The organism is Deltaproteobacteria bacterium, assembly GCA_009929795.1.
Classification (GTDB): domain Bacteria; phylum Desulfobacterota; class Desulfovibrionia; order Desulfovibrionales; family Desulfomicrobiaceae; genus RZZR01.
The window spans coordinates 1-43,473 of the sequence record RZZR01000007.1; the positions used below are offsets into that span (position 1 = coordinate 1).

The window sequence follows — 43,473 nt, forward strand, 5'->3', positions numbered from 1 at the left end:
GGTCTGCATGCCTTCCTGATCCTCTGAGACCGCGCCCTTGTCCAGGCCGAAGCCCATGTTCCAATAGGACGAACCCACAGTCAGCATCTCGCTGATGCCTAGGTAGTGATTCATGGAGTTGATGGTGTGCACGGATCCGGCCCGTCGGGCCGCAGCCACGCAGGCCCCGGGTTTGCGCCGAAACCAGCCCCCATTGGCCCGGGCGACCATGAAGGCCCGGTCCATGAAGCATTTCAGAGGACCGGCCATGTCTGCGAAATAGACTGGAGATCCGAAGATCAGGCCATCGGCCTCCCGCATCCGCTCCAATGCCTCGTTCAGAACGCCGTCCTTCTGGATGCAGGTGCCGTCCTTGGTCTCCCAGCATTTCCGGCAGGCTAGGCAGCCTGGAATGGCCTTGTGCCCGACCTGGATGATTTCGGTGGCAATGCCTTCGGCCTCCAGTTCCTGACAGACCGTCTGAACGAGCAGGGTCGTGTTCCCGCCCTTTCTGGGACTGCCATTGATCGCTACGACTCTCATTTTCCGTCCTCCTTTACATTATACCGCCGCACCCAGGCCCGTACGGCTTCGATCTGACGCCCGACCGACACCGGGCCTGTTCCTCCCGGGGTTTCTCGCCTGGCCACGGCATTGTCATAGTCCAAAAATGTGAACACATCCTCTCCGATCGATTCGGAAAAATACTGGAGTTCAGCCAGGCTCAAATCTTCCAGGCCGCAGCCCAATTCCTCGGCCCTAGCCACGGCCCGGCCCGTGACATGGTGGGCATCCCGAAAGGGGAGCCCCCGGCCCACGAGATAGTCGGCCAGCTCCGTGGCGTTCAGAAAGCCCGAGCAAAGAGCCGATCGCATCCGTTCCGGCACGAAACCCAGTTCCGAAACCATCCCGGCCATCAAGACCAAGGATGCTGAAACCGTGTCGTGGGCGTCCATGAACGGGGCCTTGTCCTCCTGGAGATCGCGGTTGTAGGTCATGGGCAGACCCTTGAGGATCGTCAGCATGGCCGTCAGGTCGCCATAGACCCGGCCGGTCTTGCCCCGCATGAGCTCAGCCACGTCCGGATTCTTCTTCTGGGGCATGATGGACGAGCCCGTGGCGTACCCGTCGGGCAGGCGGACAAACCCAAAATTCGGGTTGGCCCAGAGAATGATCTCCTCGCAGAGCCGACTTAGATGAGCCATGATCGTGGCCGCGCAGAAGATGGATTCCAAAACGAAATCCCGGTCCGAAACCGCGTCCATGCTGTTGGCGAACACATCGTCAAATCCCAGGTCATGGGCTACAGATTCGGGGTCCAGGGGATAGGTCGTCCCGGCCAGGGCCGCCGCACCAAGAGGAGAGACCCGGGTTCGCCGGTCACAGTCCCGGACCCGGCCGTGGTCACGCATGAACATCCTGGCGTAGGCCAGAAGATGATGAGCCAGGCTGACGGGCTGGGCTGGCTGGAGATGGGTGTAGCCCGGCATAATTGTCCCCCGGTGCTCATCGGCCCTGGCTACCAAAACCTCCACCAGACCGACCAGGCCCAGGCTCCATTGGCTGAGAGCATCGGACACGAAAAGGCGAAAATCCAGGGCCACCTGATCGTTGCGGCTGCGACCCGTGTGGAGCTTGCGGCCCACCGGACCCACCAGCTCCGTCAGCCTAGCCTCGACGTTCATGTGCACGTCTTCCAAATCCTCGCGCCAGACGAATGTCCCGGCCTCGATCTCCCCGGCAACTTCGTCCAGGCCCCGAATCAGGGTTTCGGCCTCGTCGGCCGTCAGCACCCCCTGCCGGGCCAGCATTCGGGCGTGGGCCTTGGAGCCCTCGATGTCCTGACGGTACAGACGCCGGTCAACATCCAGAGAACAGGTGTAGGCCTGAACTCGGGCCTCGGTTCCAGCCGAGAACCGTCCTCCCCACATTGCCCCGCCGGGCTTCTTCTTCACTTCCGTCCCCCATCGGCCCGATCCCGGGCCCCGACGGCCATGAGCCTCAGGCCCTGGAGCCGAATGAACCCGGCCGCGTCGGCCTGGTTGTAGACCTCATCCCGCTCGAAGGTGGCCAGCTCCGGATTGTACAGGGAATATGGGGACTTACGCCCCAACGGCCAGGCCCCGCCCTTGTAGAGGCGCAGCCGGACCGTGCCCGAGACCCGCTCCTGGGCCTTGTCCATGAAAGCCTGCAGAGCCTCACGCTCCGGGGCGTACCAGAACCCGTTGTAGATCATGGACGCGTACCTGGGGATCAGGCTGTCCCTGAGGTTCAAAAGCTCCCGGTCCAGGCACAGGCCTTCCAGATCCCGGTGGGCCGTCTGCAGGATGGTCCCGCCCGGAGTCTCGTACACCCCGCGGGACTTCATGCCCACGAATCGGTTCTCGACCATATCCACCCGGCCGATGCCGTGGCGTCCACCCAGCTCGTTCAAACGGGCCAGCAGGGCCGCCGGGCCGAGCTTCTGGCCATTCACGGCCACGGGATTGCCGGCCTCGAAGTCGAGACTGATCTCCTCGGCCTCGTCCGGGGCCTTCGTCGGATCCACGGCCAGAAAATAGGTCCCCGATCCGGGCTCCAGCCACGGGTCTTCCAGCTCCCCGCCCTCGAAGCTCAGGTGGAGGATGTTCCGGTCCGAGCTGTATGGCTTCTCCTTGGTCACCGGAACCGGGATGCCGTTTTCCCGGGCAAAGGCCAGAAGTTCCGTTCGCGAATGGAGATCCCATTCCCGCCAGGGGGCGATGGTCTTGAGTTCCGGAGCCAGGGCCATGGTCGTCAGCTCGAAGCGGACTTGATCGTTGCCTTTGCCCGTGGCCCCGTGAGCCACGGCCTGGGCCCCGACCTCGCGGGCGATTTCCACCATCCGCTTGGCGATGAGCGGCCGGGCCAAGGACGTGCCCAGCAGATACCGGCCCTCGTACAGGGCGTTGGCCCGGAAGGCCGGGAAGACGAAATCGCGCACGAACTCGTCGCGCAAGTCTTCGATGAAGGCCTTTACGGCCCCGGTCTTCAGGGCCTTCTCCTCCAGACCGTCCAGCTCCTCGCCTTGGCCCAGATCAGCGGTCATGGTCACCACCTCGCAGTCGTAGGCGTACTTGATCCATTTAAGGATCACCGACGTGTCCAGTCCGCCTGAATAGGCCAACACCACTTTTTCAATCTTCATCCTCTCACCTCCGGGCCCGATGGCGCCCTAAATTGTCGTATAGGCCCATTCAAGAATGGCTTTTTGCATGTGCAGCCGGTTCTCAGCCTGATCCCAAACGATGGAGGACGAACCCTCCAGAACGTCCTCGGAGATCTCCTCGCCCCTGTGGGCCGGCAGACAATGGAGCACCTTGGCCCCGGAACCGGCCTTGTCCATCAGGGCTCCATTGACCTGGAACGGGGCAAAGTCGGCCTCACGCTCGGCCTGCTCCTCCTCCTGTCCCATGGAGGCCCAGACGTCGGTGTTCACGTAGTCCGCACCGGTCACGGCCTCGGCCGGATCGTCGGTCAACAGGACCTTGGCCCCAGACTGTCTGGCCCGGGCCAGTATCCCGGCATCGGGCTCATAGCCCTTGGGCGTGGCCAGACGCAACTCGAACCCGAACAGGGTCGAGGCGTTGATCCACGAGTGGGCCATGTTGTTGCCGTCACCGATCCAGGCCACCTTCAGGGAGGCCAAATCAGGGGTCCGCTCATACATGGTCAGCATGTCGCTCATGACCTGGCAGGGGTGGAACTCGTCCGTCAGGGCGTTGATGACCGGAAATCCGGCAAAGCGATCGAACTCCTCGACCACGGTCTGGCCGAAGGTCCGGATCACGGCCCCGTCCACGTACCGGGCCAGAACCCGGGCCGTGTCCCTGATGGGCTCGCTCCGGCCCAGCTGGCAATCCCTGGGCGTCAGGAAGATGACGTCCCCGCCCAGATGACGAATGCCGACCTCGAAAGACACCCTGGTTCGGGTGGAGGCCTTCTCGAAAATCAGGGCCACCATCTTGCCCCGCAAGAGATCGCTCCGCTCCCGCTTTCGCTTCATCTCCCCGGCCCGCCTGACCAGGCCCATGGCCTCCTCGGCGGTCAGGTCCAGAATGGTCAAAAAACTCTTCACGCTCGCTCCCGTGCTGAAATCAGTGGAAACGGTCCTACTAAACCCGGCCCACGCGATCTGTAAAGACCGGGGCAGGGCCGGTTCCAAAAACGAAAACGGCGGCCGAAGCCGCCGTAAATCGACACGAAGAACCTGGATCAGGCCCGTCTTCGGACCATGGCCAGCCGGATGACCAGCCAGACAATACCCAGTAGCAGCCATGTCTCCCAATGACTCGACCCGGAATTCATGACGCAGCCTCCGCCGCCCCCGCCACCACCCGGACCGGGATCGGTGGAGTTCGAAACGGTCAGGTCAGGTGGCTTCCAGCCCTGGGGCGGGTCCATGAGAATGATGATGCCACGGTCTCCACTGACGGGCTCCTTGGTCCACAGCCCGGCCATTCTCCGACCGAACCCCATCTGCCCATACATGATATCCGTTTGAGCGCCTGCCGGATCGACGAGATACCCGGCGATGATTCCATTCACAAGCAGGCTGGTCAGGCCGGTTGGCCACTGCCCATTGGTCAAACCATCGACCGCCTTGAAACGCGCATCCGCTGGAGGGCTGTATGGATAGTCCGGCTCGAGGATGCCGTATTCTGGAATATTTTTTCCTCCGGACACTCGAACTTTGGAAATATACCATGGCAAAACCAGCTCGGCCTGGGAAAAACTCACCGGACCGGCCTTGAACAAAATGCACAAACTACATGAATCCAAGAGCCAGACCATGACGTCCTTGTTGCGACTCATTTTGGCAGATACCAATGTCTCTCCTCCAAGGGCTCCGGAAAGAGTGCCGAGTGGAGACATAGCCAACGGCCCCATAGGGGGGAACCATCTCGGTCCGCTAGCGACAACCAATCCAATATTATCAAATTGCACAAACCCCGCATCCGTGCCCGGCGTGCCGGGTTGCCATAGAAAATAATGCCACGTGCCGGTCAAATCGCCTTGAGTGAACACCCCACCATCGCGGACCCAAAAAACCTGCTCCATGTGAGTCATGGTCGTGCCGGTCAAAAATTGACCGGACAACTGAGCCACCTGATTGTCCGAGCAGACCGTGCCGGATACGATCTTGACCTCACCAGGGGCTGATGTCTTGAAGTACCCGGCCAGATTCTTGTCGATGTCGAGATAGACGTTTCCGTTGACGGTTTTTCTCGGCTCGACCGGGCAAACAAAATTCAAATGACTGTTCACCAAATTTCCATAAATATTTACAGTCCAAAAACCCGAATACATCTTTTCAAGGGCGCCGGACGCTTTGAGTTCGGCACCAAACACATGCCAATCGCCATCAACCGAGGCGTCTTCCTCTCCTACTCTGATGATAATCTGTTCTTCGTCTACGTTTCCCAAATTATCTGTCACCGTACACTTGGCCACGTACAGCCCGTTCGCAGTATAACTGTGACTTTCCAAGGGAGATCCGAGATTTATCGTACTATTATCGCCAAAATCCCAAGAATATGTCATTATATCCGCAGGGATGAAGGTATCACAACGAAAAGCCACGCTCAACGGGGCCGGTCCAGCTTGAGGATTGGCCGTAAGCTGTCGAATCAGACTTGCTCCATCTTTGAAAACAGTTACAAAAAATGAATCCATCTTCGGTGGATGAGATGCATAATTTACCGTACATTTCACCTCGTAATAGCCTGGAGTGGTGTATGAATGGGGAACCATATATAGTCCGCCCAAAATTGGCGCACTTCCATCACCAAAATCCCAATCATAACCAATAATTGCACTTGGCGGGCTTAATTCATCACATCTACAGACAACATCCAAAGGAACTTTTCCCTGTGGAGGATTGACGGTCACCACCGGCACCGCCCAAGCATGGCAAAAAGAGAACACCACCCCCAATAGAACCACCATCGACAAAACCTTTCTAACCGCAGAATCTCTTTGCATACCCTACAACCCTCCTCCTCCGCTGTTTCCGCCACCACCATCCCCCACGCTTCCTTTACTCCCCTCCGACCCTACGGGTCGTTGCTCATTCACGCACGGCTCCTCGAAAAGCCCGATCCGTTCCTCCTTGACCACCCGGCACTCGCTCAACCGATAACTGGCCGCGGAACTGGGGGTACCCCGGTACCCAGGGCCGTTCACGCAATTGGAATCGTTGAAGCCCCGACCATAGCCGCCACAACCGTTCAAAAGGACCAAGGCCAGAATCACTCCGGCCAGCATCACTTTGGGCATCGCCCACCTCCATCGTCGGAAATTCTTTCCCGATGCGTCAATAAAATGCATCCAGTTCCCTGCGCCAGTCCCAGCAATGGTTCCAGGCCTTGACCGGCTTGCCCATGTCCACGGCCAGGACGTTGGCCACGGTCCAGACCGGCGACTCGGGCATCCGGCTTTTCCTGTTGAACAAGATGTAGTCCTGATCCAGAAAATGCTCCACCCGGCCGGCGTGGTCGAAGGACCAGATCACCTCGCCACTGTCCACGTCGTAGATGTCCACGACCATGGACATGGAGGTCACCCCCTGGGTCCCGCCGTTGAGATAATAGGGAACCCGCCCCCGGACCACGAGATCGAGTCCTTGTTCCTTGGCCAGAGCCAGAGCCTGATCCCGGTCCTTCCATCGCTGGTCCTCAAGAAAGACGAACCTGGGAAAGACCCGCAGGCCGACCCAATTCTTCCAAACCATCCGACCGAGTTCCTTGCCCACCTGATGTCTGTCGTTCATGGCCTGCTCGATCTCGAAGGGCAGGCACAGGGCCGTCAAAGGCACCGGCGGATTGGACTCGGGCATGACCGAGACCGGACCGGGCGAGCGCTCCACACAGGCCTCCTGATAGACGACCTGGGAGCCAATCCTGGGCTCCCAGGATGCGTCGGTCCATTTGCACTGGCACCCGGCGCAGCACAGGGCCGTCAAGGCCAGAACGATGATTCGTGCCATGCTTCCGTCCTGATGAAATGAGGTTTGAAATGGTTTTTGGACGGAAGAAATGCAAGAATCCGGCCAAGGTCCGGCTAAAAAATGGTCCTGATCCGACCTGAATTCAGGGAAGAAACGATGATGCTCGGGTCAATTCGTCAGAGCTTTGACCCTGGCCCGGGCCTGCCCGACGATTTCGGCCTCGCCGTCCACTTTCCGGCCACGCATGAGGATTCGCCCGTCGCAAATGGTCGTGTCCACGCAATCGCCGTGGGCGCTGTAAACTAGATTGGAAATCAGGTTGTGGTTGGGCACCAGGGCCGGATGATCGAGATCCACCAGAATGCAATCGGCCAGCTCGCCGACGGCGATTTCGCCTCCGTCCAAGCCAAAGGCCCGATATCCGCTCCTGGTGGCCGCCCGGAAAGACTCCTCTGCGGTCACGGCCGTGGGATTCATGAGCTGATACTTGGCCCACAGGGCCGAAAACTTCATCTCCTCGAACATGTCCAGATTGTTGTTGGAGGAACACCCGTCGGTGCCCAGGGCCACGTTCACGTTTTGATGCAAGAAATCGCGAAATGGAAAGGCCCCGGAGCAGAGTTTCATGTTCGAAACGGGGCAATGGGCCAGGGAGGCCCCGGAGGCGGCCAGGAGATCCCGCTCCCGTCCGTCCAGCCAGATGGCATGGACCAGAATCGTCTGCGGCCCAAGCAGGCCGAGGTTGTACAGATACTCTACCGGCCGGCAACCGTGAGCGGCCAGACAATCGTCGACTTCCCCCTTCGTCTCGGACACATGTATCTGAACGAAAAGGCCATATGTGGCCGAATAATCCCTGGCCCATTCCAGGCCCTGGCGGGAGACCGTGTAAATGGAATGGGGGCCGAGACAGAAACCGAGGCGGTCCGGCCAATCTCGACTAGCTTCCATGGACAAGGATATCCTGGACTGCAATTCGCCCAGCCGACTCGAATCATTCATATCGATAAAGTCTCCGCTGAGACGGGCCCGCAGGCCCATTTCGCTCACGGCCCGGACAATGCCCGGCAGATGCCAGTACATGTCGGCAAAAAAGGTCGTGCCCGATTTGATCATCTCCAGACAGGCCAGACGGGTTCCCGTATAGACATCCTCTTCGGTCATTCGGACTTCAAAGGGCCAGATATGCTCCGCCAGCCAGGAGTGGAGCTCCATGTCGTCGGCATAGCCGCGGAGCAGAGTCATGGCCGCATGGGTGTGGGCATTGGCCAAACCGGGGAGGATGGCCAGATTCGAGGCGTCGATGACTTCATCAGCCGCCTGGCCCAGATTCGGACCAATGACTGAAAACCGATTGCCATCGATAAACACGTCCTGCCGCATGCCGTCCAGCAAACCGTTTTTGATCAGCAGACTCATTCAACCCACCTCGCTGAATTACGTTCTCTTCCATGACGGTCTCCAGACAGAAGCAATGACGGCGGGCATTGACAGTCCGGGATGATCATGGACAAAAGGACCCGGTCAACGGGTATCGTGACCGGCGGCACGCCGACGTTTCATTTTTCATAAACCGACATTCCCACGGGGTCCAACACATAATGACCAGCAAAATTTTCGACGTCGTCATCGTCGGCGGAGGCCCGGCCAGGCTCTTTGCCGCCCACTACCTAGCCCGGCATTCCAACCTCGACGTCCTGCTCATCGAAAAGGGCAAGGCTCCCCTTGTCCGCCGCTGCCCCATGAAAGGCACGGACGAATGCCTCCATTGCCGCCCCTGCAACATCCTCTCCGGCTTGGGCGGAGCCGGACTCTTTTCCGACGGCAAATTGAATTTCATCCATCGTCTGGGCAAGACCGACCTGACGCAGTTCATGTCGGCCACCCGGGCCGAGGATCTCATCCGCGAGACCGAAGCCATCTTCAACGAGTTCGGCATGGACGGCGACGTCTACCCGACCGACATGGACACGGCCCGAGCCATCCGCAAGAACGCCAAGAAGTACGGGGTCAACCTGCTGGTCATCAAGCAGAAGCATCTGGGCAGCGACCGTCTGCCCCACCACATCAACGCCATGGTCGAATCTTTGACTGGACGGGTCGAGATGCGAACCGGAGAGGAGGTCAAGACCGTCGAGGTGACCGACGGTCGGGTCCGATCCGTGACAACGGATCAGGCTACCTACCGAGCCAGAAACGTCATCCTGGCTCCGGGCCGGGTCGGAGCCGAATGGATGTCCCGCCTGGCCCAGGAGCACGGTCTTGGCCTGTACCAGCGAGGCATCGAGGTGGGTGTCCGGGTCGAGGTCCACAACGAGATCATGCAGGACCTCTGCTCCATCGTCTACGACCCGACCTTCTTCATCCAAACCAACAAATACGACGATCAAACCCGGACCTTTTGCACCAATTTCGGCGGCTACGTGGCCCTGGAAAACTACCAAAGCTTCGTATGCGTCAACGGCCATGCCTACATGGACCACAAATCCGAGAACACGAACTTCGCCTTCCTGTCCAAGGTGGTCCTGAACGATCCGGTCACGGACAACCAGTCCTACGGCGAATCCATCGGCCGCCTGTCCACTCTCATCGGCGGCGGCAAGCCCATCCTCCAGCGATTCGGCGACCTCAAGCGCGGCCGTCGGAGCACATGGTCGAGAATCAGGAACAGCTATATCGAACCGACCCTCAAAAGCGTGGTCTGCGGCGACATCGCCATGGCCCTGCCCGAGCGAATCCTGACCAACATCGTCGACGGTCTGGAAAAATTGAACAACGTCGTCCCGGGCGTGGCCAACGACGAGACCCTCCTCTACGCCCCGGAGATCAAGTTCTTCGCCACCCAGGTGGAAACTGACAACGACCTCCAGACCTCCGTCCAGGGCCTCTACGTGGCCGGAGACGGCCCCGGAGTGGCCGGCAACATCGTCTCGGCCAGCGCCACCGGACTCGTCCCGGCCAAGGCTATTGTCGCCAAGACCCAGGCTCTGTAGCCCCGAGACCAAAAGCCCTTTCGACACCATTGGCAGCATCGACGGAGAAACCATGCTCACCGACAACATATTGGACCTCATCGGCAACACCCCCCTCATCCGCCTGAAGGACGAACCCATCTACGCCAAGGCCGAATTCCTCAATCCCGGGGGAAGCATCAAGGATCGGGTGGCCCTGGCCATGCTCGAAGGGGCCGAACGCGACGGCCGCCTCGGACCCGGGTCCGTCATCGTCGAGCCCACCTCGGGCAACACCGGCATCGGCCTGGCCCTGGTCGGCCGGCTCAAGGGCTACACGGTGCGCATCGTCATGCCCGAGAACATGAGCGAGGAACGCAAGAAGCTCATTACCTCCCTTGGCGCCGAACTCATCCTCACTCCTGCCCGGGAGTCCATTGCCGGGGCCGTGCGCGTGGTCAGGGAAATGCAGGCCGCCGACCCCGAAATCTTCGTCCCCCAACAATTCGAGAACCAGGACAACCCTCGAGTCCACTATCAGGAAACGGCCCGTGAGCTCTGGCGTCAGACTTCGGGCAATATCGACTGCTTCGTGGCCGGGGTGGGCAGCGGCGGAACCCTTCAGGGCATTGGAACCTTCCTCAAGGAGCACCGGCCCGGGATCCGCATCGTGGCCGTGGAGCCTAAGAACGTCTCGGCCCTCCTTGGCCACGAGCCTGGTCTGCACCAGATTCAGGGCATCGGAGACGGTTTTGTTCCCGCCGTCCTGGATGTCTCCATCGTGGACGAAATCATCGAGGTCACCGATGAGGACGCCATCGAAACCACCCGGGAACTCGGCCGCAACTTCGGCCTGCTGGTGGGCATTTCCTCCGGGGCCAATGTCTGGGCGGCCCGACGACTCGTCGAGCGCGGCTGCGGCAGCGTGGCCACCATCCTTCCCGACCGGGCCGAACGCTATTTCAGCACCGCCCTCATGTAGAGTCGAAGCCTTTTGCCTCCTCAGACGCCCCGTTCGGGTTCAACCCGTACTGTATCTTTCTTCGGCCCTTCGTGCTAGGACTCCGAACGTGGACAAAAGATTCGAAATCGCCCCTTTCCGGAAGGAAACGCAGTCTGGAGATCACAACCATGGACATTCTCATAAAGTCTGAACAGGGCATGCCCCCATACCTGAACAACATCCCCATCGGGATTCTGCTCGTCAACGCAGAGCACGAGATATGCGGGGTGAACACTGCGGCCGTGGGCATGCTCGGCATGGAAGAACACGATATCTGCGAACTCATCAACACACCCGATCCCCAACGTCTGAATTGTCATTTCTGGCAATCGTTGTCCCGACTGATCAAAAACGAGGAAAACGGACCATTTTTCATTTCCCATTACAGCGTGGGCAAAGGGGAGAGCAAATATCTGATCGTCAACTCGTCCGAGGTGGCCTTGGGCGACCATGTGCATGGCCATGTCGTCTGCATCGATGTCATCACCCACGAGCAGCTCAAGGGACTCAAGGACTACGCCATTTTGAACTCCAGCAGCGCCTTGCACAAAGACCGGTCCGAAGCACTCCTGCAGTTGTCGCAATCGGTCTCCCACCAGATCCTCAACCCGATCATGTCCATTTCCGGTTTTTCCAGGCTCGTTCTCAAAAACGAAGGACTCGACTCCATCTGCCGCAAACATATGCAGGTAATCGTCAAGGAGGCAATCCGCCTGGAATCCATCGTCAAGGCCCTCTCCAGCTATGCAGGCATGAATCCGAAAGCGAGAAAACGGATCGTTCTCGACGAACTGATCCATGCAATGGAGGAAACGCTCTCCAAGGAATCGGCCCTGAAGGCTAGGCCGCACTCCCTGAATGTCAAAACCGAAGGCAAAACAGGTCATTTCTGGGGCGAGCCTCGCCTGATTACCATCGCTTTCCAGGAAATCATGAAAAACTGCGTCGATTTCAGCTGGCCGGAAAAAGTATCTGTATCCATCAAAGTCGAAGGTGAGGCCCAGGGTCTGACGTTCAGGATCGAGGACCAGGGCATGGGCCTCAGGAACGAGTCCGTCTCCTTTGTCTTCGACCCGTTCTTTTCGACCAAACCCGATGGCATCGGCATGGGTTTGACTAGGGCCAGGCGAGGAATTCTCGAACATCGGGGCGATATTGATTTCAAAAGCGAGCTTGGCAAAGGGTCTACAGTGACCCTCTTCATCCCGCAACGCCAACGACAAAATCAGCAGAGCTGAGAGAAAGTCCTACCAGTCCCGGGAAAAACCAGGGGCCGACCACTGCATCGCGGCCGACCCCATGAATGTCCACAAGACTGTCGAACCTAGCCTATGGCCGTGGAGCCTTCCTCCCTGGTTCTGACCCTATAGGATTTCAGGATTTCCTGGACGAAAATCACCCCGTCCCCCTCCTTGCCGGTGTAGGCCCCCTTCATGATGGCCTCCACGGCCGCGTCCACGAAGGTGTCGTTGACCCCGATCTCCAATCGAACCTTCTTGAGCAGGTTCACTTCCATGACCACTCCCCGGTAGGTTTCGGTAAATCCCTTCTGCCTGCCGCTGCCCAAAACGTTGGTCACGGACATATTGAAAATCTGCCGGGAATAGAGTTCCGCCTTGACCGCATTCAGGCTTTCGGGCCTGACGAATGCAATGATCATCTTCATAATCCGATTCCTCCGGCTTATTCCGTGGTAAAAATCTGGAACCCGCTGTAGGACTCCATGCCGTGTTCGCTGATGTCCAGGCCCTTGAGCTCCTCTTCCCTCGTCACCCTGATCCCGACGATGGCTTTGATTGCCAGAAAGGCGAGCAGGCCGCAGCCGAAGGCCCAGACAAAGGCCGTGCCCACACCCAAGAACTGAATGAGAAGCTGGCCGATGCCTCCCCCATACAGAAGACCGGTCAGATCGCCATACCCGGGTGCGGCGAAGATCCCGACACAGATCGTTCCCAAGGCCCCGCACACCCCGTGTACGGAAACGGCGCCCACCGGATCGTCGATCTTGAGGACCTTGTCCAAGAACTCGATGGACAAGACCACTGTCAGGCCGCACAGAATACCGATGACGATGGCCCCGACCGGTGAAACTTCGAAGCATCCGGCCGTAATGCCCACCAGGCCGGCCAGAACTCCGTTCAGGCTCATGGATATGTCCGGCTTGCCGAATCTGATCCAGGCCATGATCATGGCGCCAAGGGCTCCGGCCCCGGCGGCAAGACTCGTGTTCACCGCAATGTACCCGATGGTTCCATCGGCCGTGGTCGTGCTTCCGGGATTGAACCCGAACCAGCCGAACCAGAGGATAAAGACGCCCAGGGCTGCCAAGGGCATGTTGTGCCCGGTGATGGCCCGGGACTTGCCGTCAACGCTGTATTTCCCGGTCCTGGCCCCGAGGACGACGGCCCCGGCCAGCCCGATCCAGGCCCCGACAGAGTGGACCACGGTCGAACCTGCGAAATCCACGAATCCCAGCCCCTCAAGCCACCCCGCGCCCGAATCGCCGAGCCACAAACTTCCCCAGGCCCAATGGCCGAAAATGGGATAGATGAATCCGGTGACAACAAGACTGACGATGACGTACGCCTCGAACTTGGTCCGCTCGGCGATGGCTCCGGAAACGATGGTCGCCGCCGTGGCCGCGAACACGGACTGGAAGAACCAGAAAGTCAGGGTCCACTGACCCTCGGCTGTGGTCGCGTCCGTTCCGGCCAGACTGAAGCCCGATGACCCGAACCAGCCGCCCACATCCGTCCCGAACATGAGCCCGAAACCGATGAGAAAAAAAATCACCGACCCGGCACTGAAGTCGAGGACATTCTTCATGATGATGTTCCCGGCGTTCTTGGCCCTGGTGAATCCCGTCTCGACCATGGCGAACCCGGCCTGCATGAACATGACCAGAACCGCCGCCAATAGCGTCCAAAGAATATTGGCGTTGGCCTGGCTCAAAAACTCTTCGGCCTGGGCCGTCTCCGGAACCAAGGCGATCAATGCTCCAATCAGCATGGGCGCGGCCCATATCTTCCTCTTTCTCAATTCCATGGCACTTCCTCCTGGGCTGAGTTATGACGATGTTGGAGACAGGGCAAAATATGGACCGAAATTTCAACATACTGATTCTCATGAATTATTTTTATTCAACGAAAAGAGGATTGGCTAAAAAATTACAAAATTGGAATTATAGAATAATAATCTGGGATATATTTAAGTAAAATTGCTAAAAATGAAAAAGCCGGCTCAATACCGGCTTTTTGTGAATTTCAACCCAGTCCCAAAAGGTACTATTCGGCCAATTAATAAAAAAAATGAAACATAATATATTTATTTATTAATATTTACCCAAAATCATCAATTTATTCCCACACTCGAGTCGACAATATCGGGAATCCGGACATTCTCCCAAAATTCCATCCCGAACACAGCCCGGTACTCGTCACCTCCCAGCAAAGCCTGGCATCGGCGGGCAAACTCACCCAAATGAATTTCCAATTCATCCATATAGGCCTGCCTGGACATTTCGCCTGTTTCCCATCGATCGTCGAGGTCGGCCTTATTTTCGAGCAACCGATTCTGGGCCTCGACCATCTCCGGGGCAAGGGCGTACGCCCGATCGGGCCCAAGATGTTTCTCGACGAGGAGGATGAGCAACTCGTTCAGATATCCCCGCCAGAGATCGCTTGCCTTGGCCTTGCTATCGGGCTCGACATGGACCGGGTGACCGAACCAGGCCTCGAACAACGCTCTTTCCGATCTCTTGGACCCAGCCGTTACCTCCACGCGCGTCGCGTTGAGCCCTTGCGGCTCTGGGGCCTTTTGCAGACAGAGTTCCAAAGCATAGGATCCATAGGGCCATCCCGTGAACCCGTAGGTCCCATAGATGGCTGCAAAAAAAGCATACCCCCTGGCCTTGGCCACGGTCTTGCCCGTGTAGTAGAGGCCCCTATTGGCGCATTGATGGCAGACCCCGATCTGCCCGTACAGACCCAGAGGCCACTTGCACGGTTCCTGGGAGGCTAAAAAATCAACGGTCGTCAGGTCTACCGTCCCATTTGTCCGTGTTTCTTCAAGATATAAGCCTCCATCACTCTTTCCGAAGCATCCCCACCTCGACGTGGCGTTGTCCGAGGTCAGGGCCTTGAGATAAGTATGGTCGGCCTGCTCGGCTGCGATGATGGTAGAATACACCTCGGACCACAGGCTGCCCATGACATGAGCTTCCGGTTCATCGAAATCGTCACTTCCACCGCATCCCACCTGGAGAACCGCGCCGACCAGGACCAGAGATCCCAAGATCGCCACGATCTCGACAAGTCGTCGGCCTCGATCAATCATGATCCTCCCTCCTCATGTTGACGGTTTCTCGATATCCTGACGGGCCCGGATATCCATCAGATGAGCATACTTCAGAAAGCCGTAGTACATGGAGTTGACAGCCAGTAAAAATCCGGCCCGGCCGTCCAAAAATCCCCGCTTTAAAACGTAGTATTTGAGAAAATAGCCCAGACCGTGCCCGACGGCCTTGACCAGGCCTGCCTTTCGACCCTGGCGGTGCATCTCCTCGGCTGCCTTGAGGGTATAATAGTTGATTTTGTCGATATGTTCGGTCAGATCCCGATACGGGTAGTGAACGATATGTCCCGGCAGGCTCTCGACCCTGCCTCGGGACCGGAAGCCGTAGTGGGGGCCGGAATGATGGATCTCGGTGGTGTCAAAACGGAAGACCCGGAGCAGACGGTCCGGGTACCACCCGCTGTGACGCATGAACCGATCCAGATAATACGAGGATCTGGAACACATGAATCCGTCGGGCCCATTGGATGGCATCCCGTCAAGGGCCCGGATGGTCGCATCCCGAAGGGTGTCGTCCATGGCCTCGTCCTGATCGAGCGAAACCACCCAGCCCGAACCAATCCGCTCGAAGGCGAACCGGAACTGGGGCACAGGCCCCTCCCAGGTCCGGAGCAGCACCTCGGCTCCGTGCTCCCTGGCCACCTCGACCGTGGCATCGGTGCTCTTTGAATCGACCACGAGAATCCGGTCGCAAAAATCCAGGCTACGGAGACAGTCGGCCAGAAGCCTCTCCCCGTTGAAGGTCAGAACTAGACCGGTCACGGGCTGCTTCACGATACTCCCCGTCCGGCCATCCAGGCCTCCAGAACCGACCGGATCTTTTCAAAAACCTCGTCCACATGGCCGGCGGCCTCGATGATTTGAAACCGGTCTTGGTGCAAGGCCGCCCAGGTCAGGTAACCTTCCCTAACCCGGCCATGAAAGGCCAGACTCTCGGCCTCGAAACGCCCTTCGGAAGAGGCCTTGTTCTCCTTGAGGTTCCGGGTCAAGGCCCGTTTCAGACCCACCTCCGGAGCCAGGTCCAGCAACAGGGTCAAATCGGGCCAGAGTCCGGACACCGCCACCTCGTTCAGGCCTTGAAGCAGCTTTGGATCCAGCCCTCGGCCGTACCCCTGGTAAACCACGGTCGAGTCCGCATACCTGTCGCAGACGACGATCCCTCCGCGTTCGAGGGCTGGGCGGATGAGAGAGGAAACATGCTGAGCCCTGTCGGCGAGATAGAGGAAGAGCTCACTCAAAACATCCAGATTCGAATTGGCCGGGTTCAAGAGGATCCGCCGAAGTTCCGCACCCAGGGAACTCCCCCCCGGCTGACGGGTTCTGACGACCTCCCGCCCGAGGGACTTCTCGAGATATCCGGCCAGCAAATCAGCCTGGGTGCTCTTGCCGCATCCTTCAATGCCTTCCAGTGTTATGAACATGGTTTTCCTTTGTCGACGAAATATTCAGAACGGGGGCTCGTCCGCAAGGCCGTCCTCGTTGAAGGACAGCGGAATGGTCAACTGGGTTGTGGACTTCGATCTAGGTCGTGGATCGTCTTTCGGCGGTCTGACCGGCTGAAAGAGAAAACGATTCATGGACCGGACATACGGGCTCCAATGTCCGGGTTCCACCTCGTTCAGTGCCTCCTCGGTTGTCTTGAGCTTGGCATCCATATTGTCCGCTAGATGCAGAACCCATGCCTCGGCGGTCTTGGGTCTTCTTGGTGCCCCGAACTCATATTCCCCGTGGTGACTGAGAAGCAGATGCTTGAAGTGGAGGATATCGTCCTCGCTCAGGCCCTTGGCCTTCTCCAGAAACGGATTCAGCACCAGCAGGCCCATGACCACGTGCCCCACCAGCCGACCCTGATTGGTGTAGTCGCGAGACAGCCCTGAACTCAATTCCCAGGCCTTGCCCAGGTCGTGGAAGGCTGCCGCGGCAAGAAGACAGTCCCGATCCAGGATTGGGTACAGGCGGGATATCTCCAGGCAGATCTGGCACACGGCCAAGGTGTGCTCGAGCAATCCTCCAGCGTAGGCGTGATGGATGGATTTGGCTCCGGGCGCCCAGAGCAACGCGGCCTTGATCTCATCATCTCCCAGAACCCTGGCGCAGAAACGCCTCCAGGATTTCGATCCAATCTCCCGGCGGAGCAATTCGGCCAGACGGACCCACAATTCCTCCGGCGGAAGGTCCGACATGGCCAAAAAATCGGCCATGTCTACTTCGCTCTCATCCACAGTTTCCAGGGAATCGACGATCATCTGAACCTGGTCGTTGAAATTCGTGGCCTTGCCGGAAACAACGACAAAGAGTCCAGACTGGAGTTCCCGGTATTGACCGCTCTGGGGACTCCAGATCCGACCGGGCATCTCACCCGTCTTGTCCATGATCCGAAGACTCCAAAAGGGCCCGTTCTTTGCCTGGCCCAGTCTGGCTTCGGCCAGATAAAAAACGTCCTGGACCGCATCCCCGGACTTCAATTCCGAAACGAACCGTGTTTTTTTCTTCACGTATTGCCAACCCTTCTGGCTTTGGGTAGAAAAACAAACGTCAGGACATGGCCTGACACACCCCATGAAAACTACAATTAAGGACAATCCCCGGCCTTTGGCAAGACCGGACCGGGTTGTCTTGCACCGGCAAACGCTACCATGCACATTCTTTTGACCAATGATGACGGAATTCGTGCCATCGGCCTGAGAAGCCTCTACCAAGCCCTGGTCGCAGCCGACCACCGGGTCACCGTGGTCGCGCCCATGACCGAACAGAGCGCGGTGGGACACGCTGTGACCATGTTCTCCCCTCTGCGGCTTAAGCTGGTGGAAGAAGCTGGATTCGTGGGACACGGCGTGTCCGGAACCCCGGCCGATTGCGTCAAGTTGGCCCTGGCTTCCCTGCTGGACTCGACGCCGGACAGAATTGTTTCCGGAATCAACAGTGGGGCCAATGTCGGAGTGGACATCCTCTACTCGGGAACGGTGTCTGCGGCCACTGAAGGGGCCCTGACCGGCATTCCCGCACTGGCCGTTTCCGTCGACGACTACCGGCCGACGGATCTCGCCCATCAGGCCAGATTCGCGGCCTCCTTCCTTGAATCTCCAGTATGGGAAAATCTGCCCGAACGCTGCGTTCTGAACCTCAACCTCCCCGCCGGTCCCTTTTCCGCCCACAAGCCACTGCGGGTCTGCCCCCAGACCACGGCCGTCTACAGCGACGAATACGATATCAGGATCGACCCCCGGGGCAACCCCTACTACTGGCTCCACGGGCAGATTCCTCGAGATCGGCTTGGACCTGGAACCGACCGCGAACTCTTGGACCGGGGACATATCACCCTGACCCCACTTCGATTTGATTTTACAGACCATGCATTGCTCGACCGAATCGCCGCTGTGTGCGCACCGATGGACCCGGTCGAATTCCTCTCAAAAGACTAAACCCAGGAGGTTATTATGCCGCTCACTTCACCCAAAGACATGTTCGCAAGGGCCTACAAGGAAGGCTTCGCCGTCGGTGGATTCAATGTCAACAACATGGAAATAATCCAGGGCATCATGGCCGCCGGGGAGGCTGAACGATCCCCCCTCATCCTCCAGGTTTCGGCTGGAGCCCGCAAGTACGCCGGGCAAGAATACATTATCGGTCTGGTGGAGATCGCCACCCGGGACAGTGATCTTCCGGTGGTCCTCCACCTGGACCACGGTCCGGATTTCGAGATGTGCAAAAACGTCATAGACGGTGGATTCACCTCGGTCATGATCGACGGATCCCATCTGCCTTACGAGGAGAATATCGCCGTGACCAAAAAAGTCGTTGACTATGCCCACGGCAAGGGGGTCTGGGTGGAGGCCGAACTGGGGCGGTTGGCCGGCATCGAGGAACATGTCCAGTCCGAGGAGAACGTTTACACCGACCCCGACCAGGCCGTTGAATTCGTTCAGCGCACCGGGTGCGACTCTCTGGCCATCGCCATCGGGACCAGCCACGGGGCCTACAAATTCAAGGGCAAACCTCGTCTGGACTTCGATCGGCTCGACAAGATCACCTCCCTCTTGCCCGACTATCCCCTGGTCCTTCACGGGGCCTCTTCGGTCATTCCCGAGTACGTTGAAATGGCCAACGCCTACGGGGGCAAGATCGCCGGAGCCAGGGGCGTTCCCGAGGACCTGCTCCGCAAGGCCGCCGCTTCAGGCGTCTGCAAGATCAACATCGACACCGACATCCGCCTGGCCGTGACCGCCGTCATCCGCAAGCATTTTCAGGAACACCCAGACCATTTCGATCCTAGGCAATATCTGACCCCGGCCCGCCAGGCCGTCCAGGACATGGTCCGGCGCAAGATCCGCCAGGTCCTGGGTTCCTCCAACAAGATCGACTAACCAAGCAAGGAGCGCATCATGCCCGTAAGAATCGGAATGAACGGCTTCGGCCGCATCGGAAGGTACATGGCCCGAATTCTTGCCGGAAGCAAAACCGCCGAACTTGTCGTGGTCAATGCCCGGGCATCCAACCACGATCTGGCTCACCTTCTGAAATACGATTCCGTTCACGGAATCTTCCCAGGATCCGTGCAAGCCAACGAGGAAGGCTTTCTGCTCGATGGAAAACAGGTCGCCGTCACCCGTCAGGGCCCCGGAGAATGGAAATGGTCGGATCGTCAGGTCGATATCGTTCTGGAGACGACCGGCAAATTCAACGACAGGGCCAGCTGCGAAAAGCATCTGTCCTGCGGGGCCCGCAAGGTACTGGTCAGCGCCCCGGCCAAACAACCGGATCTGACCGTGGTCATGGGTGTCAACGACAATCTCTACGATCCGGAAAAACATCGAATCGTTTCCAACGCCTCCTGCACCACCAATTGTCTGGCCCCGGTCTGCCACGTTCTCCACGATAGATTCGGCATTGAACACGGCATGATGACCACCATCCACTCCTACACCATGAGCCAGCGCATCCTGGACGGCTCCCACAAGGATCTCCGACGGGCCCGGGCGGCGGCCATGTCCATGATCCCCACAACCACAGGAGCGGCCAAGGCCGTATTCGAGGTCATACCTGAGTTGAGCGGACGCCTCTTCGGCATGGCCATTCGGGTTCCCACCCCCAATGTCTCGCTGGTCGACCTGGTGGTCAGGCTCGAAAAACCCACCGACAAGAAGGGATTGAACGAAACGCTCAAGGCCGCAGCGGCCGGAGAGCTGGCCGGAGTGACCGACTACACGGAGCTTCCCCTCGTTTCCGTGGATTTCATCGGCAGCACCTTCGGCGGTGTCGTTGACGGCTCCTGCACGGAAGTCATTGGCGGCAACATGGCCAAGCTCATCGTCTGGTACGACAACGAAGCCGGGTTCTGCTGGCAGCTCACCCGTCTCATTGATCTGGTCGCCGGATCCCTGCCCTCTCGGTGACCGATCGAAATCACAAAAAAGGGCGCTTCCGAATCACTCCGGAAGCGCCCTCTCGATGAAAAAAGAACAGATCCTACTTCGGGAAAACGATTGTCACCGTGCTTGGTCCCTCGGCCTCGACGATCTCGCCGATGACCCAGGCATCCTCGTCCAACCCCCGCAACCTGGACATGACGCTTTCCTCGAGATCCGCCCGGACCACGAGAATGTAGCCGATGCCGCAGTTGAATATCTGAAGCATCTCCTCCCAGGACAAATTTCCCTGGGCCTTGAGCCAGTCAAAGACAGGAGGCACCGGCCAGGCTTCAAAATCGACACGGGCCGAACAGCCTCGAGGCAAAACCCGGGGAATGTTGTCGTAGAATCCGCCTCCGGTCACATGCACCATGCCCCGGATCTCGAGGTCCCGCAGCAGGTTGAGGATCGTCGAGACATAGATTCTGGTCGGTTCGAGCAACACGCTGGATACGGAACGAGATGTGCCTGGAAAGATATCATTCCCCCGCAGACCGGATTCCGTCAGGAGTTTACGGACTAGGGAAAAGCCGTTGGAGTGAATACCCGAAGAGGCCAACCCGATAATCCTGTCCCCCTTGCGGATGGCCATCCCGTCCACAAGCTTCTCGTCGTCCACCAACCCGACGCAGAATCCAGACAGATCGTATTCTCCGGGAGCATAGAAATCGGGCATCTCGGCGGTTTCCCCGCCCAAAAGAGCGCACCCCGCCTCTTGGCACCCGGCCACCACTCCGGACACGACCTGTTCGGCGACATCGATCATCAGTTTTCCGGTAGCAAAGTAATCCAAAAAAAACAAAGGCTTGGCACCTTGAACCAATATATCGTTCACACTCATGGCCACCAGGTCGATCCCCACGGTGTTGTGGACATCGAACAGAAAAGCCAGCTTGAGTTTGGTTCCAACCCCATCGGTGGAGGCCACCAGCAACGGATGCTTGCAATTGGACAAGTCGGGCTTGAACAGGCCACCAAACCCGCCGATTCCGCTGACGGTTCCCTTGGTGCGTGCCTGGTTGACGAGGTTTCTGATTCGGCCCACGAATTCGTTGCCGGCCTCAATGTCCACTCCTGCTTCTCGGTATGCTTTGCCTCTATCGTTCATGGTCTCATCTGTCCTCGTTGTTCCATGCAACCAGCCCGTTCGGCCGATTTCGGCCCCTTCATTGCAAGGCTTTCAAATACTGTCTTTCGTTGCAAACCACAAGACGAACATTGAAAACCGTCCAGAGGAGATCTTATCAATATGAAATTTTTAATTATTCTTGGAGCAGCCCTTTTCTGTCTCTTGACGTTTGGGGCATGGGCCGCGGCCTCCAACCAAACCGAGGCAGGTCGGGAAAATGCCACCATCTTCATCGGGCAAGATCCTGTGACGGGCGACGATGTCATCCAGGTCGGCCCTCGGCAGGACATGGGGAACGACAGGGAAACCCGGGTCTGGCAGGGACCGATCATCGTCGAGCCTCGGATTCGGGACCTTGACCGAAAACGGAAATAGACCCGCTATCCGGGAGGATCATGCTGAAGCTGTGCCGGGCATGGAACGTCTAGCCAGCATGGCCACCAGCACGGACTGGAGAAGCGTGGCTAATGGAATGGCGAAAAAGACCCCCCAGATCCCCCAAAGCCCGCCGAAGACCAAAATGGAGGAGATTATGGCTATGGGATGCAGATCCATCACCTCCGACAGGAGAACGGGCACCAGGATATTTCCATCAAAGATCTGGATGACCGTGTAGGCCGCCATGAGGATCAAGAAGTCCGACCCCCAGCCCCATTGGAAATAGGCCAGAATGGCCACGGGAAACGTCACCAGGGTCGCCCCCACATAGGGTATGATGACTGAAATACCCACGAGCAGGCCGAGGAGCATGGCGTAGTTCAGATCAAGATACCAAAAGACTGCGTAGCTCAAACCCCAGATGATGAAGACCTCCCAAATCTTTCCTCGGACATAGTTTCCGGTCTGCAGTCGGACATCCTGCCAGACCTGACTGGCCAAGCCGTGATCTGCCGGAAGAAGATTCCGGACCCAGTCGAGCAGTTTGTCTTTGTCCTTGAGGAGAAAAAAGACCATGATCGGAACGAGAACCATGTAGACGACAAAAGTCAGCGCGCTACGGACCGAGGCCAGGGAATACGTCACAGCCTGTCGGCCCAGGGATGTGGCTTCGGAGGCGATGGTGCCCAGAAGGGTGTTGACCTGCTCCGGAGAGATGAACTGGGGATATTTTTCCGGAAGCTTTAGGAGCTCCTGCTGGCCGACCCTGACGATTTCCGGAAGCTGACCAATGAATTGGGTGATCTGTTTCGAGAGAATTGGCAGCAGACCAAGCACCAAGACCACCAAAAAACACATGAACAGGGTGAAGACGATTCCAACGGCCAAAAGCCTGGGCATGCGAAGCCGAAGAAGCGGCTTAACCAGACCTTCCAGCAAAAATGCAATGACCACGGAACCGATCAGGGGTGCCAAAAGGTCGCCGAAGAACAGGACGACCCCGGCCCCGATCAGAAGGACAACGAAAAGGACGACCACCTGCGGGTCGGCCAAAAAGGATCGCATCCATCGCCGTATGAGTTCCATGGCCAAGTCCACCCCTGCGTTGCCGGATATATGGAGAACGGACGATTTTGACAGCCCGGTAATGTGCCGCTACATACGGCAGCCAAGCTCCGGCCGTCCCAAAAACCGTTTCTGGCAGTGTATAGAGCAGTCGAACCGGACCGGCAACCTTTTTTCACGACCTCTCGGACCATGGTATGCTGAACATCGACATCCCCGGACGGGAGAACCCTCTGAATCTGAACCACTTGGTTCTGGACTACAACGGGACCATTGCCCTTGACGGCACCCCGCTTCCCGGTTTTGGGTCAAGAACCGCCGCCCTGGGTCAAACCATGAGCATTCATGTCCTGACCGCCGACACCCATGGCACGGCCACCGCAATGCTAAGGATGTTCGGGATTCAGGCATGCGTCATCGGCTCCTACCGCCAGGACGAGCAAAAACTCGAATTCATCCGTAAGCTTGGCCCCGAAAACTGTGCCTGCATAGGAAACGGCCGCAACGACCTGCTCATGCTCGAGGCCGCAGCCCTGGGTATTGCGGTCATCCAGTCCGAAGGGGCCTACGCAAGCCTCGTGGCCGCTGCGGACATTGTCTGCACCTCCGTTCTCGACGCCCTGGATCTCTTTCTCCACCCTCTGCGCCTGGTCGCGACGCTCCGCCTTTAGCTCCAAGGAAATCCCATGAACCCAAAAAAGATTGATGCGCTTCAGTTGACCCTGGCCATCTGCCTCCCCTTGGGCTTCGGCATCATCCTCAGACTCTTTGAAGCTCCACACTGGGACAATCCGAGCCTTTGGGTCGACGGCGAGCCCCTCATGGCCACCCACGACGCCTATGCCTGGCTGGCCGGGGCCGAAGGTGCGGGGCGACTGACGGGGCAGCCTCTTTCTTTGCTGCTCAAATACTTGGCCATGTTCACCGGGATTGACACCGGGGTCCTCTTCTTCTGGCTTCCGGCCTTGGTGGCGCCCCTGGTGGCCGTTCCCGTGGTTCTCATTTGCCGCTTCTTCGGGGCCGTCGAGGCCGGAATCCCGGCCGGAGTCCTAGCCGCCTCAGGCTTCGGATTCTTGGCTCGGACCCGAATCGGGTATGGGGACACAGACATCTTGACCCTGTTTCTGCCCTTCATGCTTGTGGCCGCACTGATCTGGTGGCTGGAATCGGGCATTGACGACCGGTGGCGAATCCGTTTCGCGCCCCTCTCCCACGATGCCCTGGCATCACGGTCTACTGGAGTGTTCCGGGCCCTGTCCGCCGGTCTCGTCTGGAATTTCTACCTCTGGTTCTATCCCAGCGCGTATCCCATCACTGTGACCGTCTTCGCCATCGCCGTGGCCGTGGCCCTCTGGCAATGGCAGGCCTCGCCACGGACGACTCTAGCCTTTCAGGCCGGGATTGTGGTCGCCTTGGGCCTTTTAGGATGGAAGGGAATACTCTTGGCCATTGCAGGCATCCTGGCCGAACCGCATCTGCGGGCTCGTCGCATCCGGCACTGGGTCGCGATCTTTTTGGCCCTGGTTCTGGCTCTCATCCTGTATCAACGGGGTTTGAACGCAATCTGGGGCATCGTCAGCCCGGTACTCGGCTACCTCAAACCCGAAGCGGCCCTGGAAACGGCCAACGCCTCGTTCCAACTCCCAGGGGTGGTCCAGAGTATCCGGGAGGCCCAAAATGTATCCATCACCGAACTCGGGTCTAGGCTGGCATGGCTTTTCATCTATTTCGCTGCAGGGCTCTGCGGCTTGGCCGTGGTCTGTCTGCGACGGCCCCTAGCCCTGACCCTGCTGCCGTTCATCGGTCTGGCTCTGGCCTCGGTCAAGCTCGGCAACAGATTCACCATGTACGGGCCACCGGTCCTGGGCATTGGTCTCGGGCTCGGACTGGCCCTGCTCCTCCCCAGAATTCTGCCCAAGCCGGCCAGGGCAAGATGGCTGGTCCAAATTATTCTGGCCGTGGCCTTGGCCTGGCCGGCCGTTCAACTCTCCAGACAGTTCAGGCCAGGTCCCATCTTGCCCAACGTCTTTGCCCAGACTCTTCTGGATCTGAGAGAGAATTCATCAGAAGACGCCCAGCTCTGGCAATGGTGGGACTACGGCTATGCCGCCCAGTACTATTCCCAAAGAAGGTCCTTTGGCGACGGAGGAGATCATGAGGGCCCACACCTCTATCCCCTGGCCGTGGCCCATGCCACGGCCGCTCCTCTGCAGGCAGCCCAGACCATACTCTTGGTTGCCGCCACCCAGCAGGAGCAATGGGCCGAATGGTCCGCCCAGGGCAAGACTCCGACCAATCCTGAAGGAACGATACCGTATTATCCGACAGATCCCGTACTTCCCTTGCGAGGGATGACCGGATCTGAGGCCGCGGAGTTCATGGCCTCCCTGGCCACAAAACGCCAAACCTGGCCCCACGACCTGCCCGATCAACTTTTGGTGCTTTCCTGGGAAAATCTCCGCCTAGCCTATTGGATCTGCACCTTTGGCAACTGGGATCTGGCCACGGAAAAAAGCCGGGGCGGAGGCATCCAGGCCCTGACCGGACAGGCCAAATTCGACACCAAACAGGGCCTGGTCATCCTGCCCCAGGGCACCGTCGAACTGAAGACAATGAGGGCCATTGATGACAAAGGCCTTCGTGAAACGGCCTGGAAACGCTCCAAAGGCTTCCATCTTTTGATCAACAATCTCAGCCGGGAGGCCTTCCTGATGGACGACCTGGTCCACGACTCCATGCTTGTACAAATGCTCCTGACCGATCCCGAATCATTTTCATCGGAATTTGAGCTCGTCCTGGACCGATTCCCTTGGAATCGCGTATACCGAGTCCGCTCCGAATCATTCCCCGGACGCCACGAATCCGCTAACGAATAACTCCGTATCGCCTAGGGAAATCGGCCTTTGGCCAGCTTATTGTCTTGACGGAGCTACGTGCCCGAAGTACGAAAGATTCATATTCTCATCAAACAAGCGGGATTGAACCCTATGTCACAACCCTCCTTCGAAACGCTGAATCTTCGCAAAACCCCCAAGATATCCGACAAGGAATTTGTGGACTTGCGAAATTTCATTTACGAAAGCACAGGCATAGATATTCCGGAAAAACGAAAATATCTTCTGGAGACCAGACTTGGCACCCGTCTCAAGGACCTGAGCCTGAATACCTTTGGCGACTACTTCAACTATCTGAAGTTCGACCCCGGCAAAACCCGGGAGATGGAGAATCTCTTCCAGCAGATCACAACCAACGAAACCAGCCTGTTTAGGGACGTCAAGCAGCTCCAGGTTTTCGAAGACTTTGTTCTCAAGGATATCCTGGAACGCCAGGCTTCTACCAAGGAACTCAACATCTGGTCGGCCGGCTGCTCCTCCGGCGAGGAGCCGTACACCTTGGGCATCATGCTTCATGAGGCCCTGCGCATGGCCATTATCGGCTGGAGAGTCAGGATCACCGCCAACGATCTGTCCTCTGCCATGCTGGAAAAGGCCAGACGCGGTGTGTACAATGACTACGCCATCCGGACCACACCTCCGGACATTCTGAACAAGTACTTCACCAAGGAGACGGACGGCTACAAAATTCATCCGAAAGTCGCCAAACTGGTGACCTTCTCCCAGATCAATCTCAACGACCGTCTGGCCCTCAAAAAAATTCCCAAATCACACGTGGTGTTCTGCCGAAACGTCATCATCTATTTCGACGATGAAATGAAAAAAAAGGTCATCTCTGCTTTTTACGACAATCTCCATCCCGACGGGTATCTTGTGCTCGGACATTCCGAAAGCATCCACAAGATCAGTCGGTCGTTCCAGCCGGTCATGAAGCCCGGCGGGATTGTCTACAAACGCATGAGTTGAGGGAAACGATGCTCCCCCGGCCAACAATGATCGATACCCGTAACGACACGGAGCCATAGAGTGAATAAGGTCTGTTTGGAACATCTGGAAACCGGCATGGTTCTGGCCAAGGACATCCCTGGCCTTGATGGCGGCGTCTTCATGGCCAAGGGAACCTGTCTCGATCCCGGCAGCATCGAGGCCCTGGACGATCTCGGCGCTCCCTTCGTCTTTGTGACGCCCGGGCATGACGATACCTCGCTCGCCGTGTCCAGGACCGAGGACTACGTCGCCCGTTTCTTCGCCTATGTGAACCCGGACAACCCGGCCATCCTTGAGCTCTACCGACTGGTTCTTGAGCGGGCCTACAAATCGGTTTTCCCCAAATGGCTTTTGCCTTGCGAAAAGGATTTACGGGCCAAGAACGTCGAACATATGAAGGACTTGTTTTTCAAGGATCATGGCGACATAGACGAACTGGTTCGTCACGAGACCGAGTTGGCCTCCTTTCCCGACGTCTATTTCAAGATCAAGGAAATCCTCGACTCACCGACCAGTTCGGCCGCCGACATCGCCAAGGTCGTCGCCAGCGATGTCGGCTTGTCGGCCAAACTCCTGCGCCTGGTGAACAGCTCCCTCTTCTCGTTCAGTTCAAAGATCGATTCAGTGACCCACGCCGTTTCTCTCATTGGTACCCGAGAGCTGGCCACCCTGGCCCTCGGCATCTCCACCATCAATTTTTTCAAGGACATCCCGCCAGAACTCATCGACATGAAAGTCTTCTGGCGGCACTCCCTGAGTTGCGGGGTTTTCGGCAAGCTCATCGCCGGGCAGATCCCTGAATTTAAGGCCGATAAATTTTTTACGGCCGGCCTGCTTCATGACTGCGGCAGACTCATCATGTACAAAAACATGCCCTACGCTTCGGTGCAGGCCTTGTTGAGCGCCAGGACGGAGATGCTCCCTCTGGTCGATGCCGAACAGCAAATTCTGGGTTTCAATCACACGGAGGTGGCCCGCAAGCTCATGGAGACGTGGTCGTTCCCGTCTAATCTGACGACAATCATTGGCGGACACCACGACCCCATGGCCTCCGATGAGCCGCGTGAGACGGCCGTCATCACTCTGGCCGATATCCTCGCCAATGCCGCAGCCATTTCATCCGGTGGGACGTTTGTCCTCCCGGCCCTTCCGGACGATGCTTGGGAAATTCTCGGCCTGAAGCCCGAAAAACTCAAGGCCATCCTCCAGGATCACGATCGATCGATCGCCGAAGTGACCGCGGTTTTCCTATAGTCCGGCGTATCGCCCTGACGGATTCATCCGATCTTGAAACGCTGGGTTCTCGTTGATCACCCATACAGGACCAGGCCAAGAACCTATGTCCTTTCACTATGATGTAAATTTTATCAATCCCTTTCTCGAAGGCGTTCTGAACGTCTTGTCCACAATGGCCAACGTCGAGGCCCGGCCGGGCAAACCGTTCCTGAATAAAAAGAGAAAAGCCTTAGGCGACGTGACCGGAGTCATCGACGTCAGCGGATACGCCAGGGGCACCATCGCCCTGTCTTTGTCCAAAGAGTCCATCCTGAAAATCGTCAACAACATGCTCTACGAAAACTACACGGAGATAGACGACCAGATCATGGACGCCGTAGGAGAACTCACGAACATGATCACCGGCCAGGCCCGGGCCAAACTCTCCGAGCAGGGTATGAGCTTCCAGGCCTCCACCCCTCACGTGGTCAACGGCAAGGGTGTTAAGGTCGAACACATCGAAACGGCACCGATTCTGGCCATTCCGTTCCAGACCCCGGACGGAAACTTCACAGTCGAAGTATGCTTCACCGAGAACGAAACCTGAGATGACTCGTACAACTCAACCCATGAGAATCAACCGTCTCGGGATACAAACCACTGACCAACCTCGAAGTGGAGCCAAATCAGGCAATCCCCGCAACGAACCCCCGAAAATAATATCTACGGTCATTGCCACGTCCTCGGAAATCAATTTCGAAGTCGACAGTGAAAACGTCAGGCGACTCGGCTTTCTCCTCTGCAGTCGATTCTCCTCATCCTCGGCTGTGCTTGACTACATCCGATACAACAAGGTTCCCCTGATCGTTCTGGACTCCAACATCGACGACGTCCCCCTACACGATCTCATCTACGCCATCCGCAAACTCCTCAAGGCCGAGTACTCACAAATCGTGGTCATCTCGGACCAGGCCGACGAAAATTTCGTTCTTGATGCGGTCATGGCCGGTTGCACGGGCTTTGTCCTCCGGCCCTACACCTTCGAAACCTTGAGCAAGCACGTCCGTCACAAGCCCGATGTCGACGAAATCAGCCTCGACGAGCAACAACTCGCCCAGGCTCAGGCCAGCCTGAGCACCGGACAATTCAACGAAGCCATCCAGAATTTCGAAGAACTTGTCGAGAACGCCGACAGGGAAAACAGGGACGAAGCCCGGGAATACTTCGATCTGGGGGCCAAATGTCTTCTTGAAAAAAAATTCGGCAAGGCCATCATCGCCTTCAACAACACGCTACGGATCAATCAACTTTACATCAAAGCCTACGAAGGCCTGGCCGGGGCCTTCAAGGGCAAGGGCGACCTGGAAAAATATCAGCTCTATCTCCAGAAGGCCGCTGACGAATATGCCCGGATGGACAATTTCGCCCAGGTCAAAAGAATCTTCGGCGAGATACTCAAAAGGGACATCCACGCCCCGAATCCCTATAACACCCTGGGCATTGAACTCCGTCACAAGAAGATGTTCAACGAGGCCATCAGCGCCTACCAAAACGCCCTCAAACTGAGTCCCGTAGACGAGAACATCTTTTTCAACCTGGCCAAGGCCCACCTGTTCGCGCGCAACTACGAACAATCCCTGGAATCCTTGAAACAGGCGTTGAAACTCAATGCCGATCACACAGAATCGGCGGCACTCTACACCAAAATGACGGGGAAAACGTGGGAAGAGGACCCCCGTGGGTCCTTATTGGACAAGTATCTTCTATCCGATGCGAGTGAAAGCCAGCACAACGAGACATGAACGTATCTGATCAGACCACAATACGGCCATGCCCGATCTGCGGAAAAATGGTCGACCCCGGCAAGGAGCGGCACACCCTCTACCAATGCCGAAACTTCCTCCTCGAACTCTATTTCAAGGAGATGAACCCTGCAAGGAGGATAGCCGTTGAAAAACGTATCGACCTCCTAAACGAGAGGCTCTCCCTCCACGGAAAGAACCTACTGGACACCTGAAGATCTTTTTCGATCAGGTTCTCCGCCTCGGCTTCTTGACTCGCTCGTCAGCCAAGGCCGCCAGTTCCGAGAGCCTACGGTCGACGGCCTCGTAAATCGAGTTCTTGGAAAATCTACCGTTTTTGAGCCGCGCCCCGGCCCTTCTCCCAGTCAGAATCTCCAGTGCCTCCTCAATGGTTTGAACCGGAAAGATGTGAAACATCCCGGCGGCCACAGCCTCGACCACCTCGTCCCGCATCATGAGGTTAATGACGTTGTCACGGGGTATGAGCACCCCCTGCTCCCCAGTCAATCCCCGTCTCCGACAGACCTCGAAGAACCCCTCCACCTTTCTGGCTACTTCCCCGACGGCCATAATGGCTCCCGACTGACTGACCGCTCCGGTAAATGCGTATCCCAGATTGATGGGAACCCCTGAAAGGGCCGAAAGCAATGCCGCCAGCTCAGCTCCGGAGGCCGAATCGCCGTCCACATGGGCGTAGCTCTGTTCGAAGCACAGACTCCCACTCATCACCAGGGGCTTGTTTCGGGCAAATAAATCCAAAAGGTAACTCTTGAGAATCATCATCCCTTTGGTATGGATGGGCCCTCCGAGTTCGGCCTCCCGTTCCAGGTCAAGAATACCGCCGTGCCCGACCCCCACTATACACGATATCTCGTGGGGCAACCCCATGACGTATCCGCCGATTTCACTCACCGAGAGGCCGTTGGCCCGACCCGCGGCAGAACCCTGGGTTCTGACCTTAATCACCTCCCGGTCATAATCGTCCAAAAATTCCTGTTCGTAGAGATTGGCCCGGTAAAGCTGATCCTCCAGGGCCTCGTTCACCGATTCGAGGCCCACTGAGGACCTCCCAGACAGTCCTGCCAAGGCGTTGGCCTCGATCATCACATCACGGATGCGGGAAAATTCCAGGGATAATTTCTGCTGATCCTGAGCCAGCCGGGAACTGGCATCGACCAGCCTGGCTAAGCCGTCCCTGGAAAAGGGCCGCAAGGAGGCCTCCTCGGCAATAACCAGCAGATGACCGATGAAATGCTCGATGGTCTCCGGATTCCGGTCGACCCGTTCCTGGATATGGGCCTTGAGCTTGAAAAACTTGCCAAAACGGTCGTCGTTGAGAAGTAACGTCTCGTACATGGCGTCGGTTCCGACTAGGATGATCTTCAGATCCAAGGGAATGGGTTCGGGCTCCAGGGTTTTTGTCCTGACCAGATCATAGTGGTCCGTCGGATCCTCGAGCCCCGCCTGTCGGGATCGAAGGCACCTGAGCAAACCCTCCCAGGAAAGGGGATGGGTCAGGAGGTCCTCGGCGTGAAGGACGAGGAATCCGCCGTTGGCCCGATGGATGCTTCCCGGTTTCAGGAGGGTGAAGTCCGTGTAGTAGGTGCCCAGCTCAGTTTCCCTCTCGATGCAACCGAGCAGATTGAAAAACGAGGGATTGTTTTCGACTATAACCGGAGCCCCCCCGGTCTCCTCGTGGTCGACAAACAGATTGACCTCGTAGCGATAAAAGAAATTGTCAGCCACCAAGGACTCCGGCCCCTGATCCTGGCCAGGCTCCGGCCCCCGGAACCTGTGGATGTTGTCCAGCATGTCGGCCTTCATCCTGTCCAGGAAGGTCGTACTCTCTTCAGACCAGGAGGAATCCTGGCGGAAGGTCTCCAGTGCCCGGTCGATGACCACACTGCCGACTTTCCGGTCCAGTTCCCGCTCCTTGTCCTTCAGGGTCTGCTCCGCCCGATCGATCTGCCTGGACATGTCCATGACCTTATCCATGATCTCACCGGTCTCGGATTTCAGACGGCGACGAACCTCCGGGGTCAACTTCTCGTACTCCTCGGTCGTCAGAACCTTCCCCTCCACCAGGGGGTAGAGGGACAGCCCTCCACCCTCGTCCAGATTGAGGCTAAAGCCGTTCCGCACGGCCGTCGCATCCATTGACTCCAGCAGACCTTCCCGGGTCTGGTCGAACTCCTTGACCAGGTTGTCGTGCTGCCGGGCATAGCTCTCCTGCTCGAATTGCTCCGGGAGTTCTTCCCTGATCCGACGAACCGCATCGGTCAGTTCCTGCTTGAAACGCCGACCTCGACCCGCCGGAAACCGAAGGGCTCTTGGACGATCCTGGTCCTGAAAATTATGAACATAGGCCCAGTCGTCGGGTCGGGACAAAGTGGCGGCCCTAGGGCCGAGAAAGGTCCTGACCAGATGGCTTCTGCCGAAGCCGGCCTCGCCAGCCACGAAGACGTTGTACTCCATGCCGGGAATCTCAAGGGCCAGATTCAAGGCCCGAATGGCCCGGGGCTGGAAGGATACCTGCTCGTTTCGCGTCCGATCGGCCTTGACCTGCCTCGGATTGAGCCGCACCCGGAGATGGGATGGGGAAAGGGTCTGTTTTTTGGTCATCTTAGTGTTGGTTTGATTTGAAGGCTACACGGACCGCGATCAATTCCTGGCCGCTTCCTTGAGAACGAACCGGGCAAGGTCCGCGTCGTAGAGCTTTGACGGATCCGGCCCTCGACGCCCTTCCTCCCTAAACATTCTGATGGCCCGGTTCACCAGGTCGAGATCAAGCCAGCCGTGCCTGTCCCAGACCTCGGACCGGTCTCGGTTCCAAAGTCTGAATTCGATACTTCCCTCCGACTCTCTGACATACATCCGCTCGCGCTTGTCCGCCGCGTTCGGATAATAATATATCCCTTGGTCGTCTCTCACTGGTTCGCCCCTCCATGCACGATCTTCACGACGGACTCCAAGGCCGCCTTGGGATCGGTCTGCTGAAAAATATTCCGGCCGATGCTGACTCCGCGGACTCCGGTCTCCATGATCTCACAAAGCTGTGCCTGAAAGGACGCAAAATCGGCCTGTCTCGGCCCTCCGGCGACGATCACCGGCACTGGACAATGCTCCACGGCCCTGGAAAAGCTCTCTTTGTGACCAGAATACGGGACCTTGATGAGATCGGCGCCGATCTCGGCCCCCAGACGGATGCAATGAGCCACCAGTGAGGAGTCCGACTCGTTCACGATCTGTCCCCCCCGGGCATAGATCATGGCCAAGACCGGCAGGCCCAACTGATGGGCGTCCTCGACGACCATGCCGAAATCTGCCAGCATCCTGTCCTCGAAATCGTTGCCGATGTTGACGTGGACGGACACCGCATCGGCTCCGGCCCGCAGTGCCTCCGGCACCGAGCAGACCAGGGCCTTGGCGTAGGGCGGGATGCCGTGTCTTGTTCCGGCCGAAAGGTGAAGAATGAGCCCAAGACGCGGCGGGATAGATTGCAGATAGGCTTGAGCCATGCCCCTGTGGAGAATAACTCCCTGGATAGGGCATCCTTTGAGCACGTCAAAAATCGTCTTCGGATTCTCGAATCCGGGCAAGCTCCCCTCGCTGACGCCATGATCCAGAGGCAGGAGAACCGCTCGACCGCTCTTGGGGTCAAAAAAACGCTCAAGCTTCCATTTCCAACTCTTCATATCCAAATTCCTCCATTCAAAGGAGATGATGCGTCGACCAAATCCGGCCGTCGCCAAGTCTTCACGGTCCGATCAGACATCTCCGGCCTTTGCGCTGCAGCCAAGCCAGACCCAGGCCCCGCCAATAGAGGCCCGGGAAGGCCGGTGTCTTAGGACCGCAAGGAAGGCTCGATCCGCTCAAAAGGGCCCTGACTCCCTCCAATTCGTCTAAAAGGACCCCTTCTTCCATGCTCCCGGGCAACAGAGTCCGAAGGCAGGAGGCCGGAGCCAAGCCGGAACCGGTCATTCGGCCCAGAAGGGTCCCCTTCCATTTATACGGACCGGGCAAAACATCAAGGGCCGGGCCGGGCCGGAAAAAAACCCGGCCCTGATCGATCACAGTATCTCCAGGCGGTAGTACGATCCCCGGACCAAGCCCTCGGGTCTCGTCGGCTGCTGAACGAGCCCTGGTTTGAGGCCGAGAATCGGCATCGATGACCGCGCATGTTTTTTTCCCCAGCAGAGCCACGAAAAACCCCTGGGATCCCGAGGCCTGGCCGTCCACGGTCAGGGTCCCCAATTGTGGATCCGATCTGCCGACGACACCCTGAAAAACGGGCACCTCGCATCCTTCGAGGCCCAATTCAGCCACGGCCCATTCAACCTGACGCTCGTTCTCCTCGGGATTCGTCGTGCAGGTCGAATAGACCAGCCTTCCACCCGGGGCCAGAAGGGCCGCGGCCCGGGCCAGAATCCGACGCTGAAGGACCCGAAGAACCGTGGTCTTCTCCGCCGGCCAAAGTTCGCGAATGCCGGGGTGACGCGATTCTGTCCCCCACCCGCTACAGGGGACGTCGCAGAGAATGAAGGGCCATCGACCGTCGAGCAGGGGAATCGATTCCCCGGGATACGAGGAGCAGACCACGTTCAGGTGGCTCATCCGCCGCATGTTGGCCTGCAGGGTAACCATGCGGGTCCGATTGGGCTCGTTGGCCACCACCAGCCCCTCCGGGCCGACCATCTGGGCCAGCATACCGGTCTTGCCTCCCGGACTGGCGCACATGTCTAAAACGACGGATCCGGAAGTGGGGGCCAGGGCCAGCGGCGGGAGCATGGACGACTGATCCTGGATGTAGAGAAATCCGAAGCGAGCGGCCAGTGACCCGCCCAGTGAAAACGGTTCACGCCCCAGGATTCGCCCGAGGGCCCACAAAGGCATGGATTCAAACTCGAAGCCCTCAGCCCGGAGAAGACTCTCGACCGGCCCGATCTGTTCCGGATCGCAGACCAGACGAAAAAAACGCCTCACTTCAAACTACCGATGTCCGGGAATCTCGGCCCGCTTGGCCCATCACGACCCGGCCCCGGAAGTCAAATTCACCGGCTCGGAGCCTTGTCCCCCATCTGTGGGCGGACGCTGGCCCCAATCCAAAGTTTGGGTCAGAAGCCCTTCGTTCTCCAGATAGGCCAGAATGGCCGTGGCACCGACCAGGGTCACCCTGGAAAACCGGTCCAGATCGACCATCAGCATAGGCACCCCACGATATCCGGAGAATCTGAAATAATCTTTGGCACGGCTTATCCTCTCATCCTTGGCCGGATTGATCCGCGTCTTGGGGGGCTCATCCCCCATCTCCATCTCCAAAATGGCCAGGAAGGGATTCTCCATTGTCGCGTTGGAGGCCAGAAAATGGGCGATGCGGGACAGGTCGCGGGGCTTGTTGTCCATGATGTGGAAGGACCAAGGAAAATCGCCCAGGTCGTTGACAGACAGATTGCCCAGGACCTTGGCGCAATGCCCGCAGTGAAGACTGACGAAGAGGTGGAAGGAAGGGTATTCTGTCCACGGATCGCCACCTTCGGGCCATTCCAGAAAGGATGTCTGCTCGAGCCTTGGGGGAATGGGGTCGAGCTTGAGGATCGTGTTGGCCGCGAACCCCGATGTCCAGATAGACAGGCCCAAAAGGACCACGGCCACGGATTTTCGGGCCAGGCCATACTGGAGGAGAATCAAAAACAACCCCAGGCCGATAGCGATGCAGAGCTGACATCTCTCGCCCAGCCCCATGAACTGAAACCCGAGAAGGGCCCCGTCAAATGCCAGGGCCCCAAGCAAGGCCATGGCGAACATGGGCCAAAGAAAAGACGTTCTGTAGCGGCCGGCGAAAAAAGCAAGAAGCCAGAGGAGCAGGAAAAAAACCGCTCCGGCCTGGGTCAGGGCCAGCTCTCCCCATCGCACGTATTCCCCCACCACCTCGCAGGACAAGGTTGTGCACATTCCCCGGCCCTGGGAGACCGTCATCCATACGTCGACCGACAGGGCCAGGGCCATGCCGGCAATGAAAATCAGGAGAAAAAATTGTGCACTCAGCACCCGTCTCTTCAGAAACCGCCAAGGCCCCCCGGCACGATCCCCTGGGGATGTCTTGCCGTCCACAACGATGCGGTCTGACTCACACGACTCGGAGTGGGTCCACTCTGGATATCTCATTGACTCTCGTCCTTAGGCAGGGTTTTCACGTGTACGTCTCGCTGCGGAAACGGAATTTCAATGCCTTCGGCCAGAAACCTCTTGTATACGTCGGTGTTGAGGAGATGGGTGACTTTCCCCCGCATGACCGGCCTCTCGACCCAGCAGAGCAGCTCGTGGTCGAGGCTGGAATCTCCGAAGGCCCGAAAGCGGACCCGGGGCTCCGGGGTTCGACAGACCTCTGGGCGATTCAGGGCCACATCCATCAGGACCTTGTGGACCTTGTCAATGTCAGAGCCGTAGGCCACGCCAACCTTGATACGAATCCGATATTTTTCGGAAGGGCCGCCGGCCTCATTGATGATCTTGGTGTTGCCCATGATGGCGTTGGGCACGGTGATCTCGACGTCGTCTCTGGTCAGCATTCGGGTACTTCGAATGCCGATGTGGGTCACCTCTCCCCGTTCCCCCGAGTCGAGTTCGATGAAATCCCCGATCTTGTACGGGGCGTCGGCCAGGATAAAAACGCCGGCGAACAGATTGGCCAGGGTATCCTTGGCCGCGAAGGAAATGGCCAGGCCGACGATGCCGGCCGAAGCCATCCAGGCCGTGACGTTTATGTCCCAGGCCAAGCAGACAAAATACGCGGCCAGGGCCACCAGGAGGATCATCAAAAGATTCTTGAACAATGGCAGAGTCCGGGCCTGGATGAAGGAGCGCTCTTCTCCGTCCCGGCTGAGAGCCGTCAGGGCCACCTGGACGAATCGGGCTGCGGCCAGGCTCCAAATGAAAATGGCCATGGTCTTCAGTAGAGCCAGGGCCACTCCGGCCAGGGTCTCGGATAGATCCAGCCTGTCCTTGGCCAAGGCCAGACCGAACAGCATGATGCTAACAAAAATGGGCTTGTGGACGATGGCCAATATCTGATCGTCCAGAGCGATCCTGGTCTTGACCAGCCATCTTTGCAGCACCCGAGTCATGAGCACGTCCGCGATCTTGGCCATCCCACCAAAGGCCAGAACAATCAGGGCGGCTTGAACGAGCGGATTGGGAGAGACTCCCGACAGCAGGTCGATCACATGCCCGAGTCTATCATCCATGGTCTCGTCCCCTCAGGATGTTTTCGCGGTCAGAATTCATACGAGATGTTCAGGCTTCCTCCCCAGCCGTTGTCGAGCCTATGCCGATCATGGGTCGTTCCGTCATTCTTGTAGACCACGAGTTTGCGCTGGAAGAGAAATTCCGGTCCGGCCGTGACCGTCAAACCTTCGATCGGAGCATAATCGGCCCAAAGTCCCAGACTCATGGTCTTGGTCTCCAGATAGCCGCCATCCTTGATAGGACTGCCGTCGGCCAGTCGATAGGTCAGCGTGTCCCATGCGTAGCGCAGCCGAGCCTGCCATTCGTCGTTCCATCTCCATGCCGCCTGGGTTCTGGGAAAGCCGAGGCTCAAGGAGGGCCCGCTCTGGGCGAACTGGTTCCAGTTGACCCCGACAAGAGGAAACGCCACCACGTTCACCTTGCTGGCCACGGCCATGGCCCCGAACATGGCCTGCCATTCCTGGTTCCAGAACCAGGTCAGAGCCCCACCTCCGGCCAGCCCCAGAGAACCGCTCGTCTGCTCTTCGAATCCGGCATAGACTCCGCCCAGGAGCATGTACCCCAAACGCTCGGAAAACATGCCATCGTACCGGGCCTTGAGCCCTACGCTATGAAGGTCGTTGACCGGATTCCTGCTCCGCTCGTCAAAGGGAAGCTTGTCCGTATCCGACCACCCGAGCGTCAGATGATCGTAGCTCAGGGTGAAATACTTCCATGTCAGTTCCACCCCGGCCGTGGTCATCTCCACTTCGCCCTCGTCGCCATTCAGTGCGGCCTTGGCCCGGTATCCTCCGGTGGCCTCGATCTTCCAGTCCGTGCCCTGACCTTGGGCCTTGGCCTGCCCAGCCGGAAAACCTAGAAAAAAGGCCGCCAGAAACACAACCGTGGCCAGTTTCGCTTTCGACATCATATTTCCCCGGTGTACTGTTCATTGTGGATGCGATCCCAGGCCAATTTGGAGGTATCATGACCGGGAAGAGCCCTGTCCGGTCTTCCGATGGCCACCATGGCCAGGACCTGGAGCCGGCCGGGCACGCCAATGGTCTCTCGGACGACGCTCTCAGCCAATCGGCCGTCGGCGTGGAAACGTTTACGGACCTGGATCCAGCAGGAACCCAGCCCCAGGTTTTGGGCCGATAGGTGGACAATCAGGGCGGCGATGGAGCAGTCCTCAATCCAGACATCGCAGCGGGCCTCGTCGCCGCAGATCACCACCCCCAAGGCGGCATCGGCCAGGAACGAGGCACCGTGGGCTTTGCATCGCGAAAGATCCCGCAACGTCTCTCGATTCTGGACGAAGACGAATTCCCATGGGTTCAGGGACCGCGAGGAAGGTGACCGAAGCACGGCCTCGCGCAAGATAGCCATCTCCTCGTCCGTCAAGGGCTCACCGGTATAGTTCCGCCCACTGCGGCGAGTCCGTAAGACCTCTATGAACTCCATGATTCTTCTCCTTTTCAGTCGAGCCAAAGATCCCGGGCCTCGCGAACCAGAACCGCCGCTCCCCAGACCAAAGCCAACAGGCAAAGCGCCGCTCCGAAAACATGGACGCCCAGTCCCAGGGCCTCAGCCTGATGCAGCAAGCCCCATTGCGTCAACAAAACATTCCAGTCGTGGTATCCAGGAACGTCCCGGCCGGTGACACCGCCCAGAAGCATCAGTTGCTGGACCCGGCCATCGGCCACGTACGGGGCCACGTCAAGCAGGCTTTCCCCGGCCCACCACAGGCCCACGACTGCCCCGAAAGCGTCCTCGGTCCTCAGAAGCAGGACTAGGCAGCAGACCAGTGGAACCAAAACCTGCATCAGACTCCCACCCAGCACGGTCATTGTCCGGCCTAGGGGGATGAAGACGATGTGCCCGGCCTCGTGAAAGACGAGGTTCACTCCATGGAGCCAGGACGACCCGGCCGTGTTTGAGGCCACCGGAGCCAAGACGAACAGAGCTGTCAAAACCAAGAGAACTGCCAGCAATAGGGCCCTCAGCGCCCAGGACACCGGGTTGACGTCAACCCTCTCAGGCATGAGGCGCCCCCAAAAGGAACTCCAGGCCCGGTTGTCGTTCCGGACTTGGGATTCGGCCTTCATTTCGGCCAGAAATTCCCTGTACCGGACAAACACGACGCCGCATCGGGGACACTCTTCCCGGCCTTCGGAAACCTGCGCCCGGCATTTTGGGCATTTCATGGACGTTCGTCAGATCCGCTCGAAATATCGGCCTAGCCTCTCCAATCCTTCCCGGATCCGGGCCAGGGAGTTGGCATAGGACAGACGGATGCAGCCCTCCCCGCCGGGGCCGAAATCCACTCCCGGAGTCACGCCCACTCCGGCCCGCTCGAGGATGTCCCGGCACAGGGCCAGGGAACTGCCTTTGAACTTGGCGGCCATTTCCGGCACGGGAATGAAGACGTAGAAGGCCCCGGTGGGCCTGGCCGGAAGATGAAAGCCCATAACCTGGAGGGTGTCGATCATGAAGCGTCGTCGCTCGTCGTAGACGGCCCGCATCCGGGCCACGTCCCGGGCGGCCTCCCGGAGGGCGGTCACGCCGGCCCATTGGGCCATGCTGTTGGCGCAGATGAACAGGTTCTGGGCCAGGCAGCGCATGGCCGAAACGGCCCAGTCCGGAACAACGACGTAGCCTAGCCGAAATCCCGTCATGGCGAAGGCCTTGGAAAAACCATTCAGGACAAAGGCCTGGTCGTCGAACTCCAAAAGGCTGCGCTCCTCGCCCTCGTAGATCAGCCCGTGATAGATCTCGTCGGACACAAGAATGAAGCGCCGATCCCTGGCCAGCCTGGCCAGGTCGGTCATGGTCTGGGTATCCAGAACCGTGCCCGTCGGGTTGGCCGGAGAGTTGACCACAACTGCCCGGACGCGACCGCCTTCGGCATCGAGCTTGACAATCAGGTCGGAAATATCGAGGCGGTAGCCCTTTTCGGGCCGAAGCGGCACGGTCACCGGCTCGCCTCCGGCCAGACGGATGAAATTGGCGTAGCAGGCGTACCCGGGGTCGGTGATGACCACCTTGTCTCCCGGTTCCAGCAGGGCCGTGAAAACCAGAAGCATGGCCGGTGACGTTCCCTGGGTGACAAATATCCGCCCAGGATCCAGGGCCAGGCCATGGGCCCCGCCGTATCTCCCGGCAATGATCTCCCGGAGTTCGATGATGCCCTGACTGTGCGTGTAGTGGGTCCGGCCCTCGGCCAGTGCCCGACAGGCCGCAGCCTTGATGCACTCGGGCGTTTCGAAATCGGGTTCGCCGATCTCGAGGTGGACGATGTCCCGGCCTTCGCGCTCCAAGGCGTGGGCCCGCTCTAGAATGTCCATGACCAGAAAGGAACTCGTTTTTGCGGCCCGGTCGCACACCTTCATGGCCGTATCTCCTTCAATCCACGGCCAGGACCAGGCCCTTGAGGTATTCACCTTCGGGAAAGGCCAAATCCACCGGATGGTCCGCCGCCTGGGTCATCCGTCCGACGATTCTCACCCGGCGGCCGGAATCCAGGGCCGCCCCGGCCACGATCTTTTGGAACAAGGAGGCGTCAACTAGGCCCGAGCAGGAAAAGGTGATGACGAATCCCCCAGGCCTGGCCAGACCCATGGCCAGCAAATTAATATCCTTGTATCCTCGTGCGGCCCGCTCCACGTGGGCCTTGGAGTCGGCGAACTTGGGTGGATCGAGAATAACCAGGTCGAAGCGCCGCCCCTCGGCACGATAGGCACGAAGTCGGCTGAACACGTCGGCCTCCTCGTACTCACTTGCTCCTAAAAACCCGTTCAGGTCCGACGAGGCCCGGCAGAGATCCAGGGCCTCGGCCGAGCTGTCGAGATGGACGACTCTCCCGGATCCGGCGGCAAGGGCGGCCAGGCCGAATCCTCCGCTGTAAGAAAAGCAATTCAGGACTTCCCCGCCGGAATGAACGAAACGCCCCATGGCCGCCCGATTCTCGCGCTGGTCGAGATAGAAACCGGTCTTGTGTCCCTTGCGGACATCCACCAGGAACCGTAACCCATTTTCCACGATCTCGATCCGTGCCGGAGGCTCCGCCCCGGCCAGCAGACCAGCCCGGGGCTGCAGGCCTTCCTTCCGCCGGACCTCGGCCTCGGACCGTTCATATATTCCGTCCCAAGGTCCGAGACCGGAAAGGCCCTCCACGACGGTTTCCCGCCAAGCCTCTGCCCCGGCCGAAAGAAACGAGACGACCAGAAAACCATCATAGCGGTCCACGACGAGCCCGGGCAGTCCGTCGGATTCGGCGTTAACCAGTCGAATTCCCGGAGCCTTGCTTGCGGAGACAAGGCCTGTCCTGGCCCGGACGGCAGCCTCCAGCCTGCGGCGAAAAAAGGCCGTGTCCACGGATTCCTCAGGATCGAAACTCCAGATTCGGGCCCGGATCTGAGATGCCGGAGACCAGGCCGCCCAAGCCAGAAAATTGCCCCGACTGTCGAGAACCCTGATGGTGTCGCCATGGCCGGGAATGCCCATGACCTCCTGTACGGCCCCGGAAAAAATCCAGGGATGTCTTCTGAGCAGGGATTTCTCCCGTCCGGCCTTGAGCCGGATCGAACAGACCTCGTTTTCCATGATCGCATTGTTCCTGGCTGTAATGTTAAGAAAACCTTATCTGGCAGTCCGTTCAAAAAACCCAAGCAAAAGGAGCAAAAAATTCAGTGTTGAATCGAAATTTTTTGGTGCGCAAATTCCTGAGCCTTTTGCGGTGACCCGAAAATTGGGATTCTTCAATAAATTGCTAAAGTTTGTAGCCGATGGTCCGCAGAAAATCCTTACGCTTGGATACATCGTCGTCAGTCTCGATTCCCTTGGGCGCGAACCCGTCGATGACCCCCACGATCCCTCGTCCCTGTGCCGTCTCGCAGACCACGACTTCCAGGGGATTGGCTGTGGCGCAATGGATGCGGGCCACCTCGGGAACGTTCTTGATGGTATTCAGGACATTGACCGGAAACATGTCCCTCATGAAAAGAATGAACGTGTGTCCAGCCGCCAATACCTGGGCGTTCCGAACAGCCAAATCCACTAGACCCTGGTCGGTGCCCGAACGTCTGACCAGACAATCTCCAGAGGCCTCGCAAAATGCCAGTCCAAACTTGGCCCCGGGCACCGTACCGACCATGGCTTCGTGGACGTCCTCCACAGTCTTGATGAAATGGGAATGGCCCAAGATGAGGTTCAGGGACTCGGGATTCTCGATGTGCACCACGGAAAGATTCATGGCCGTCCTCCTTGGAGGTTGCGGTTGTTTACAATCATTGGGGAATGACAGCGGGTTTCGGCTCCAATGCCGAAGGCAGCCGGGTCAGGCCCCCCAGAACGATCAATTCGTTGGCCCGGTCCAGAAGTCTATAGTTCACCTCCATGTCCACACCTATGAAAATCTCGGCATAATAGGTGTACCCGGCGACCAATTGAACACCGAGAGCGTTCTGTTTGCCGTCAACCTCCGAACTCATCAGATAGATACCCGGGGCCAAGTCGGCCACGGCATAGGTCCCCGGCCTGATCTCCGCCAGAGGGACCCGGTCCACGGCCAGCCTGGCCGTGACCTTGCTGGCCCGAACCGAGGGTCTCCACAGAACGCAGAACAGGGCCCGGCCCGGGGAGGGGTCCGGGAGAACCCGCATGGGCACCCCCATGGCCGGAGATGAGGACTCAGATCTCGACGACCCAGTTGTTTCACACCCGCAAAAAACCGCCATACAGACGAGGACGGGCAGCCATGTCCGCAAGGAAATCTTCATTGTCACGAGGCCTCCTTGGCCTCTTTTCCGCCCAGATCTTCAAAGCGGATGAAGAAGATAAGCAGGGCCGGAATGAGCAGGACCGTGAACACCGTGGACACGGCCAACCCGCCCAGGATGACGCTGCCCAGCCCTCGGTAGAGTTCCGAACCCGGACCCGGGGCCACAACAAGGGGGAGCATCCCGAAGATGCTCGTGAAGGCCGACATGAAAATGGGCCGGATTCGGGTTCTGACCGCATCCCAGACCGCCTCGCGATGGCCCATTTGCTGTTCGCGGACATTGTTCAAGCTCTGGTGAACGATGAGGATGGCGTTGTTGACCACCACCCCGATGAG

Annotated in this window: 44 protein-coding genes; 14 read left to right on the forward strand and 30 right to left on the reverse strand. The window is 58.4% G+C overall.

All coding sequences use genetic code 11. The features are described from left to right. From EOM25_01715 to EOM25_01750, 8 genes are all read right to left on the reverse strand, one after another. The coding region (locus EOM25_01715) for a flavodoxin family protein (protein ID NCC23907.1) at nt 1-522 on the reverse strand (522 nt) is incomplete at its 3' end. Next, nucleotides 519-1,910: an argininosuccinate lyase gene (argH, locus tag EOM25_01720; protein NCC23908.1), complete on the reverse strand. Its 1,392-nt coding sequence runs from the start codon at nt 1,908-1,910 to the stop codon at nt 519-521. The genes EOM25_01715 and argH, both read right to left, overlap by 4 nt. Nucleotides 1,911-1,930: 20 nt before the next feature. After that, nucleotides 1,931-3,145 carry an argininosuccinate synthase gene (locus EOM25_01725; protein NCC23909.1) on the reverse strand — a complete coding sequence of 405 codons (1,215 nt, stop codon included), beginning with the start codon at nt 3,143-3,145 and terminating at the stop codon, nt 1,931-1,933. Nucleotides 3,146-3,172: 27 nt separating this feature from the next. Then, nucleotides 3,173-4,276: an ornithine carbamoyltransferase gene (argF, locus tag EOM25_01730; GenBank protein ID NCC23910.1), complete on the reverse strand. Its 1,104-nt coding sequence runs from the start codon at nt 4,274-4,276 to the stop codon at nt 3,173-3,175. Further along, nucleotides 4,213-5,982 (reverse strand): PKD domain-containing protein, encoded by a 1,770-nt coding sequence (locus EOM25_01735; GenBank protein ID NCC23911.1) that lies wholly within the window; start codon nt 5,980-5,982, stop codon nt 4,213-4,215. Before EOM25_01735 ends, argF begins: the two co-directional genes overlap by 64 nt. A 3-nt stretch (nt 5,983-5,985) precedes the next feature. After that, nucleotides 5,986-6,276 carry a hypothetical protein gene (locus EOM25_01740; protein NCC23912.1) on the reverse strand — a complete coding sequence of 97 codons (291 nt, stop codon included), beginning with the start codon at nt 6,274-6,276 and terminating at the stop codon, nt 5,986-5,988. A 37-nt stretch (nt 6,277-6,313) separates the two neighbouring features. Continuing rightward, a complete protein-coding gene (locus tag EOM25_01745; GenBank protein NCC23913.1) occupies nt 6,314-6,985 on the reverse strand; it encodes a hypothetical protein in 672 nt (223 codons plus the stop codon). Between the two features lie 129 nt (nt 6,986-7,114). Continuing rightward, nucleotides 7,115-8,365, reverse strand: coding sequence for an amidohydrolase (locus tag EOM25_01750; protein NCC23914.1), 1,251 nt, complete (start codon nt 8,363-8,365; stop codon nt 7,115-7,117). A gap of 182 nt (nt 8,366-8,547) precedes the next feature. Here EOM25_01750 and EOM25_01755 point away from each other — a divergent pair, with 182 nt between their 5' ends. The 3 genes from EOM25_01755 to EOM25_01765 all read left to right on the forward strand — a co-directional run bounded on the left by EOM25_01755 (nt 8,548) and on the right by EOM25_01765 (nt 12,138). Then, nucleotides 8,548-9,939 carry an FAD-dependent oxidoreductase gene (locus tag EOM25_01755; protein ID NCC23915.1) on the forward strand — a complete coding sequence of 464 codons (1,392 nt, stop codon included), beginning with the start codon at nt 8,548-8,550 and terminating at the stop codon, nt 9,937-9,939. Between the two features lie 52 nt (nt 9,940-9,991). Beyond that, a complete protein-coding gene (gene cysK / locus EOM25_01760; protein ID NCC23916.1) occupies nt 9,992-10,879 on the forward strand; it encodes a cysteine synthase A in 888 nt (295 codons plus the stop codon). A gap of 149 nt (nt 10,880-11,028) precedes the next feature. Beyond that, nucleotides 11,029-12,138 carry a hypothetical protein gene (locus tag EOM25_01765; protein NCC23917.1) on the forward strand — a complete coding sequence of 370 codons (1,110 nt, stop codon included), beginning with the start codon at nt 11,029-11,031 and terminating at the stop codon, nt 12,136-12,138. Nucleotides 12,139-12,224: 86 nt separating this feature from the next. Here EOM25_01765 and EOM25_01770 read toward each other — a convergent pair whose 3' ends face one another. The 6 genes from EOM25_01770 to EOM25_01795 form a co-directional block, all read right to left on the reverse strand. Then, on the reverse strand, nt 12,225-12,566 hold the full coding sequence (locus tag EOM25_01770; GenBank protein ID NCC23918.1) for a P-II family nitrogen regulator: 342 nt from the start codon (nt 12,564-12,566) through the stop codon (nt 12,225-12,227). A 17-nt stretch (nt 12,567-12,583) separates the two neighbouring features. After that, nucleotides 12,584-13,945, reverse strand: coding sequence for an ammonium transporter (locus EOM25_01775; GenBank protein ID NCC23919.1), 1,362 nt, complete (start codon nt 13,943-13,945; stop codon nt 12,584-12,586). Nucleotides 13,946-14,251: 306 nt separating this feature from the next. Next, nucleotides 14,252-15,235: a hypothetical protein gene (locus EOM25_01780; protein ID NCC23920.1), complete on the reverse strand. Its 984-nt coding sequence runs from the start codon at nt 15,233-15,235 to the stop codon at nt 14,252-14,254. Between the two features lie 12 nt (nt 15,236-15,247). Beyond that, nucleotides 15,248-16,027 carry a glycosyltransferase family 2 protein gene (locus EOM25_01785; GenBank protein ID NCC23921.1) on the reverse strand — a complete coding sequence of 260 codons (780 nt, stop codon included), beginning with the start codon at nt 16,025-16,027 and terminating at the stop codon, nt 15,248-15,250. After that, the gene (tmk, locus tag EOM25_01790; protein ID NCC23922.1) at nt 16,024-16,674 is read right to left on the reverse strand and encodes a dTMP kinase; all 651 of its coding nucleotides are present in this window, start codon (nt 16,672-16,674) and stop codon (nt 16,024-16,026) included. Before tmk ends, EOM25_01785 begins: the two co-directional genes overlap by 4 nt. Before the next feature lie 24 nt (nt 16,675-16,698). After that, nucleotides 16,699-17,814, reverse strand: coding sequence for an HD domain-containing protein (locus EOM25_01795; protein NCC23923.1), 1,116 nt, complete (start codon nt 17,812-17,814; stop codon nt 16,699-16,701). Between the two features lie 75 nt (nt 17,815-17,889). Here EOM25_01795 and surE point away from each other — a divergent pair, with 75 nt between their 5' ends. From surE to gap, 3 genes are read left to right on the forward strand one after another with little or no spacing between them, the layout of a single operon-like run. Further along, nucleotides 17,890-18,675: a 5'/3'-nucleotidase SurE gene (gene surE / locus EOM25_01800; protein ID NCC23924.1), complete on the forward strand. Its 786-nt coding sequence runs from the start codon at nt 17,890-17,892 to the stop codon at nt 18,673-18,675. A gap of 15 nt (nt 18,676-18,690) precedes the next feature. Then, nucleotides 18,691-19,617 carry a class II fructose-1,6-bisphosphate aldolase gene (gene fba, locus EOM25_01805; protein ID NCC23925.1) on the forward strand — a complete coding sequence of 309 codons (927 nt, stop codon included), beginning with the start codon at nt 18,691-18,693 and terminating at the stop codon, nt 19,615-19,617. Nucleotides 19,618-19,635: 18 nt separating this feature from the next. Continuing rightward, nucleotides 19,636-20,646, forward strand: coding sequence for a type I glyceraldehyde-3-phosphate dehydrogenase (gene gap / locus EOM25_01810; GenBank protein ID NCC23926.1), 1,011 nt, complete (start codon nt 19,636-19,638; stop codon nt 20,644-20,646). Between the two features lie 73 nt (nt 20,647-20,719). On the opposite strand, the gene EOM25_01815 is transcribed toward gap, so the two are convergent. Then, a complete protein-coding gene (locus EOM25_01815; GenBank protein ID NCC23927.1) occupies nt 20,720-21,769 on the reverse strand; it encodes a phosphoribosylformylglycinamidine cyclo-ligase in 1,050 nt (349 codons plus the stop codon). Between the two features lie 141 nt (nt 21,770-21,910). Here EOM25_01815 and EOM25_01820 point away from each other — a divergent pair, with 141 nt between their 5' ends. Next, nucleotides 21,911-22,165 carry a hypothetical protein gene (locus EOM25_01820; GenBank protein NCC23928.1) on the forward strand — a complete coding sequence of 85 codons (255 nt, stop codon included), beginning with the start codon at nt 21,911-21,913 and terminating at the stop codon, nt 22,163-22,165. A gap of 18 nt (nt 22,166-22,183) precedes the next feature. Here EOM25_01820 and EOM25_01825 read toward each other — a convergent pair whose 3' ends face one another. Further along, the gene (locus tag EOM25_01825) at nt 22,184-23,254 is read right to left on the reverse strand and encodes an AI-2E family transporter (protein ID NCC23929.1); all 1,071 of its coding nucleotides are present in this window, start codon (nt 23,252-23,254) and stop codon (nt 22,184-22,186) included. Nucleotides 23,255-23,430: 176 nt separating this feature from the next. Between EOM25_01825 and EOM25_01830 the strand changes: the two genes are divergently transcribed. The 7 genes from EOM25_01830 to EOM25_01860 all read left to right on the forward strand — a co-directional run bounded on the left by EOM25_01830 (nt 23,431) and on the right by EOM25_01860 (nt 30,346). Further along, entirely contained in the window at nt 23,431-23,904 is a 474-nt protein-coding gene (locus tag EOM25_01830; GenBank protein NCC23930.1) for an ATPase P, read from the forward strand. 15 nt (nt 23,905-23,919) lie between these two features. Next, the gene (locus tag EOM25_01835; GenBank protein NCC23931.1) at nt 23,920-26,109 is read left to right on the forward strand and encodes a hypothetical protein; all 2,190 of its coding nucleotides are present in this window, start codon (nt 23,920-23,922) and stop codon (nt 26,107-26,109) included. 111 nt (nt 26,110-26,220) lie between these two features. After that, nucleotides 26,221-27,093 (forward strand): protein-glutamate O-methyltransferase CheR, encoded by an 873-nt coding sequence (locus EOM25_01840; GenBank protein ID NCC23932.1) that lies wholly within the window; start codon nt 26,221-26,223, stop codon nt 27,091-27,093. A 96-nt stretch (nt 27,094-27,189) separates the two neighbouring features. Then, the gene (locus tag EOM25_01845; protein NCC23933.1) at nt 27,190-28,368 is read left to right on the forward strand and encodes an HDOD domain-containing protein; all 1,179 of its coding nucleotides are present in this window, start codon (nt 27,190-27,192) and stop codon (nt 28,366-28,368) included. An 85-nt stretch (nt 28,369-28,453) separates the two neighbouring features. Further along, nucleotides 28,454-28,936 carry a chemotaxis protein CheX gene (locus tag EOM25_01850; protein NCC23934.1) on the forward strand — a complete coding sequence of 161 codons (483 nt, stop codon included), beginning with the start codon at nt 28,454-28,456 and terminating at the stop codon, nt 28,934-28,936. Between the two features lies 1 nt (nt 28,937). Next, nucleotides 28,938-30,131: a tetratricopeptide repeat protein gene (locus EOM25_01855; GenBank protein NCC23935.1), complete on the forward strand. Its 1,194-nt coding sequence runs from the start codon at nt 28,938-28,940 to the stop codon at nt 30,129-30,131. Beyond that, a complete protein-coding gene (locus EOM25_01860) occupies nt 30,128-30,346 on the forward strand; it encodes a hypothetical protein (protein ID NCC23936.1) in 219 nt (72 codons plus the stop codon). The genes EOM25_01855 and EOM25_01860 overlap by 4 nt, the downstream gene beginning before the upstream one ends. Before the next feature lie 13 nt (nt 30,347-30,359). Here EOM25_01860 and EOM25_01865 read toward each other — a convergent pair whose 3' ends face one another. From EOM25_01865 to EOM25_01930, 14 genes are all read right to left on the reverse strand, one after another. Next, nucleotides 30,360-32,753: an ATP-binding protein gene (locus EOM25_01865; GenBank protein ID NCC23937.1), complete on the reverse strand. Its 2,394-nt coding sequence runs from the start codon at nt 32,751-32,753 to the stop codon at nt 30,360-30,362. Between the two features lie 39 nt (nt 32,754-32,792). Beyond that, nucleotides 32,793-33,062 carry a hypothetical protein gene (locus tag EOM25_01870; GenBank protein NCC23938.1) on the reverse strand — a complete coding sequence of 90 codons (270 nt, stop codon included), beginning with the start codon at nt 33,060-33,062 and terminating at the stop codon, nt 32,793-32,795. Further along, the gene (locus EOM25_01875) at nt 33,059-33,826 is read right to left on the reverse strand and encodes a fructose-bisphosphate aldolase (protein ID NCC23939.1); all 768 of its coding nucleotides are present in this window, start codon (nt 33,824-33,826) and stop codon (nt 33,059-33,061) included. The genes EOM25_01870 and EOM25_01875 overlap by 4 nt, the downstream gene beginning before the upstream one ends. A 61-nt stretch (nt 33,827-33,887) precedes the next feature. Next, nucleotides 33,888-35,024, reverse strand: a complete 1,137-nt coding sequence (locus EOM25_01880; protein NCC23940.1) for an RsmB/NOP family class I SAM-dependent RNA methyltransferase — start codon at nt 35,022-35,024, stop codon at nt 33,888-33,890. Between the two features lie 132 nt (nt 35,025-35,156). Beyond that, a complete protein-coding gene (locus EOM25_01885) occupies nt 35,157-36,296 on the reverse strand; it encodes a hypothetical protein (protein ID NCC23941.1) in 1,140 nt (379 codons plus the stop codon). Next, the gene (locus tag EOM25_01890) at nt 36,293-37,375 is read right to left on the reverse strand and encodes a mechanosensitive ion channel family protein (GenBank protein ID NCC23942.1); all 1,083 of its coding nucleotides are present in this window, start codon (nt 37,373-37,375) and stop codon (nt 36,293-36,295) included. The genes EOM25_01885 and EOM25_01890 overlap by 4 nt, the downstream gene beginning before the upstream one ends. Nucleotides 37,376-37,404: 29 nt before the next feature. Beyond that, complete coding sequence (locus EOM25_01895) at nt 37,405-38,283, reverse strand: hypothetical protein (protein NCC23943.1); 879 nt, start codon at nt 38,281-38,283, stop codon at nt 37,405-37,407. After that, nucleotides 38,283-38,819, reverse strand: a complete 537-nt coding sequence (locus EOM25_01900; protein NCC23944.1) for an NAD(P)H-dependent dehydrogenase/reductase — start codon at nt 38,817-38,819, stop codon at nt 38,283-38,285. Before EOM25_01900 ends, EOM25_01895 begins: the two co-directional genes overlap by 1 nt. A gap of 14 nt (nt 38,820-38,833) precedes the next feature. Further along, nucleotides 38,834-39,562, reverse strand: a complete 729-nt coding sequence (locus EOM25_01905; GenBank protein ID NCC23945.1) for a zinc ribbon domain-containing protein — start codon at nt 39,560-39,562, stop codon at nt 38,834-38,836. Nucleotides 39,563-39,571: 9 nt separating this feature from the next. Beyond that, nucleotides 39,572-40,747, reverse strand: coding sequence for a pyridoxal phosphate-dependent aminotransferase (locus EOM25_01910; protein NCC23946.1), 1,176 nt, complete (start codon nt 40,745-40,747; stop codon nt 39,572-39,574). A 13-nt stretch (nt 40,748-40,760) separates the two neighbouring features. Then, the gene (locus tag EOM25_01915) at nt 40,761-41,960 is read right to left on the reverse strand and encodes a 23S rRNA (cytosine(1962)-C(5))-methyltransferase RlmI (GenBank protein NCC23947.1); all 1,200 of its coding nucleotides are present in this window, start codon (nt 41,958-41,960) and stop codon (nt 40,761-40,763) included. A gap of 166 nt (nt 41,961-42,126) precedes the next feature. Beyond that, nucleotides 42,127-42,609, reverse strand: a complete 483-nt coding sequence (locus EOM25_01920; protein NCC23948.1) for a hypothetical protein — start codon at nt 42,607-42,609, stop codon at nt 42,127-42,129. 34 nt (nt 42,610-42,643) lie between these two features. Continuing rightward, nucleotides 42,644-43,018 carry a hypothetical protein gene (locus EOM25_01925; protein NCC23949.1) on the reverse strand — a complete coding sequence of 125 codons (375 nt, stop codon included), beginning with the start codon at nt 43,016-43,018 and terminating at the stop codon, nt 42,644-42,646. A 119-nt stretch (nt 43,019-43,137) separates the two neighbouring features. Beyond that, on the reverse strand, nt 43,138-43,473 hold a 336-nt coding region (locus EOM25_01930; protein ID NCC23950.1), incomplete at its 5' end, for an efflux RND transporter permease subunit.

What these genes read in the sequence shown, in the direction of transcription:
- argH (NCC23908.1), bottom strand. Translation starts at nt 1,910, where the DNA reads ATGTGGGGAGGACGGTTCTCGGCTGGAACCGAGGCCCGAGTTCAGGCC.
- EOM25_01725 (NCC23909.1), bottom strand. Translation starts at nt 3,145, where the DNA reads ATGAAGATTGAAAAAGTGGTGTTGGCCTATTCAGGCGGACTGGACACG.
- argF (NCC23910.1), bottom strand. Translation starts at nt 4,276, where the DNA reads ATGGCTGCTACTGGGTATTGTCTGGCTGGTCATCCGGCTGGCCATGGT.
- EOM25_01735 (NCC23911.1), bottom strand. Translation starts at nt 5,982, where the DNA reads ATGCAAAGAGATTCTGCGGTTAGAAAGGTTTTGTCGATGGTGGTTCTA.
- EOM25_01740 (NCC23912.1), bottom strand. Translation starts at nt 6,276, where the DNA reads ATGCCCAAAGTGATGCTGGCCGGAGTGATTCTGGCCTTGGTCCTTTTG.
- EOM25_01745 (NCC23913.1), bottom strand. Translation starts at nt 6,985, where the DNA reads ATGGCACGAATCATCGTTCTGGCCTTGACGGCCCTGTGCTGCGCCGGG.
- EOM25_01750 (NCC23914.1), bottom strand. Translation starts at nt 8,365, where the DNA reads ATGAGTCTGCTGATCAAAAACGGTTTGCTGGACGGCATGCGGCAGGAC.
- EOM25_01755 (NCC23915.1), top strand. Translation starts at nt 8,548, where the DNA reads ATGACCAGCAAAATTTTCGACGTCGTCATCGTCGGCGGAGGCCCGGCC.
- cysK (NCC23916.1), top strand. Translation starts at nt 9,992, where the DNA reads ATGCTCACCGACAACATATTGGACCTCATCGGCAACACCCCCCTCATC.
- EOM25_01765 (NCC23917.1), top strand. Translation starts at nt 11,029, where the DNA reads ATGGACATTCTCATAAAGTCTGAACAGGGCATGCCCCCATACCTGAAC.
- EOM25_01770 (NCC23918.1), bottom strand. Translation starts at nt 12,566, where the DNA reads ATGAAGATGATCATTGCATTCGTCAGGCCCGAAAGCCTGAATGCGGTC.
- EOM25_01775 (NCC23919.1), bottom strand. Translation starts at nt 13,945, where the DNA reads ATGGAATTGAGAAAGAGGAAGATATGGGCCGCGCCCATGCTGATTGGA.
- EOM25_01780 (NCC23920.1), bottom strand. Translation starts at nt 15,235, where the DNA reads ATGATTGATCGAGGCCGACGACTTGTCGAGATCGTGGCGATCTTGGGA.
- tmk (NCC23922.1), bottom strand. Translation starts at nt 16,674, where the DNA reads ATGTTCATAACACTGGAAGGCATTGAAGGATGCGGCAAGAGCACCCAG.
- EOM25_01795 (NCC23923.1), bottom strand. Translation starts at nt 17,814, where the DNA reads ATGGGGTGTGTCAGGCCATGTCCTGACGTTTGTTTTTCTACCCAAAGC.
- surE (NCC23924.1), top strand. Translation starts at nt 17,890, where the DNA reads ATGCACATTCTTTTGACCAATGATGACGGAATTCGTGCCATCGGCCTG.
- fba (NCC23925.1), top strand. Translation starts at nt 18,691, where the DNA reads ATGCCGCTCACTTCACCCAAAGACATGTTCGCAAGGGCCTACAAGGAA.
- gap (NCC23926.1), top strand. Translation starts at nt 19,636, where the DNA reads ATGCCCGTAAGAATCGGAATGAACGGCTTCGGCCGCATCGGAAGGTAC.
- EOM25_01815 (NCC23927.1), bottom strand. Translation starts at nt 21,769, where the DNA reads ATGAACGATAGAGGCAAAGCATACCGAGAAGCAGGAGTGGACATTGAG.
- EOM25_01820 (NCC23928.1), top strand. Translation starts at nt 21,911, where the DNA reads ATGAAATTTTTAATTATTCTTGGAGCAGCCCTTTTCTGTCTCTTGACG.
- EOM25_01825 (NCC23929.1), bottom strand. Translation starts at nt 23,254, where the DNA reads ATGGAACTCATACGGCGATGGATGCGATCCTTTTTGGCCGACCCGCAG.
- EOM25_01830 (NCC23930.1), top strand. Translation starts at nt 23,431, where the DNA reads ATGCTGAACATCGACATCCCCGGACGGGAGAACCCTCTGAATCTGAAC.
- EOM25_01835 (NCC23931.1), top strand. Translation starts at nt 23,920, where the DNA reads ATGAACCCAAAAAAGATTGATGCGCTTCAGTTGACCCTGGCCATCTGC.
- EOM25_01840 (NCC23932.1), top strand. Translation starts at nt 26,221, where the DNA reads ATGTCACAACCCTCCTTCGAAACGCTGAATCTTCGCAAAACCCCCAAG.
- EOM25_01845 (NCC23933.1), top strand. Translation starts at nt 27,190, where the DNA reads ATGGTTCTGGCCAAGGACATCCCTGGCCTTGATGGCGGCGTCTTCATG.
- EOM25_01850 (NCC23934.1), top strand. Translation starts at nt 28,454, where the DNA reads ATGTCCTTTCACTATGATGTAAATTTTATCAATCCCTTTCTCGAAGGC.
- EOM25_01855 (NCC23935.1), top strand. Translation starts at nt 28,938, where the DNA reads ATGACTCGTACAACTCAACCCATGAGAATCAACCGTCTCGGGATACAA.
- EOM25_01860 (NCC23936.1), top strand. Translation starts at nt 30,128, where the DNA reads ATGAACGTATCTGATCAGACCACAATACGGCCATGCCCGATCTGCGGA.
- EOM25_01865 (NCC23937.1), bottom strand. Translation starts at nt 32,753, where the DNA reads ATGACCAAAAAACAGACCCTTTCCCCATCCCATCTCCGGGTGCGGCTC.
- EOM25_01875 (NCC23939.1), bottom strand. Translation starts at nt 33,826, where the DNA reads ATGAAGAGTTGGAAATGGAAGCTTGAGCGTTTTTTTGACCCCAAGAGC.
- EOM25_01880 (NCC23940.1), bottom strand. Translation starts at nt 35,024, where the DNA reads ATGCCTTTGTGGGCCCTCGGGCGAATCCTGGGGCGTGAACCGTTTTCA.
- EOM25_01885 (NCC23941.1), bottom strand. Translation starts at nt 36,296, where the DNA reads ATGAGATATCCAGAGTGGACCCACTCCGAGTCGTGTGAGTCAGACCGC.
- EOM25_01890 (NCC23942.1), bottom strand. Translation starts at nt 37,375, where the DNA reads ATGGATGATAGACTCGGGCATGTGATCGACCTGCTGTCGGGAGTCTCT.
- EOM25_01895 (NCC23943.1), bottom strand. Translation starts at nt 38,283, where the DNA reads ATGTCGAAAGCGAAACTGGCCACGGTTGTGTTTCTGGCGGCCTTTTTT.
- EOM25_01900 (NCC23944.1), bottom strand. Translation starts at nt 38,819, where the DNA reads ATGGAGTTCATAGAGGTCTTACGGACTCGCCGCAGTGGGCGGAACTAT.
- EOM25_01905 (NCC23945.1), bottom strand. Translation starts at nt 39,562, where the DNA reads ATGAAATGCCCAAAATGCCGGGCGCAGGTTTCCGAAGGCCGGGAAGAG.
- EOM25_01910 (NCC23946.1), bottom strand. Translation starts at nt 40,747, where the DNA reads ATGAAGGTGTGCGACCGGGCCGCAAAAACGAGTTCCTTTCTGGTCATG.
- EOM25_01915 (NCC23947.1), bottom strand. Translation starts at nt 41,960, where the DNA reads ATGGAAAACGAGGTCTGTTCGATCCGGCTCAAGGCCGGACGGGAGAAA.
- EOM25_01920 (NCC23948.1), bottom strand. Translation starts at nt 42,609, where the DNA reads ATGAATCTTTCCGTGGTGCACATCGAGAATCCCGAGTCCCTGAACCTC.
- EOM25_01925 (NCC23949.1), bottom strand. Translation starts at nt 43,018, where the DNA reads ATGCGGGTTCTCCCGGACCCCTCCCCGGGCCGGGCCCTGTTCTGCGTT.